The organism is Actinoplanes sp. NPDC048988 (assembly GCF_043197815.1).
In the GTDB taxonomy this organism is placed as follows: Bacteria; Actinomycetota; Actinomycetes; order Mycobacteriales; family Micromonosporaceae; genus Actinoplanes.
Window position 1 is genome coordinate 231,588 of record NZ_JBICTW010000008.1, and the last position, 56,334, is coordinate 287,921.

Sequence of the window (56,334 nt, forward strand, 5' to 3'; positions counted from 1 at the left end):
CTGGCCGTGCGGCACGACGTGCTCGCGATCGAGGTCGTCGACCCGCGTGAGCTGGAGATCCCCGACGTCGGGGTGCTGACCCTGGCCGACCCCGAGACGGGCGCGCTGCACGAGGTGCAGACCGCCGACCCGAAACTGCGCGCCCGCTACGCCGAGGCGGCCGCACATCAGCGGGGCGAGATCGCCCGTGCGCTGCGCGCCGCCGGTGCCGCCCACCTGCGCCTTCGTACCGATACCGACTGGCTGCTGGATGTGGTCCGATTCGTGGCCGCCCAGCGACACGCACGTACCCGGGGGACCACGCGATGATCCGTTTCCTGGAGCCCTGGTGGCTGCTGGCGCTCCTGCCCGTGGTGATCGTGGCGGGCGTCTACGTGTTCCGGCAGTTCCGCCGCCGGCAGTACGCGATGCGGTTCACCAACGTCGACCTGCTCCGCACGCTCGCCCCGCGCGGCCTGGGCTGGCGCAAGCACGTCTCGGCCGCCGCCTTCCTGCTCTCCCTGCTGACCTTGGGCGCGGCGCTGGCCCGGCCCTCGGTCGACAAGGAGGAGCCGCTGGAGCGGGCCACCGTCATGCTCGCCATCGACGTGTCCCTGTCGATGGAGGCCGACGACGTCGCCCCCAACCGGATCGAGGCGGCGCAGGAAGCGGCCAAGGCGTTCGTCAACGAGCTGCCACCCACGTACAACCTGGGTCTGGTGTCCTTCGCGAAGTCGGCGAACGTGCTGGTGTCGCCGACCAAGGACCGCTCCGAGGTCGTCTCCGGGATCGACGGGCTGTCGCTGGCCGAGGCGACGGCGACCGGCGAGGCGGTCTTCACCTCGCTCGACGCGATCCGCTCGGTGCCGGCGGACGGGGCCGACGGCGCGCCGCCGGCCCGGATCGTGCTGCTCTCCGACGGCTACCGCACGTCGGGCCGGTCGATCGAGGACGCGGCGACGGCGGCCTCGCAGGCGAACGTGCCGGTCTCGACGATCGCTTTCGGCACCGACAGCGGCGTGGTCGACATCCGTGGCGCGCTGCAGCGGGTGCCGGTCGACCGGCTGTCGTTGCAGCAGCTGGCGGAGAAGACCGACGGCTACTTCTACGAGGCGGCGTCGGTGAGCGAGCTCAAGAAGGTCTACCAGGACATGGGCAGCTCGATCGGCCACCGGGTGCAGCCGCGCGAGGTCACTCAGTGGTACGCCGGAGTGGCGCTCCTGCTGGGCCTCGCGGCGGCCGCCAGCAGCCTGCTCTGGACTTCACGGCTGCCGTAGGACCCGGTCATGGGTTGCCGTGCACGAGGACGAACAGGACGACCACCCAGACGGCGGCGATGGTGAAGCTCAGCGGTGCGACGAAGTTCTTCATGTCGGGGGCTACTTCCACGCGGTGGCGGGCGAGGGGAAGCGCACACGGTCACGTCGCGGCCGGCACCCGCGCATCCGTGTCGCGGTGCACACGACGGGGCCGGGGCCGTCGACAGGACGGCACCGGTGGATGCGGGGCGGTGAAAAGGAACGTGTCAGCGACGGGGCTGACGAACGGCCCGGCCGCGACTAGGAGGATCGCTATCTCGCACAGCGATCACCTCCCGAGAGTCGTTTCGGCGTCAGGGCCGGATGGCACAATACCCCTTAAGGTTCCGCTAAGAAACTTCCCCCGCCCCGTCGTGGCGCGGAACACCCGATAGGACGACATCGCCGACCGCGCGCAGGGTGGTGCTACCCGGCGTCAGGTAGTAATCGTGGCCGGCCACACCGTCGGTGGGCAGCGCGAACGCTCCGAAGTCCGGATTCGACGGCCGCCGGCCGAGGCCCAGGCCGAGCAGGCGCACCTGGGGGATCCGGCGGATCCAGTCGGTCGGCGCGAGCGCCGACCAGACCCGTGCGCCGCCGAGATCGGCCGCGTGCGAGGCGCCGATGCCCGGGGCGCCCAGGGCGATCACGTCACCGACCCGCGGGAGCCGGGGTGCGGCCAGCCCGACGACGACCGAGCCGTAGCTGTGCCCGATCAGGGTCACCGCCAGGCCGGGGTGCTGGGTCTCCAGGGATCGGACGAAGGTGACCAGCGCGGCGGCGCCCGCCCGGGCCCGCCCGTAGGTGGCGGCGGCCGGCCCGATGCCCTCCGGCGGGTCGTAGCCCAGCCAGGCGATCACCGCCACGCCGGGGGAGCGCTTGCTCAGCTGCTCGTAGAGGGCGCGGGCCTGGACGCCCGGAGCGCGCCGGGGCACTCCGCCGAGGCCGCGGTCGAAGTCGGCCAGGACGGTGTCGACGCCCGGAACCAGGACGGCGACGCGCGACGCCGTGGCGAGGTCGCCGAGCACCTCCACCGCCCGCCCGTCGCCGGTCGGGTCGAAGGCGAGGAAGCGGCGGCCCTGGGCGGCCCAGGTGGCGTACGGGCAGCCGGTGGCCAGCATCCGTACGGCGGTCTCGCGGTAGGTGTAGTGGAGGGGCGGAAGTTGATCTTGAGCGACGGGAAGGGAAAGAGTGGACAAGGCCAGGACGAGCGGCAGGATTCGCATGAGCCGCAACGTCTCGCGGCGACGGGGTCCCGATCGTCACCCTCCAGACCGGACATCGATGTCCTACCCCGGTACTACGAGGCCGGTCTCGTAGGCGAAGACGACCGCCTGGGCCCGGTCGCGCAGGCCCAGCTTGGCCAGAATTCGGCCGATGTGGGTCTTCACGGTCTGCTCGGCCACCACCAGATCGGCGGCGATCTCCTGATTGGACAGGCCGCGGGCGATCAGGCGCAGCACGTCGGTCTCGCGCGGGGTGAGCGCGTTCAGCGCGGCCGGCCGCGGCCGGTCGGTGACGGGCCGGGCCGCGAACTCGGCGATCAGCCGGCGGGTCACCGAGGGAGCCAGCAGAGCCTCGCCGGCGGCCACGATCCGTACGGCCTGAATGAGATCGGCGGCCGGGGCGTCCTTGAGCAGGAAGCCGCTCGCGCCGGCGCGCAGCGCCGCGTACACGTAATCGTCCAGGTCGAACGTCGTCAGAATGACGACCTTGACATCCGCCGTGAGCCGCCGTGTCGCCTCCAGGCCGTCCATGACCGGCATCCGCACGTCCATCAGCACCACGTCGGGCCGCAGCTCCCGGGTCCGCGCGACCGCCTGCGAGCCGTCCGCGGCGTCGCCCACCACGAGCATGTCGGGCTGGGCGCCGAGCAGCGCGCCGAAGCCCTCGCGGACCATCGCCTGGTCGTCCGCGATCAGAATCTTGATCACTCGCCCGCCTCCACCGGAAGGACCGCCCGCACCACGAAAGCTCCCTCGACGACGCCGGCGGTCAGGGTGCCACCGAGCAGTGTGGCCCGTTCCCGCATCCCCGGCAGGCCGTGGCCGCCCTCGCCCACCGGGCCGGCCACGGGATTGCTGATCCCGAGCTCCAGACGCCCGCCGTCACCGCGGGCGGTCACCGTCACCGCCGCCCCCGGCGCGTGCCGCGCCGCGTTGGCCAGGGCCTCCTGCACGATCCGATAGGCGGCCAGCCCCACCGTCTCCGGCAGAGCGGGCACATCCGCGTACGACAAAGAAACCTCGACCCCCGCCGCCCGGGCCGTCTCGACCAGCTCGCCCACCTCACCGAAGCCGGGTTGCGGCGCCCGCGGAGCGTCGCCCTCGCCGGTCCGCAGCACGCCCAGCAGCCGCCGCATGTCGGTCAGCGCCTCCCGGGCCGCCGACGCGATCGTCGCCAGCTCCTGCCCGGCCTCGTCCGGCAGCCCACCCAGCCGGTAGGGCGCGGTCTCCGCCCGTACGGCGATCATCGACATGTGGTGGGCCACCACGTCGTGCATCTCGCGGGCGATCCGGGCGCGTTCCTCCAACACCGCCCGCTTGGCCCGCTCCAGCTCGGTCAGCTCCTCGTTCTCGGCGAGCATCCGGCGGGCCTGGCGCCACCGGGACACGATGTCGCCCATCACCGTGATCACCGCCACCAGCACGGCGGCGCCCCACGCGTTGGCCTCCGGCGCATAGGCGAAGATCGGTACGACCGTGAGGGCGGCCGCCCACACCGTCAGCGCCGTGTCCTGGGTGACGGCGAGCCGGCCCAGCACGAAGAGGAACCCCAGGATCTGCACGGTGTTCCAGGGCCACGCCTCCTTCGGGACGTAGTACATCGACCCGATGAACAACATCACGTAGCTGAACCGCCAGGCGAGGACGGGCCACCGGAAGGCCACCGCGACCGGCAGCACCGAGCCGATCGCGATGATCCCGATCGCTATGCCGGGCGCGTTCCGGTTCTCCCCGAGGTACGTCGCCGCAGCTCCGCCCAGGCCGATCAGCGCCAGAAGGCCGACCGGCCACGCGTAGACCCAGGGCCGGCGCCGGATCGGCGGCCGGGGTTTCTCCCGGCTCCAGAGCAACCGGCGCAACGGCCCCATGACGTTGCGCGCCGGCGCCGGGCCGATAGTCTCCATCCCGGCAGGTTACGGCGCTGACGAGGCGCCGTCGTGCCCCCGAGGTGCCACCCGGCACCCCCTACCTGGGTATGAGGAGCGTTTCGTCGTGGCTCGCACGGTATTGGTGACTGGCGGCAACCGGGGCATCGGCCTCGCCATCGCGCAGGCGTTCGCCAAGCAGGGTGATCGGGTCGCGGTGACCCACCGTGGCAGCGGCGCGCCCGAGGGCCTGTTCGGGGTGCAGTGCGACATCACCGACCCGGCCCAGGTCGACGCGGCCTTCACCGAGATCGAGAAGGAGCTCGGCCCGGTCGAGGTGCTGGTCGCCAACGCCGGCATCACCGACGACACGCTGCTGCTGCGGATGAGCGAGGAGCAGTTCGAGCGGGTGATCGACACCAACCTCAAGGGCTCGTTCCGGGTGGCCAAGCGCGCCAGCTCCAAGATGCTGCGCGCCAAGTGGGGCCGGATTATCTTCATCTCGTCGGTCGTCGGCCTCTACGGCGGGCCCGGCCAGGTGAACTACGCGGCGAGCAAGGCCGGACTGGTCGGCATGGCCCGCAGCATCACCCGTGAGCTGGGCAGCCGCAACATCACGGCCAACGTGGTGGCGCCGGGCTTCATCGAGACGGAGATGACAGCGGTCTTGTCCGAGGCCCGCCAGGCGGAGATCATCAAGGCGGTTCCGGCGGGGCGGCTGGCCAGCCCCGACGAGGTGGCGGCCGCGGTGACGTTCCTGGCGAGCGACGCCGCCGCGTACATCAACGGCGCTGTCATCCCGGTCGACGGCGGCCTCGGTATGGGTCACTAAACAACTTAGGAGCGTTTTTCAGTGTCTGGACTGCTGGCCGGCAAGCGGCTGCTCGTCACCGGTGTCATCACCGACGCGTCGATCGCGTTCTCGGTGGCGAAGATCGCTCAGGAGCAGGGCGCCACCGTCGTGCTCACCGGCTTCGGCCGGCTGTCGCTGGTCGAGCGCATCGCCAAGCGCCTGCCGTCGCCGCCCCCGGTGATCGAGCTCGACGTGACCGACCCGGATCATCTGGCCGCGCTGCCCGACAAGGTGCGCGAGCACGTCGACGGCATCGACGGCGTCGTGCACTCGATCGCCTTCGGCCCGCAGAGCGTGCTCGGCGGCGAGTTCCTCAACGCCAAGTGGGAGGACGTGGCCAAGGCGATCCAGGTCTCCACGTACTCGTACCAGGCCCTCGCCGTGGCCTGCCTGCCGCTGATGCAGCAGGGCGGCGGCATCGTCGGACTGACCTTCGACGCGACCAAGGCGTGGCCGGTGTACGACTGGATGGGCGTGGCCAAGGCCGGCCTCGAGTCCGCCTCCCGGTACCTCGCTCTGCACCTGGGCAAGCAGGGCATCCGCAGCAACCTGGTCTCGGCCGGCCCGCTGCGCACGATGGCCGCCAAGTCGATCCCCGGCTTCGAGCAGTTCGAGGACGCGTGGGCCGACCGGGCGCCGCTCGGCTGGGACCTGCACGACACCTCGGCCGCCGGCAAGGCCGTCTGTGCCCTGCTCTCCGACTGGTTCCCGGCCACCACGGGTGAGGTTGTGCACGTCGACGGGGGTTACCACGCGCTCGGTGCCTGACCCGGTGACAGTATTGACAGGTGGTTTACGACGCCTTCGTCCTGCTGTCCTTCGGCGGCCCCGAGAAGTCCGATGACGTGATGCCGTTCCTGCGCAACGTGGTGCGCGGGCGCGGCGTCCCCGACGAGCGCCTGGCCGAAGTGGCCGAGCACTACTACCACTTCGGCGGCGTCTCGCCGATCAACCAGCAGAACCGCGATCTGCTGGCCGCGGTTCGCCAGGAGTTCGCCACCCACGGCATCGATCTGCCGACGTACTGGGGCAACCGCAACTGGCACCCCATGCTCACCGACACCCTCGCCCAGATGCGCGACGACGGTGTCAAGCACGCGCTGGGGTTCGCCACCAGCGCGTACGGCGGCTACTCGTCCTGCAAGCAGTACTGGGAGGACATCGCCAACGCCCGGGCCAAGGTCGGCCCGGACGCCCCGATGATCTCCAAGATCCGCCAGTTCTGGGACCACCCGGGCTTCGTGCTGCCCAACGTCGACGCCGTCCGGGCCGCCCTGGCCACGCTCGACCCGTCGCGCCGCGCCACCACGAAACTCGTCTTCACCGCCCACTCCATCCCGGTGACGATGGCCGAGACGGCCGGGCCGACCGGCGGCCGCTACACCGCCCAGCTGGAGGAGACGGCCCGCCTGGTGCACGAGCGCGCCGCCGCCGACCTGCCGTGGGATCTGGTCTGGCAGAGCCGCTCCGGCCCGCCGCAGGTGCCGTGGCTCGAGCCCGACATCAACGACCACCTCGTTCGTCTCGCCGAGGACGGGGTCACCGATGTGGTCGTCAGCCCGATCGGCTTCGTCTCGGACCACCTCGAGGTGGGCTGGGACCTCGACAACGAGGCCGCCGAGACGGCGCAGAAGCTCGGCCTGGGCTACGCGCGCGCCGCGACGCCGAACACCGACCCCCGTTTCGTCAGCATGGTCCGCGAGCTGGTCCAGGCGCGCACCGACGGCATCCCGCTCCAGCGACTCGGTACGCTGCCGGTCTGGGACGACTGCCCGGTGAACTGCTGCCCACCACCACGGCGACGAGGAGCATGATGCCTGAGCGCAAAGCCATCGAGAGCTGGCTCACCGACATGGACGGCGTCCTCGTCCATGAGGGTGTCCCGGTCCCCGGCGCGCCCGAGTTCGTCAACAAGATGAAGTCGTCCGGCAAGCCGTTCCTCATCCTGACGAACAACTCGATCTACACCCCGCGCGACCTGCAGGCCCGGCTCAACCGGATGGGCTTCGACGTGCCCGAGCAGTCCATCTGGACGGCCGCCCTGGCCACCGCGCAGTTCCTGCACGACCAGCGCCCCGGCGGCACGGCGTACGTGATCGGCGAGGCCGGCCTGACCACCGCCATGCACGCGACCGGCTACGTGCTGACCGATTTCAATCCCGACTACGTGGTGCTCGGCGAGACCCGTACGTACAGCTTCGAAGCCATCACCAAGGCCATCCGCCTCATCGACGGCGGCGCCCGCTTCATCTGCACCAACCCCGACGCCACCGGCCCGTCCAACGAGGGCGCCCTCCCCGCCGCCGGCTCCGTGGCCGCCATGATCTCCAAGGCCACCGGCGTCGACCCCTACTTCGTCGGCAAGCCGAACCCGATGATGATGCGCTCGGCCCTCAACACCATCGAGGCCCACAGCGAGAGCACGGCCATGATCGGCGACCGCATGGACACCGACATCCTCTGCGGCCTCGAGGCGGGCCTCGAAACGATCCTCGTCCTGACCGGCATCAGCACCCGCGAGGAAAGCGACCGCTACCCGTTCCGCCCGTCACGCGTCGTGAATTCGGTAGCCGATCTGATCCCCGAGATCTAAAACCAGATGTCGTAGCGGGGTGGGGTGTACGGACCGTAACTCCCGTCGAGGGCCGTGGCGGGGCGAGCAGGGCGCTGCGCGCCCAGAGCGCTCACCCCGCCACGGCGACGTGAGTAAGCGGTAACGCCCAAAAGCCAAACCGTGAGGGATGTCGCGTAACAGGCGTTATGCGCAATTGAGACTGTTTCGGGTCTTAGGGTGGGGGTGTGCCGCGCCTTCCCAGCTCTCGCCGCGTGGCCGCGGCCGGGGTGTTCGTGGCGGCGCTCGCCGTCGGCGTGGGCGTCGCGCGGGTTGACGCCGCCCCGCAGGGGGAGCACTACGAGATCAGGGTGGCCCAGCGGGCCGTGGCCGTCGCGCCGGCGCCCGCTCGGAAGGCGGAGCCGGTGGCCGAGGCACGGCCGGCGCCGCGTGATCTGCCGGTGATCGACTACTGGGGTGCGCCGAGTGGGTTCCGCCGGGACGCGGCGCCCGCGTCGATGGCGGCGATCCCGGAAGGGCTGCGGCCGCTGCGGAAGCTGGCCGTCTACGACGCTCCGGGCGGGCGGCCGCGCGCCTTCCTGCCGAAGTCGATCAGCGGCCTGCCCGTGACCCTCCCGATCGTCGAGCGGCGGCCCGGCTGGGCCGGCGTGCTGCTGCCCTCGCTGAACCGCCGCGTCGGCTGGATCCCGGAAAGCCGGCGCGGGTGGGAGGTCCGGCGGCTGCGGGACCAGCTGGTCCTGCATCGGCGCGAGCACCGGCTTGTCTGGCTGCGCGACGGCCGGCCGCGGGCGGACTGGGAAGTCGCCGTGGGGGCGCCGCGGACCCCGACGCCGCCGGGGCGGACCTTCGTCCTCGGGCGGACGATCACGGTGGGCGGGGTCTACGCCGGGCTGGACGCGCTCGTGCTCGGTGCGGTGCCGGACGACCGGGACGCACTCGCGCCGGCGCTGCGCAACGGGCACACCGGCATTCACGCCTGGAGCCGGCGATCCGCCTTCGGCCGCAGCGTTTCCAACGGCTGTGTGCGCCTGCCCGCCGGCGCGCAGCGGACCCTGCTGCGCCACCTCGCCTCCGGAACGCCCGTCCACATCGTCGACTGAGCCCCGTCAGCGGCGGAGGAGCCACGCGCCGTCGACGGGGGAGGGGCCAGGGCGCCGTCGGCGGGGGAGGGGCCAGGGCGCCGTCAGCGGCGGAGGAGCCAAGGCGCCGTCGGCGGCGGTGCCGTAGGCCGGGAAGGTGCCGTGTGCGCCGTGCCGAGCGGGTCGCCATCCTGGCGGAGCCGGCTGCGCGGGAGCCGGACTACTCCGCCGGGCGCCGCCCCTGGTTGATCCGGCGCACAGCGGCCAGCATCCACTCGCCCGGGCGCCGGCGCCGGCCGATCAGCGTGGTGAAAGGGCTGTGCCGCAGCACCAGGCCCGGGTGGGCCCCGTGGACCCGGCCGGGCTCGCCGATCGGGCCGTCCACGTTGTCGATGTCGTTGTCCGGGCGGCGCGTGCGCTGCGAGCCCAGCCCGAGCCGGCGCACGCCCAGCAGCGCGTCGGTCACCGCGGGGGTGAAGCGCTGGGCCAGGCCGAACGCGGCGGCCGCCCCGCCGACCGGTATCTCCCGGCGGGGGTGGGCGGCGGCGTAGAGGATGGTCTCGGCCACGAGCTCGGGTGTGTAAACGGGCGGAGGCGGCTTGACCATGGTGCCGAGCCGGCTGCGGGCGTGCTCGAAGAACGGGGTGTCGATCGAGGCGGGCAGGATGGTCGTCACCGCGATCGGGGCGCCCTCCTGGGCCAGCTCGCTGCGCAGGCTGTCGTGCAACGCGCGGACGGCGAACTTGCTGGCCGTGTACGGAGCCTGCAGCGGCACGCTGCGGACACCTTCGGCCGACACGACCCCGATCAAGGTGCCACCCCCGGCCCGGCGCAGGGCGGGCAGGGCGGCCTGGATGCCGTGCAGTTGGCCGAGGAAGTTGACCCGCATCACTCGCTCGAACTCGGCGCTGCTGATGTCCTCCACCCGGCCCCAGATGCCGACGGCGGCGTTGTTGATCCAGGTGTCGATCCGCCCGAACCGCTGCTCGGCCGCCTCGGCCAGGGCGGTCACCGCGTCCGGGTCGGCGACGTCGGTCGGCACGGCCAGCGCGGTTCCGCCGGCTGCGGTGATCTGCTCGGCCAGCGAGTCGAGCGCTGTCGTGGTCCGCGCCGCGCAGACCACCCGTGCGCCTCGGGCCGCGAAGGCCAGGGCGGTGGCCCGGCCGATGCCGCTGGACGCTCCGGTGATCACCACGACCTGGTCGGGTACGGGTACAGGCATGCGTAGCCACTACCCCGATCGAGGTCGCTTAGTGCGCTTTCCGGCACCGGACCCACGAAGAAGGGCGCCGCCCGGAGGCGACGCCCTTCTCCACTGAATCCGGATCAGCAGCGGCCCTTGGTGACCACCGGCTCCTTGCTCGCCGAGACCTTCACACAGGCGAACGCGCCGTCGGCCGTCACCTGGGCGACGCCGCCGCGGACGACGGCGGCCTTGACGCCGTCGCCCTCCGCGTTGCGCTCGGCCACGGCCTGCTTGAGGTAGGTGTTGACGTTGCCCTTCTCCAACTGGCGGAGCTGGACGTCGAGGGCGAGCAGGCGCGCCTCGGTGTACGCCGTGTCGCCGTCGAGGCCGCTGAGGCCGCCGCCCGCGGACGGGCTGGTGGCGCCGGCGCCGGCCAGGCCGGAGGTCAGCTTGCTCGGGTCGATCTTCGTGGCGCCCTCGGGGACCGCGATCTCGGAGCCCGTGGTGACCTCGAAGCGCAGCGCGGCCCGGCCGGTCGCGCCGTCGATGAACTGCAGGAAGTTCACCTCGATGGCGGTCAGCTTCTCATCCTTGATCCACAGGTCGAGGGTGATCGGCCGCTCCTTCGGCGCCTTCGGGAGCTCCTTGGTGACGTCGGTGCCGAACTCCTTGCCGAAGACCCCGGCCAGCCGCTTGAACTCCTCGTACCCCTTCGTGGTGGACGAGGTCACCGTGAGGTGGGCCGGGTCGGCCGAGTCGCGGACGATCTGGGCGGACTCGAACAGGTTCTTCGCGCTCGTCTGGATCTCGCTCTGCAGCTTGGCCGCCTGAGCCGGGTCCTGCGTCGGCGTGGCCTTGCCGAGCGCGCCCTCGGTCACCTTGGCCACGTCGACCGAGACCCACTTGCCGTCGAAGAGCGCGGAGGCCTCGGGCAGCTCGGACGACAGGCCCTGGCGCATCTCGGTGATGTCGCTCGCGGCCGCGCCGAACTTGGTGGCCAGCTCCTGCACCGGCGCCTTGACGTAGACGACGCCGTCGACGACCCGCAGCTCGGTGCCGGTCACGCCGTCGATGGTGGCCGACAGCGACGCGCGGTCGTCCTTGTCGCCCTCACCGGCCTTGTCGGTGGCGATGGTGAACGACGAGTTGAACAGCTTCTTCAACGTGTCGGCGTCGGGCACGTCGGCCGGGTCCTCGAGCTTGAGGCCGGCGGCCAGGTCGTCGGGGCTGCCGGTGAGCTTGACCGTGAAACCGGTCTGCTTGGCCTCGGACAGCTGCGAGGCGGCGTTGCGCAGCTCGAGCTTGGGCTCGATCTGCTTGATCTGCTGGGCGCACGCGCCGGCGAAGGCCAGAGCGGTGGCACCGGCGGCGGTTCCCGCCAGGAGGCGCTTAACGCGCATTTTGGTTCTCCCCGTGATAAAAGTCAGCAACCTAGGGTGCTGCATCGACGTCCGACGCGCCATAGACGAACGTACTAATCCTTGTCAACGGGTGACTGAGTCCTTGATCACGGAGCGCCATGCTTGCCCGCGCAAGCGGGCAAGGGCGTCGCCGTGGCGAAAAACGGATTCCGGGCGCTGAGGTCAGTGCCGTTCCGCTGGTACTTCGGCGGGCAGATCGCGTCGGCGAGCGGCACCTTCCTGCAACAGACGGCGATCGGCTGGCTCGTGCTCCAGCTGACCGGCTCCGCCTCGGCGCTGGGCCTGGTGCTCGCTGTGGGCGGGTTGCCGTCGCTGCTGCTGGGCCCGTGGGGTGGCAGCATCGCCGACCGGTTCGACCTGCGGCGGCTCCTGATCGTGACGCAGGCGATCTACGGGGCGCTGGCCCTGGCCATCTGGATCGCGGCCACCACCGGGCACGCCGGGGTGCCGCTGGTCATCGCGATCGGCGTCGCCGGCGGCATCGTCGGCATCGTGGACTCGCCGGCCCGGCAGGCCTTCGTGTCGTCGCTGGTGCCCCCGGACGACCTGGCCAGCGCGGTCAGCCTCAACGGGGTCGTGATGAACAGCGCCCGGGTCGTCGGCCCGGCCGTGGCCGGCGTGCTCATCGTCGCGGTCGGCGTCACCCCGTGCTTCCTGGTCAACGCGATCTCGTACCTGGCCGTGATCGGGGCTCTCCTGCTGATCCGCCCGCTCGGCGGCCCCCGGCACAAGCCCACGCACGCGACCGGCGTGGCCGCCGCCGTCCGCTACGCCCGCACCCGCCAGCAGGTGTGGCTGCCGCTGACCATGATGGCCCTGGTCGGCCTGCTGGCCTTCAACTTCTCGGTGGTGCTGCCGGTCCTGGCCAAGCAGACCTTCCACGGCTCGGGCGGCACGTACGGCCTGCTCTCGACCATGCTCAGCGTCGGCTCGATCGCCGGTTCCCTCGGCGTGGGCCTGGTCAAGCACCCGCGGCGGCAGTACCTGATCGTCACCGCGCTGGCCTTCGCGGCCGGGCTCGGCGCCACCGCCGCCGCGCCGAATGTGGCCACCGCGACGGTCACCCTGCTGATCACCGGCGCCGCCGGGTTCGCCTTCACCACCCTCGCCTCGACGACGATCCAGCTGCACACCGCACCCGAGTACCGCGGCCGGATCGTGGCCCTCTGGGTCTTCGTCTACATCGGCACGACGCCGATCGGCAGCGTGCTCACCGGCTGGCTCAGCGGCCTCGGCGGCCCCCGCCTGGCGTTGCTGGTCGGCGCGGTCTCGTGCGTGGTCGCCGCCCTGATCGCCGCGCGGGTGAAGACTCCGCCGCACATCGACGACACCCTGCTCGACCTGACGCCGTCCCGGTAATCGTGCTGTTCAGGGACGCGCCGACACAGCGCCCGCCTCCGAGGTACCGCCTTGATATCACCGTGCGACGCGGATACACAGGGCCACATGTCCGCCCTTCTCATCATCGCCGGGCCACCCGGAGCCGGGAAGTCGACCATCAGCTCCATCGCTTCCTCGCGCCTGTCGCCAAGCGTCCTGATCCGCGGAGATGCCTTCTTCCGGTTCCTGGACCAGCGCAAGCAGGAGCCGTGGCGGGCGGCGGCGAAGGAGCAGAACCGGACGGTCATCCGCGCCTGCTGTTGTCTAGCTACCGTCGGGGTGCCCTACTCTGTCGCGAGATGACGTGGCCGAATCGTTCCCCATGACACCGGCTACCGCGGTGTGAATGCGCGGCTAGCGCGAGGCGAACCAGCGGTCGGCAATCGCCGTGTGCAGGCTGAAGCCCAGTTCCTGGGGCGCGGCCAGGATCTCCCAGCCCAGCGACTCGTCGTTCGGCTCGGGCAGGGGCATGTCGGACACGTGGGCCAGCGCCGGCAACAGCCCGAAGACGAGCAGGGTTCCGTCCGGGGCGCTCCGGGTGTCGTACAGGCGTACCTCGGAAGGGTCTGCTCTGAGCCCGGTCTCCTCGAAGAGTTCGCGGACGACGGCCTCGGGCCACGCCTCGCCGAAGTCGATGAAGCCGCCGGGCAGCGCCAGCTGGCCGGCGGCCGGGGGAATGGCGCGCCGGACCGTCAGCAGGCCGCCGCCGACCGGCTGCACCGCCACCCCGACCGGGGTGGGGTTGCGATAAGTGGTCTCACCGCAGGCGCCGCAGCGGCGCGGCCACTCCCGTACGGCGCCGAAACGGGCCCCGCAGAACGTGCAATGCAGGAACCGGTCAGGCATGCAGCGGCGAGTTGCACGCGGCGACCAGCGCCTGCCGGCACGCGGTCGTCAACGGGCGCAGCGCCGCGTCGCGCTGCTGAGCCTCGAAGCCGTTCACCGCGCCGCCCGGCGCGCTGGTCCCGGCCAGCGCCAGCACCTGGTCGAGCACACTGGCCCGGGCGAACAGCCGCCGCGCGCGGGGGTCGAAGCCCGGCGGCAGCGTGGCCGTGCTCTCCGGGCGGCGCAGCGCCTGCAGAGCGCCGGCCAGCTCGGGTTTCCACTGGGCCACGTCGAGCTTGGTCAGTTGCGCGGTGGCCTCGCTCAGCGCGAGGGTCAGCTCGCCCTCGGCCTCGGCCGCGCCCATCTGGAAGACCGGGCGGTAGCCCTCGACCGGGAAGTAGCGCCAGACCACCGTCTCGAATTCGACGCCGGAGCCGGAGACGTGCCGCCGCACGTCGGGCACCACGCCGAAGTCCGGGGTCATCACGGCCTCGCCGGCCAGCATCGCGGCGCCGGTCAGCTCGCCCGGGCCGGGCAGGCCGCGCGGGTCGCCGGGCGCCGGCAGGACCAGCCGGATGTCGTCGGGGTGCACCTTGGCGAAGGCCGGCAGGCCCTGCGGCAGCGGGACGTCGGTCCAGGTGCCGGGCGCGTCGGCGAACAGGTGTTCCTCGTCGTGGGCGATCTCGTCGGCGAGCTCGTCGAACGGCACGAGCCCGGCACGCCAGGCGCGAACCCAGGACACGAACCGGGTGGAGCGCCGCGTGGTGCGGGTGGCCGCATCAGCTGCGGGGGACATGCGAGCAAGGGTACGTGCCCACCGGGAAGCTTGTCTCGGCCGGAGAGTCATAAGTGGCGTGTCCGAGCCCACGGGTTACGGTGCCTGGCATGTATGGGGAGGACGTGCTCAAGGGCGACTGGCGTAAGCGCCGGACCGTGCCCGAGGTGGACGCCGAGCGGGACCTGGTGGTCGAGGACGCGGAGTCGGGCTTCTGCGGTGCGGTGATCGGCTTCGAGTTGGGCGCGGTGGTGCTCGAGGACCGGTTCGGCAAGCGGCGCAACTTCCCGCTGGCGCCGGCCGCGTTCCTGCTCGACGGCAAGACGGTGACGCTGCGCAAGCCGGCCGCGGCGCCGGCGCAGGCCCAGCGGCGGGTCACCGCGTCCGGCTCGATCGCCGTCGACAACGTGCGCGCGCAGGTGGCGAAGGCGAGCCGCATCTGGGTCGAGGGCATCCACGACGCGGCCCTGGTCGAGCGGATCTGGGGCGACGACCTGCGTATCGAGGGCATCGTGGTGGAGCCGCTGGACGGCATCGACGACCTGGCCGCGGCGGTGCGGGAGTTCCAGCCGAGCTCGCGGCGGCGGCTGGGCGTGCTGGTCGACCACCTGGTGGCCGGCTCGAAGGAGAGCCGGATCGTGTCCTCGGTCACCGATCCGAACGTGCTGGTCACCGGCCACCCGTACGTCGACATCTGGCAGGCGGTCAAGCCGGAGCGGGTGGGCCTGTCGAAGTGGCCGGTGATCCCGCCCGGCCGGCCCTGGAAGGAGGGCATCTGCCAGGCCGTCGGCGTGCGCGAGCCGGCCGACATGTGGCGGCGGATCCTGCGCTCGGTGAGCAGCTACAAGGACGTCGAGACCCCGCTGATCAACTCGATGGAGCGGCTGATCGACTTCGTCACGGTCCCATGACCGTCGCGAGGCGCCGCGCGGCCTCGGCCAGGCGGTCCGGCGGCTGCGCGGCGTAACCCAGGATCAAACCCGGCGGTCCGGGTGTCAGGCGGTGCCACGACAGGGGGTGCGTGAGTACGCCGGTACGGGCGGCCGCGCGCTCGGCGAGCACCGTGTCCGGCGTGTCCCCATCGGTCATGATCAGCAAGTGGAGCCCGGCCGCGACGCCGGTGACCCGGCCGCCCGGCAGGTGCTGCCGCAGCCCGGCGAGCAGGGCGTCACGCCGCCGCCGCTGCCGGGACCGGACGGTCCGCAGGTGCCGTTCGTAGTCACCGGACGCGAGCAGCCGGGCCAGCACCAGCTGCGGCAGGGCCGGGTTGCCGAGGTCGCTGTCGTGCTTGGCCGCGAGCAGTTCGGCCTGCATCGGCCGGGGCGCCACCAGCCAGCCGAGGCGCATCCCGGGCGCGAGCGATTTGGAGACGCTTCCGCAGTACGCGACGTGATCGGGCGCCGATCCTTGCAGGGCGGCCACGGGCGCCCGGTCGTAGCGGTGCTCGGCGTCGTAGTCGTCCTCGATGATCAGCCCGGGCCAGGTCAGCAGCGCCCGCCGCCGGGCCGGGCTCAGCACCACCCCGGTCGGGAACTGGTGGGCCGGGGTCAGCAGGACCGCGTCCTGCGTCAGCGCGCCGACCTGGAGCCCCTGCTCGTCGACGGGCACCGCCTCCGGGCGTACACCCCAATGCGCGAGCTGGTCCCGCGCCCCGCGTGACCCCGGGTCCTCGACCGCGACAGCGGTCCGGTTCCGCGCGTGCAACGTCTGCGCCAGCAGGGCTAGGGCCTGGGCGACGCCGCCGACCACTATGACGTCGTCCGGTTCGCAGCGCACCCCGCGGATCCGGGCCAGCCACGACGCCAGCTCCGTGCGCAGCCGGGGCGCGCCGCCCGGATCGCCGTAGCCGAGGTCGGCCGCGGTGATCTCGTCGAGGACCGCCCGCTCGGCCCGCAGCCAGGCCGCGCGCGGGAAAGCGGCGAGGTCGGGAACGCCGGGGGAGAGGTCGATGTCGATCCCCTCGGGCGGCGGCAGCGGCAGCCGGATCGCGGCCAGATCGCGGCGGCGGTCGGTGGTCCGGGCCGAGGCCGCCGGCGCGGCCGTGACCACCGTGCCGGCGCCGGTGCGCGCGGTGGCCAGCCCTTCGTCGACGAGCCGTTGGTACGCGTCGACGACGACCCCGCGGGAGACGGCGAGTTCGGTGGCGAGCTGCCGGGTGGCGGGCAGCTTCGCGCCGCGGGTGAGACGGCCGGTGGTGATCGCGGCCCGCAGCGCGCCGGCCAGCCAGGCGGTGAGGCCCTTGGGCGGCGCCTCGGCCGGCCGGAGCTGGAGGAAGTCGGACATTGGTCCTCCCGGGCGGTCCGCGATTGGTCCTTCAATCGGACCATACCGCCGACGAGCATGAGGGACGTGACATCTTTGCCCGCCCTTTCGGGCGCCCTCGGAATGGTCTTCGTCGGCGGCAGCGTCGCCGTCTCCGGCGTGCTCGGCGACGCGCCCGCCCTGACCGTGCAGGCCTTGCGGTACGCGGTGGCCTGCCTGCTGCTGGTGCTCTACGCCCGCGTCATCGGCCGCCGGCTGGTGCGCCCGCGCCGCGCCGAGTGGCTGTGGCTCGGCGGGGTCGTGCTCACCGGCATGTTCGTGTTCAACCTGGCCCTCGTGCACGGCGCCCGGCACGCCGAGCCGGCGGTCCTCGGGGTGGCGGTGGCCTGCGTGCCGCTGCTGCTCGCGGTCGGCGGTCCGCTGCTGGAGGGCCACACCCCGGCCCCGCGCCTGCTGCTGGCGGCCGCGGTGGTCACCGCGGGCGCGGTCCTGGTGCAGGGCCTCGGCCGGGCCGACGGGATGGGGCTGGTGTGGGCGCTGGTCACGTTCGTCTGCGAGGCCGGCTTCACGCTGCTGGCCGTGCCCCTGCTGAACAGGCACGGCCCGCTGGGCGTATCGGTCCACTCCACGTGGATGGCGGCCGGGGTGTTCGGGCTCGCGGCCCTGTTCCTGGAGGGCCCGTCACCCCACCTGCGCGCCGCGCACGTGTTCGCCGGGATCTACCTCGCGGTCGCGGTGACGGCCTTGGCGTTCGTCCTCTGGTACACGTGCGTGTCCCGGCTCGGCTCGGCCCGCGCGGGCTTGCTCACCGGCATCGCCCCCATCGCCGCCGCGGCGGCGGGCGTGGCCCTGGGCGGCCCGATGCCGAGCCCGCTGGTGTGGGCGGGGATCGCTTTGGTGGCGCTCGGACTCGCCGTGGGCATGGCCCCGCGCCGACACCTCCCGGCGGCCGCCTCGTCCCCGCTCCCCGGACCTGAAGTCATGCCCTCGCTTTCCCCGCCGACCGTGCCGCTGGCGCTGGCCGCCGCGTCCCCGCCCGCGGTTGCCGCCGCGCCTCTGACGCCTTCCGCCACGCTCCCGCCCGCGCCTCCAACGCCTTCCGCCACGCCCCCGCCCGCGCCTCTGACGCCTACCGCCCTGCCCACGATCGCCGCGCCGTCCCCGAATCCGGGATCCGCCGCTGAGCCCACCGCCCTTTAGCCGTCTGCACCCCGCCGCCATGCTCGCCGCCTCGGCCCTCTCCGCCCGTCGCGCCTTCGGCGCCTTTCCCGCCCGCCGTCTCTCCCTCCGCGCCCGCAGCCATGCCCGCCGTCTCTCCCTCCGCGCCCGCAGCCATGCCCGCCGCCTCGCCCTCTGCGCCTGCCACGCCCGCCGCCTCGCCCTCTGCGCCTGCCACGCCCGCCGCCTCGCCCTCTGCGCCTGCCACGCCCGCCGCCTCGCCCTCTGCGCCTGCCTCCTCCGCCGCCGCGCCCGCCGCGCGCGCCGCGCCCGCCGCGCGCGCCGCGCCCGCAGCCTCGGCCTCCGCGCCCGCAGCCATGCCGCGCCCTCTGCGCCCGCCGGGCCCGCCGCTTTCTCTCCGCGCCTGCCGTCTGCCGCCCGCTCGCCGCCCGCGGCCGCTGTCGGCTGACTTCTCGCTATGTCTTCGGTCTGCCGCCGGTCGAGCGAATCAGTGATACGTATTGTTCGTATCGTCGCTCCGGTGGCGTGCTATGGTTGCCGTATCGGCGATACGCAGAAGGCGTATCGACATGATCATTTGAGGTGAGACTCATGGCCGTAGCTGTTGTCACCGGTGCCTCGCGCGGGATCGGCCGCGCCGTCGCCATCGCCCTCGGCGCCGCCCGCCACGACGTGGTCGTCGGTTACGCCGGCTCGGCGGGTGCCGCTGAAGAGACCGTCTCGCTGGTCACGCAGGCCGGCGGGCGTGCCGTGGCCGCTCAGGCCGATGTCGCCGACGAGCAGGCCGTGGCCGGCATGTTCGATCTGGCCGAGAAGGAGTTCGACGGGGTCGATGTCGTGGTCAACTCGGCCGGGTCGATGGTGCTGTCCCCGCTGGTCGACCTGAACCTCGACGACCTCGACCGCATGCACCGCACCAACATTCGGGGCAGCTTCGTGGTCGCCCGCGAGGCCGCCCGCCGCCTGCGCGACGGCGGCGCCATCATCATGATCTCCACGTCCGTGGTCGGCCTGCAGTTCCCGTCGTACGCGGGCTACGCCGCCAGCAAGGGCGCCGTGGAAGCCATGATTCTGGTCCTGGCCCGCGAGCTCCGGGGCCGCAACATCACGGTGAACGCGGTGGCCCCCGGCCCCACCGCCACCGATCTGTTCCTGAACGGCAAGGACCAGTCCGTCATCGACAACCTGGCCAAGCAGCCCCCGCTGGAGCGCCTGGGCCAGCCCGAGGACATCGCCCAGGTTGTCGCCTTCCTGGCCGGCCCGGCCGGCCACTGGGTGAACGGCCAGACCGTCCGAGCCAACGGCGGCATCATCTGACCCGCCGCGGCCCGGCGGTTGCCAGAGGCTGGGCCTCGTCGGAGCGTCCCCGGTTCGGCGGTTGCCGGGGCTGGGGTGTGTCAGGCCGGCTCGGTGCGGTGGTCGTAGGCGTCGCGGGCGGCGTGTACCTGGGCTGCCCGGCGGCCGCTCCATGAGCAGAGGACCTTGGTCTCCTCGGCGATCTCGGCGCCGAGCGGGGTGAGGGCGTAGATGACCTGCGGCGGGGCGGCCTCGCCGTGCACTGTGCGGCTGACCAGGCCGTCGCGCTCCATGGTGCGCAAGGTCTGCGCCAGCATCTTGCGGCTGATCCCGCCGACCGAGCGCTGCAGCTCCGAATAGCGCTGGGCGCCGCGCTCGCGGAGGCTCATCAGCATCAGCAGAACCCACTTGTCGGCCAGGTCGACGAAGACGTCGCGGCTCGGGCACGCCGCGTCGAGGAGGTCCATCTCCCGGTTCGGATCGATCTGTACGGCATCGACGGCCGCGTGGCGCTGTGACACAGCATCCAACTTACACCTGCCCTGTCGGGAAGACTTGGTAACCAAGAGAGACTTAGACTCTTGCGTAAACCAGCTACACCGAGGAGCAGTTCATGTCCGAGACCATCCGCCGTCCGCTCGTCGCCGTCGCTTACCACTCCGGGTACGGGCACACCGCCGTACTGGCCGAAGCTGTTCGCCGTGGCGCTGAGAACCAGGGCGCCGACGTGGCCCTGATCGCCGTGGACGCCATCACCGAGGACCAGTGGCGGCAACTGGACGACGCCGACGCGATCATCTTCGGGGCGCCCACCTACATGGGTGGCGCCTCGTCGGCCTTCCACGCCTTCGCCGAGGCGACCAGCGGCCGCTACCTCGCCAACCGCTGGGCTGACAAGATCGCCAGCGGCTTCACCAACTCGGCCTCCAAGAGCGGCGACAAGCTGAACACGCTCAACTTCATGACCGCCCTGGCCGCCCAGCATCACATGCTCTGGATCGGCCTGGGCCTGGCTCCGGGGTGGAACGCCACGACGGCCGCCGAGCACGACCTCAACCGGCTCGGCTTCTGGCTCGGCGCCGGCGCGCAGACCCCGCAGGACGGCGGCGTCGACACCGTCCACGCGGCCGACGTCGCCACCGCCGAGCACCTGGGCCGGCGCGTCGCCCACCAGTCCGCGATCAACGCCGCCGGAAAAGCGCTGCTCGCCGCCGCGGCCTGACAGCGCGAAGAATCAGGCGAGGTGGGACGGGTCGCGACTGAAGACGAAGGTGGCGATGTCGAGGCGGTCGACCTCGCCGTCCGGGGTGCGCAGGACGGCGAGGATCTCGCCCTCGTTCTCGCCGTCCACGCCGCGCCAGCGGTCGGGGGCCTCGCGGGTGAACCGGGTCCAGTGAAACGGTCCGGTCATCTCCAGGGCGGCGCCGTCGGCGACGATCTCGTACTCGCGGCCCATCCACCACCATCGGCCCACCAGCGACGCCGCCTCGCCGGTCGGGGGCGACGGCGGCTGCCACGGCGCGGGCGGGGCCGGCGGCTCGGCGTCCAGCACTGCGGTCAGGGCTTCCAGGCTCACCTCTCGGATGCCGGTGCCCCTCAGGCCGTACGCGTTGGCGAAAGCGACGACCCCGATCCGGCTGCGCCGGTGCACCGCGAGGAAGGCGTTGTAACCGGGCATGGAGCCGCCGTGGCCGACGAAGACGCGCTCGCCCACCCGGAACAGCTGGGGGCCGAGGCCGTGGCCGGCGGTCCACGACTCGAGGTCACTGATCACCACCGGCGCGCACATCTCGTCGACCGTTTCGCGGGAGAGCACCGCCGGGGCGGGGTCGGTCCAGAACGCCGCCCACTTGGCCATGTCGGTGATCGTCGACCAGAGCTGGCCGGCCGGGGCCATCGCGCCCGAGTCGAGGCGCGGCTCCTCGTGCGTCGTGCCGCCCAGCGCGTGCACCACATAGCCGCGGGCGAAGGGCTCCACCGGAGCGTACGTCGTGCGTTTCATGCCCAACGGGTCCAGCACCCGCTTGCCGACCAGCGTCGCCCAGCTCTCGCCCGTCACCTTCTCCAGGACCGCGCCTAGCAGGCCGTAGGCCAGGTTCGAGTAGCGGAAGCGGCGGAACGGCGGGCCGGCCACCTTGTCGTACCCGAGCTCGGCCAGCAGTTTGTCGACGTCACCGCCGGGGGCGCGTTCCCACCAGGCGCCGTCCGGCTCGCGTTGCAGGCCGGAGACGTGGCCGAGCAGCTGGCGCAGGGTCACGCCGCCGATCGGGGTGCCCGGCAGGTGGCGGTAGAGGAGGTCGTCGAGGGCGAAGAAGCCCTCGTCGCGCAGCTGCATGACCATGGTCGCGGTCAGGGTCTTGGTGATCGAGCCGAGACGGTACTGCGTTTTCGCGTCCGGCCGGGGGTGCTCCCCGGCGAAGGACTGGTGCAGCACCGCCCGGTCCCGCACGATGGCCAGGGCGAAGGACGGCGTACGCCCGTCGGCCTGCGCCCGCGCGGCGATCTCATCGACCCGCCGGCCGGTCTGCGGTAGCAGCGATGGAAGCGGCGACACGGAGGACCCTCTCGATAAACGACTGATGGGTACAACTGTGTACTACGGATTGAGTGTCGCCCCCGATGCACCGAATCTGCGCTCGGTGTATGGGAAGTCGCCGTACGTGCGCGAGCGTGCAACGATCGACGTGTGGAAGCGGTTCTCTGGATCGTGCTAGGCATCGCGTTGGCGATCGCCGAGGCGTTCACGGCCACGTTCCTCATCATCTTCTTCGCGGCGGGCGCGCTCGCCGCGGCCGGCGTGGCCGCCCTGGGCGCGCCGCTGCTGGTTCAGGTGATCACGTTCGCGCTCGTCTCCGGCATCTCGGTCGGCGCGCTCCGGCCGATCATCATGCGGCACGCCCGGCCCGCCTCCGAGACCGGCGAGACGCCGTTCGGGGTGGAGGCGATCGAGGGCAGCCACGGGCTGGTGCTCGAGGAGGTCGACGCCGACCGGGGGATGATCAAGCTGGACGGGGAGCTCTGGCAGGCCCGGTCCTTCGACGGCAACGAGAAGTACCTACCCGGCGAACGCGTCCGGGTCATCAAGGTCAAGGGCGCCACCGCCATCGTGTGGCGCGACGACCTGCCCAACATATAGAGAGGCGCCATGGAAGCTGTGATCGGTGTACTCGTCATCGTGATCGTGGTCTTCGCCATCGTCACGTTGCTCCGGTCCGTCCGCATCGTCCCCCAGCAGCGTATGGACGTGGTGGAGCGCCTGGGCAAATACAAGCGGACCCTGTCCCCGGGTCTGAACCTGCTGGTGCCGTTCGTCGACTCGGTGCGCAGCAAGGTGGACATGCGCGAGCAGGTCGTCTCCTTCCCGCCGCAGCCGGTGATCACCTCGGACAACCTGGTCGTCTCGATCGACACGGTGCTCTACTTCAAGGTGGTCGACCCGGTCCGGGCCACGTACGAGATCGCGAACTTCCTCCAGGCGATAGAGCAGCTGACCGTCACGACGCTGCGTAACGTCATCGGCTCGCTCGACCTGGAGCGTGCTCTGACCAGTCGTGAGGAGATCAACCGGCACCTGTCGTCGGTGCTGGACGAGACCACCGGCCGCTGGGGCATCAAGGTCACCCGCGTCGAGATCAAGGCGATCGAGCCGCCGCCGAGCATCCGCGACTCGATGGAGAAGCAGATGCGCGCCGAGCGGGACCGCCGCGCCGCGATCCTGAACGCCGAGGGGCACAAGCAGTCGCAGATCCTCACCGCCGAGGGTGAGAAGCAGGCGGCGGTGCTGCGCGCCGACGGTGACCGGCAGGCCCGCATCCTGCAGGCCGAGGGCCAGGCCAAGGCCATCCGTACGGTCTTCGACGCGATCCACACGGCGAACCCGTCGCAGAAGGTTCTGGCCTACCAGTACCTTCAGGCCCTGCCGCAGATCGCCAACGGCTCGGCCAACAAGGTCTGGATCGTGCCGACCGAGCTGACCAAGGCCCTCGACGGTCTGGGCGGCGCGCTGGGCGGGCTGGCCAACATGGCCGGCGACGCCCCGAAGGCGGGGGTCGACGCGGCCGCCGTCGAGCGTGAGGCGGTGGCCGCGGCGCAGGCCGCGGCGGCCGAGGCCAACAAGATCAACGAGGCCGTACGGGAGGCGGAGGCGCAGGTCAGCGGCGACCCCGACAAGACGGCCGCCCTGCCCGCTCCCGAGCCGATTCCGCCGTCGGCCGCCCTCGGCGGCGCCGACTACAACGGCGCGGCCGACCTCGAGGGGCGACGCGAGCGCGCCTGACGTTTTTGATCACGGCCGGCCCGAACGGGTCGGCCGTGTCGCGTCCGAGCGGGGATAATCATGCTGCCGCCCGGTTCCTCGCGCGGCCACGGATGCTTCAGGAGGCACGGATGTCTGAGTCCACCGCAAATTCCGAGACCCCGGACGAGACGCCGGAAGCCGAGCAGCCCGAGGAGTTCCTCAACCGCGCCGCCCGCCGGGCGGCGAAGGGCAAGGCCAAGGGCCATTCGCATCACACCGAGCACACGCACGGCGGCCCGCACGGCCGCGGCGCGGTGCAGAGCCCGCGGCAGTACGGCAACCGCCGCAGCGGTTGATCAAGGAGGGCCTTCAGTCAGGTCAAGGGCGGCCGGTGGGGTGGTTGGATGGGGTCGTCGCGGCCCAGCTCCCAGAACGCCACAGCTGCGGCCGCGGCGACGTTCAACGAGTCCACGTTGCGGCGCATCGGGATCTTCACCGGTACGTCGCTGGCGGCCATCGCGTTCTTCGACAGGCCGGGACCCTCCGCCCCGAGGAGCAGGGCGGTGCGCTCCCGCTGAGATGCGGTGAGCCGCTGCAAGGCCACCGCGTCAGGGTCGGGGGTGAGGGCCAGCACGGTGAACCCGGCGTCCCGCAGCTGTTGCAGGCCCGACGGCCAGGGCTCGAGGATCGCGTACGGCACCGCGAAGACCTCGCCCATGCTCACCCGCACGCTGCGCCGGTAGAGCGGATCGGCGCATGTCGGCGAGAGCAGCACGGCGTCGATGCCGAGCGCCGCCGCCCCGCGGAAGACCGCGCCGATGTTCGTGTGGTTGTTGACGTCCTCGAGCACGGCCACCCGGCGGGCGCCCTCGACGACCTCCGCGGCCGACGGCAGCGGCCGGCGGTGGAACGACGCCAGCACACCCCGGTGCACGTGGAAGCCGGTCACCTTCTCCAGCACCGACGGCACTGCCGCGTAGACCGGCGCGTCGTCCGGCAGGTCGGCGATCTGGCCGGTCCGCTTGGCGTCGATCAGGTAGGACCGGGGCCGGTATCCGGCCCGCAGCGCCCGCCGCAGCACCAGCTCGCCCTCGGCGATGAACAGCCCGTTCGGCGGCTCCCACTTCGTCCGCAGTTCCAGGTCGGTCAGCGCGTGGTAGTCGCCCAGCCGTTCGTCGTCCGGGTCGGTGATCTCGAAAACCACTGAAGTCAGTCCACCCGGTACGTCAGGTGGGTGGCGTGACCCGAGGCCCGCACGTGGATCTGGCGCAACTGCCGGGGCGACGCGCCCTGGAACAGCGGGGTGCCCGACCCGAGCAGCACGGGGGCCAGGTGCAGCCGCAGCTCGTCGACGACGCCGGCCTCGATCGCGCCGCGGATCACCGCGCCGCCGCCCATGACCACCACGTCCCGGCCGTCGGCCAGCGCGGTCGCCTTCGCCACCGCGCTACGCACACCGTCCACGACGAAGCTGAACCGGTCGCCGAGGCGTACCGAATCGGGCGGGTTGGAAGTGACGACCAGCACCGGCGGCGCCGTGTTGAGCCCGGCGCCGTAACCCTCCTCGTCGTTCCACCCGTGCGGGCCGTCGACGACGTCGAACAGGGCCCGCCCCATGACGACAGCGCCGGTCGCGTCGGTCGCCTCCTGAAGCACCGCACGGTCGATCGCGTCACCCTCGAAGACCCACCGGTGCAGCGCGTCGCCTCCGGTGCCGAGCCCGTTGTCCGGGCCCGGATCAGGCCCGGTGACGTACCCGTCCAGCGAAACCGAGATGTCGGCGACCACCTTTGTCATGCACCGAGCATGCCATTCAGGTCTTCGGGATCAACCGGCCACCCGTCCAGGCGAGGCCGGTTCCGGCCGCGAGGAGCAGCAGGGCGCCCACGGTCGGCAACGGCTGCCGGGCCTCGGCGCCGGCGCCGAGGGCGACCGCGGCGAGCATGAGCAGTACGCCGTCGGCCGGGTTGACCAGGCGCGAGCGGAACACCGCCCAGCCCATCACCAGCCACCCGACGCCGGCCGTCGCGGCCGCGGTCACCGCGACCAGGCGCAGCTGATCGGCGGTGAGTGGCGCCCCGGCGGCCACCGTCCCTTTGGGCAGCGCGGCCAGCGGCAGGGTCAGCACCTGCCCGCCCAGCCCCAGCAGCAACCCGGTCAGCGCGGTCCGCCGGGTGCGGGCGCCGGCCAGCAGCCCGGCCAGGGCGATCAAGGCGATGGCGGCCAGCCAGTTGGCGGCCAGCTCGACGACTAGGGGCCCGGGTGGCGTGTCGATGCCGAGCGTGGTCCAGCCGTACAGCAGGGCCGCCGCCGGCAGCGCCCACAGGGCCAGGCGCGCGTACCGCCGTACACCCCAGACCCAGACCGCCTCCCGCACCGGAAGATGATCGTCGTGTCCGGCCGAGCCGGCGGGCGGGGTCGCGGCACCGACCCAGGCCGGGGAGACCCGCAACGGTCGTCCGCTGGCCGTGCGGTGATGGCTGATGGTCATGGGTGTGCCCTCGCGTCGGCTCAAGCCGAACGGCCCGGGGGTAACCGTCGGGAATCCTGGCCGAAGCCTCGCAAATGGCGGAGGTCCCCGCACCCGGTTCGGCGGAAAAAACGCCGATAGGCTGTCGCCGATGATTGAATTGCGCACCGAACGCCTGCTTCTGCGCCAGTGGCGCGACGACGACCTCGACGCCTGGGCCGACCTCAACGCCGACCCGGCGGTCCGCGAATTCTTCGGTACGGTGCTGACCCGCGACGAATCACTGGGGTCGCTGAATCACTTCCGCGCCGAACTGGACGCACGCGGCTGGGGCTGGTGGGCCGTCGAGGCGCCGGACGAAGGCGGCCTGATCGGCATGGCCGGCCTCGACCCGGTCGACGACCAGGTGCCGTTCGAGGGCACCGAGGCCGGCTGGCGCCTGGCCCGCAAGACCTGGGGCAAGGGGTACGCGACGGAAGCGGCACGAGCGGTTCTCGAGTACGGGTTCACCCAGCTCCGCCTGCCGGAGATCCTGGCCATCGCCGCCGCCGGCAACGTCCGCTCGCACGCGGTGATGCGCCGCCTCGGCATGACCCACGACCCGGCCGACGACTTCGACGACCCGACGGCGCCGCCCGGCCCGTTGCGCGCCTCGGTGGTGTACCGCCTGCGGAACCCGGCCCTGGCACCCTAGGGGCATGAGCGAAGAGCTTCCGGTCGCATCGCTGGCCGAGCTGCGGCGGCGGCGCAGCGAGAAATGGCGGACCTTTCCCGACGACGTCCTGCCCCTGTTCGTGGCCGAGATGGACTACGACCTGGCCCCGCCGGTGACGGCGGTGCTGACCGAGGCGGTGCGCCGCGGCGACCTGGGCTACGCGTCGTCCACTCCGGACCTGGGCCGGGCCCTGGCCGGTTTCGCCGGCCGGCAGTGGGGCTGGGAGATCGACCCGGCCCAGGTCACGGCGGTCACCGACGTCGGCGTCGGGGTGGTCGAGCTGATGCGCGTGCTGACCCGCCCGGGCGACGCGGTGGTGATCAGCCCGCCGGTGTACTCACCGTTCTTCGACTGGGTGCCCGAGGTCGGCGCCCGCGTCCTCGAGGTGCCGCTGGCCCGCCACGAGTCCGGCTACCGCCTCGACCTGGCCGCGCTGGAGGCCGCGTTCGCCACTCACCCGGCGGCGTACGTGCTCTGCAACCCGCACAATCCGGTCGGCCGCGTGCACACCCCCGGCGAACTGGCCGAGTTGGTCCGGCTCGCGCGCCTGTACCGGGTGCCACTGATCAGCGACGAGATCCACGCCCCGCTCGTGCTGCCCGGCGCGACCTTCACCCCGATCCTCACCGTGCCCGGGGCCGGGGAGGTGGCGGTCAGTGTCATCTCGGCCAGCAAAGCGTTCAACACGGCCGGCCTGAAGTGCGCGGCTGTCGTCACGGCCGACTCCCGCATGGCCCAGGCGGTGACCCGTTTCCCGCCGAACCCCGACGATCGAGTCGGCCACCTCGGGGTGCTGGCCACCATCGCCGCCTTCACCGAGGGCGACGCGTGGCTGGCGGCGCTGCGGACCACGCTCGACCGGCGCCGCACCCAGCTCGGGGACCTGCTGCGCGCCCATCTGCCCGCCCTGGGCTGGACTCCGCCCGAGGCCACGTACCTGGCCTGGATCGACGCCTCGTCCCTGGGCCGCGACGCCGCCGCGCGCGACCGTTTCCTCGCCAAGGCTCGCGTGGCCCTGGAACCGGGCACGAAATTCGGGGCGGCGGGCTCGGGTCACGTACGCCTCAATTTCGCCACCAGCCCCGACATCCTCACCGAGGCGGTCCAGCGGATGGCCGCCGCCATGCCCTGACCGAAGAGTCGGCGAAATGAGGTGATTTGTAGCAGTACGGTGGAGGGCAGGGAGCCGTCCAGCGGGGGTGTGTAGCGGTGTCGTCCGGATCGGGTACGGGCTCCGGCGGAGACCAGCACCTGCTGGCCCTGCTGCGAGCGATCCGCCTGCGCCAGGCCGCCCCCGACGCGGTCGCCGCCGGCATCGCCGACGCCGCGGCCGCGCTGCACGAGCTCACCAGCGAGGGCGAGGAGGGCAACCATCCCGCCCTGCCGCCGGGCGAGAGTCACAGCGCTCTACCACCGGCCCCACCCCGCCTGGGCCTCCCCCCGGCGTCTCCCCATGACGCGGCTTCCCCCGGCGTGGCTCCTCCCTACGGTGCGGCTTCCCCCGGCGCGGCTCCTCCCTACGGTGCGGCTTCCCCCGGCGTGGCTCCTCCCTACGGTGCGGCTCCTCCCCACGGCGCAGCTTCCCCTCGCGGCGCGGCCTCGTCGTATGCGGCGGGCGAGGGCGGCGGCTCCGGTCAGCAGTTGCGGCCTCGCTGGGCTGCCGGAACTCCAGGTTCGACGGGTCCGAACAGGCCCGGTGTCCCGCCCTTCTCCGACGACAGATCCGGCGTCCCGCCGCTCCCGGGTGACAGGTCCGGCGTCCCGCCGCTCCCGGGTGACAGGTCCGGCGTCCCGCCGCTCCCGGGTGACAGGTCCGGCAACCTCCCGCTCCCGGGCGACAGGTCTGGCGTTCCACCTCTGCCCGGCGATAGGTCCGGCGTCCCTCCCTTCTCAGGCGACCGGGCCGGCGCGCCCTCCGACGGGGCCGGAGAGCATGGCGCGGCGGAACCCGTTGTCACCCCGCCGATCGGGCCGTCGGGCGGCGGCCGCGTCGTTCATTCGCCGATGGCGGGCGACGGCGAGCCGCCGTACTTCGACGACCTAGCGGCGGAAAATGCCGATATCTCACCCGTCGGGCGAAGTTTCTGGGACAGGCGCCCGGTCCGGCCCGGCTTGTCGCGACCGCACGGCGACCGGCCCGAGACGACCGGTCGAGGAGATCACCCGGGCGGCGGGGGAGGACGGCCCGTCATCTACGGACTCACCGACACGCCGCGGGTGAGCCGGGGCACCGAGCTGGGCGGACTCACTGACATGCCGCGAGTGGGCCGGGGTCCGGAGGCAGGCGGTCTCGCTGGCACGCCGGGGGTGGGCCGGGGTCCGGAGGCGGGCGGTCTCGCTGGCACGCCGGGGGTGGGCCGGGGTGCGAAGGCGGGCGGTCTCGCCGGCACGCCGGGGGTGAGCCGGGATCTGGAGCTGGGCGGTCTCGCTGGCACGCCGGGGGTGGGCCGAGAGGTGGAGACCGGCGGTCTCGCTGGGATGGGACGGGATTCGGAGACGGGCGGAGAGGTCGCCGAATCGGCGCCGGGGCGTGCTGTGGTGTGGCGGCCGCTGGCTGGTGGGTCCGATGCCGGGGGATTCGATGAGGAGAACGGGACCGAGGCGGTGGGGCGGCCGCATCGGAATCGTTTTGCCGGGCTTCCCGTTCGGCGGCCCGGCGCAGAGGTTCAGCCGAAAGGCGGGGCCGATTCGGAAGGGGCGGTGGGGCGGGACGGGCCGGAAGGGCGCGGTGCCCTGGGCGCCGGGGACAGTGGCCGATGGGGTGACACGAACGCGGGTGCGCGAGCTCGATGGGGCGCGCGGCCGCGATGGGCGGCCGAAGGTCAGTCCGCACCGCCGGGTCACCCGATGCGGCGGCTGCCGGAGATGGATCTGCCGCATGTGATGCCGCCCCTGGTGACCCGGGTGAACGCCGGCGACGGCATGGATCCGGCCGACGACGCGCTTCTGCGGCAGACGCAGCGGCTGCTCAGCACCAGTCTGACCTTCGCCGGTGGGCCGCTGGAGGTGGCCGAGCGGCTGCGGGCCGCGTTGATGCAGGCGCATCCGGGACTGATCGCCACCCTGCCGGGTGGGGCGGCCACCCAGGTGGGGCAGCTGGCCAAGGCCGTGACCTGGCTCGTGCACAACCTCGACCGGCCGCCGGTGCTCGTCGAAGGGTGCGGGCGGCTGGGGGCGGCGCTGGCCGCCTGCGGGGTCCGGGCGGGACAGCTCCAGCTCGTCGGCGCGGCGCTGGCCGAGGCCATGCGGGCCGGCATGTCGGCCGGGCAGTGGCGGCTGGACTTCGAGGTGGCCTGGCGGTCGACGTGGCAGCACGCCTATGAATGGATTGTGCACGGTGGAGCTTCGGCGGCCTATGAGCCGCCCGTCTGGGACGCGGTAGTGGTCGAGCATCAGATGCGGCGGCCGGACCTGGCCGTCGTACGGCTGCGACCGTTTTTGCCCATGCCTTTCGAGGCCGGGCAGTATGCGCGGATTCAGGTGCCCGAGTTGCCGGCGATCTGGCGGCCCTATTCGCTCGCGGGGGCGCCGGCCCGCGATGATCTGGTCGAGTTGCATGTGCGGGCCAAGACCGAGTCGGGGGTCAGCGGCACCCTGGTGCACCGCACCCGGGTGGGTGATCAGGTGCGGCTGAGCCGGGCCGAGGGCACGATGACGCTGCCGGCCGATCCGCGGCGGCACCTGCTGATGATCGCCGGGGACACCGGGGTGGCGCCGTTCAAGGCGCTGCTGACGCGGCTGGCCGAGACGGGCGACGCGCGGTCGGCGGTGCTGTTCTGGGGCGTACGGGATCTCTCGCAGCTCTATGACATCGAGGAGCTCACCGAGATCGCGCGGGCCGCGCGCCGGGCCACCGTCGTGCCCGTGGTGGCCGAGGGCGACCCCGGGCCGTACGCGTCGGGCCTGGTCACCGACGCGGTGGCGGGCTACGGCGAATGGTCGGGCCACGAGGTCTTCCTGGCCGGGCCGCCGCTGATGGTGGCCGCCACCTCCGTGGCCCTGCACCAGCTCGGCGTCCCCCAGGTCCAAATTCACTACGATCCACCAGAATGATTGGCTCGACCCTTTCGGGGCTAAGAACTAGCGTCGTAATACGCCCAATCATGGCTTATGTACCCAGTATGTCCCGCATCAGATGGGTAGTCATGGACCTGACGACGGGCCGACCGTAACGGCAATTGGAAGCGAGGACTTGCCGCCGTATCGCTTGCCCTGCACTTGGCCATGCGCCCGGCTCCATTGGACTGCGTCCCGGACGCGGCGTTGCTACGAGTGCCCGGTGGGCTATCCCCAGCCAGGACGCCCCATCCGTCTGGGGGATGCGTGATAGTAAGAATCCAAATAGGATCTGGCGGTGACCATCACTGACGACCTGGATCTAGAAATCTCTGAAAGTTCCGATGATAGGATAATTCGACTTGAAATTAAGGGTTTGCTCGGTCGCTTCGATCACAAGATTGAAATTCCGTCGGAGTGGAATTTTGTAATTCTGCATGGTCCGAACGGCGTTGGAAAGACAACCATCCTGGAAATAGTGAACGCCTGCTTCAATCGTCAATTCGGGCGCCTGGCCAATGCCCCATTTGGGGAATGCTCCTTCTTTTTCAAGAGTGGGAAATTTCTCAATGTGCGATCGCATTCCGCAACGTCTATTTTTGATCGAGGGGATGGTGGTGAACTGGCTGTTGCCACCCGTTGGGTGGAGTTTAGACTGCGTGAGATCGATGGTGAGATTTATGAATGGTCGACGACTCCAGTAGTTTCTCGCCCGTCGCGCGAAACGGTCGAGTATTTAGCAAGATTGGTAGGTGCCACTCTCGCGCCCTCAGGCCGCTGGAGGGATCCGAGTGGTCAGCTTCTTGACGATGACGAACTCTTTGAGGAGCATTCAGATCAGTTGCCGGTCCGAATCCCGCCTGCTGGAGTGATGCCCCCGCCGATGAATAACTTTTTCCGGTCGACAGAGGTTCATCTCATCGAAACTCAACGTCTTCTCGCGAGCCGGAAGCTATTAAAGCGAGGCCCGGGGGTGGTTCGTCGACAACGCGTATCTGGCTCGAGGGCCATGGACTACTCCGAGGATTTAACGCGGCGCATTCGATCGGCCCTTGCTCGAAACTCGACAATTTCTCAACGGCGCGATAGGACTTTCCCCCGCCGTGTTCTGTCACTTGGGGTGCATAGCGATCTGCCCAGTGAGCAACAGATTAGAGCTCGTTACGAAGCGCAACGAGAAACCCGGAACCAGCTTGCAGAGATTTCCGTACTCGATATGTCCGAGGATGTTCCACTTCCTGATCGAAACCTCGATGACTGGGAAAGGATTGTGCTTGCAACGTATCTGGATGACGCTGAAGAGAAGCTAGCGACCTTCGAGCCGCTATTGAGTCGCTTCGCGTACTGCGGAATATTGTTAACTCTCGCTTCCAGTACAAGACACTAACATTCGATCGGAACCGCGGATTCGTTTTCCTGACCGACGAGGACGGATTCGAACTTTCCGCAGATCAGCTCTCGTCCGGGGAGCAGCATGAGCTGGTTTTGATATATGACCTGCTTTTCAATGTTGGCCCCAAGTCCTTGGTGCTCATCGACGAACCGGAGCTCTCGCTGCATGTCGCCTGGCAGCAACGTTTTTTAAGTGATATTACTCAAATATCAGACATCAATGGACTATATTTCGTCGTGGCAACTCACTCTCCTCAGATCGTACACAAGAATTGGTCGAGGATGGTGGCCCTAGGTTCGGTAGACGAGACTGCGGGGACGGACGAGTAGTCGATGATTTCTCTCCTAACTCCTGACGACATCTTCGCTCACATTGTTTTCCTTCGCACGGTGGATACTCGAACGATTCTCATTGTTGAGGGGGAAACGGACTGCGCTGTCCTGGATGCTCATGTGAATCGGGACGACAGTGAGACTCTGCCTGCAGGGTCCAAAACTGCGGCAATAGGGGCTGCCATGATCGCAGCGGACCAGGGGGAGCGTTACGTACTCGCCCTGGTCGATCGCGATTGGGTGGGAACCTTACATGCGGAAGAATCGCGGGATAACGTTTTTTATACGGACTCGTATGACATGGAGTCCACACTGCTTGGGCTCAGTAACGTCCGTACCCGAATTCTTATCGCTTTTGCGAGCCGCGAAAAGTTGCAAGAAACGACCGAGTCGGATCCCAAGCACCCAATCAATGTGGCTCGTAAGACAGGGGCGGCGCTGGCCGGATTTCGGTACTCATCCATTAAGAACTCGTGGGGGATTGGTGTCCGTGATTTCCCCGTGGAGAAAGCTGTCAACCTTGATGGCGGCAATCCAGACCTTAGGCTTCTGTGCAGGATAGCGGCCGCCAAGAGTAAAGTTGAGCTAGATGTAGAACATGCAATTGCCGAGGTGGCTGCGACGTTCGGTTGGCTTGAGTCGCGTGCGGATCTGCACTCGGGGCACGATCTTGTAAGTGCCCTGTCTTACGTGTTAAACAATAGATTCGGAGCGTCAGTAAAATCCGAATCGCTTGCCTCCTCTTTAAGGGCGGCGGCCGCCTGCGAGGATGTACGTGATACTAGATTTTTCGCAGATATGAGTAGGTGGGCGGCGAGAGTGGGTCGAGAGTTATGGACTTGCAGCATGGAGGCGCCTCGGTCTGGCCCTGCAATCCCGCCGCCTAGGCAATCGGTTGATGTGCGGACTTTCTGAGGCGCGCCTCATTGGATAGCTGAATTTCTTTCAGAAGTCTAGGCATCCGTGGCAATCGGATCTCCGTTGGCTTCAGCCGCTGAGCAGGGCAAAAACTGAGGTGGGTGCTGCGATACCGAGTAGCCCGGAACCGACGGCCACCGGACCGTCAGCACCACCGACTCCTGTTCGGCCACCCACGAGTGGTCGACACCGCGACCCCAGACCACGTAGTCGCCCGGCTCGGTCAGCACCACCGTCCGGTCCGGCAGCTCGACGTGGAAACGGCCGCTGATCAGCAGGAGCAGGGCCTCGCGCTCCTCGCCGGTCACCCACTGGGCGCGGCGGTCGCCCTTGACGTGGCGCCCCCACTTGATCTCCACGTCGGTGCTGTGGCGCGGGTCGCCCGGCGGCCGGAAGTAGCCCAGCAGCCAGCCTTTCTCCTCGGGGGCGTCGAGGTCGGCCTTGCCGACGTAGACGCCGTCAGAGGGCATCGGTCAAAACCTTCGCGTACGCGGCCGGTACGAACGTGGGCCCGCCCGGCGTCAGCACGTCCTCGCGGGACGCCTCGGCCCACGCCGAATCGGGCACCGCCGCCCGCAGCGCCACCAGCACCGGCGCGTCGTCGGTCAGCATGGCCAGCGCCACCAGCGACTCCTCGACCTCGCCGACGCACTCGAACGGCTTGTGCGCGTCGATGCCGAGCAGTTCCAGGAAGCCGGGCACCTGCTCGACGTCGGCGAACAGGTCCTTGCCGAAGATGCGGGTCAGCCTGTCCCGCTCCATGGCCGGGGCCATCGCCAGGAAGACGAACCGGCACTTCGGGCAGTCGCCGCACCAGCGGGCCGTCGGGTCGTGCAGCTTGAACGCCTTGTTGCAGCTGGTCACCACGTCGTCGTAGCGGTCGTGCCGCGCGTACAGCTGGGCGATGTGCAGTTCGGAGAGCGAGCGGAGCAGCGAGAAGTACGGCTCGGTCAGGCCGACGTGCGCGGTGACGGCGGCCCGCAGCAGGCCCTCGGCCTCGACGCCCTTCGACCACTGGTGGTTGACCTCGTGACCGTTCCAGATCAGGTTGGGGTCGGAGGCGGACCGCTCGTTCGACATCACCACCGGCCCGAGCCCGTGCCAGACGGCGGTGGCGATGGCGATCAGCGAGTTGATCGCGGTGACCGGGATGTGGCCGTTGAGCGCGCCCGCCTTGTTCAGCTCGAACAGGCGCGGGTCGAGCTGCCGGCGGGCGGCGAGCGCGTCCAGGCCGGAGGCGGCGTTCACCTTCTTGATCACCGGGTTGGGGTTCACCGAGAACGGCACCGGGTCGAGCCCGGCCGCGCGCAGGATCTCCAGGGTGACGATCGAGTCCTTGCCGCCGCCGACCGCGGACAGCGGCCGGTCGCCCGCGTTGTCGATCGGGGCGGCCGTCGTGGCGCCGGACGGCACCTCGACGACGGCTTCGAGGACCCAGGGCAACTGATTGCGGTACGCGTACTCGGCCATCCCCTTGGTGTAGATGGCCGTGAAGAAGGAGGCGGCCTCGGCGGGCAGCGGCTTCGGGGCGACGATCCGGCGCGGGGCGCCGACCTTGAAGTAGCTCACCCCGGCCACGACGTGCAGCAGATCGAGGACGCGGTAGAGCGCGCTCTCGCGGCTCTCGTCGCTGCTCGAGGGGACCGGCAGCGTGATCGTCTCGGTGAACTCCAGCGGCTCCGGGCCGTCGAGCACGTAGTCGAACGTCGCGACGCCGGTCGACGGGTCGAAGGCGTACGAGGGGAAGCGCATGACGTCGAACTGCACCCGGAAACTCCTGTCTTGGGACCGACGGGCAATACTAGTTCGACTCATCGAGGAGGGAACGACGTGCGCCTGTCAGACCTGAAAGGCCGCTCGGTGGCGGTGTGGGGCACCGGCCGGGAAGGACGGGCCGCGGTCACCGCGATCGCCGCCCACGGGCCGTCGCGCCTGATGGCGGTCGATGACAGCGCCAACTTCCTGTCCGTCGAATGGGACGCCTCGCTCGCCGCCCTGGCCCCGCTGGCCGGTGGTGACCACGCGTTCCCGGCCCTGGTCAGTGCCGACGTGGTCGTCCGCTCGCCCGGCGTGCCGAACACGCACCCGTGGATGGCGCAGCTGCGCGAGCGCGGCGTCACGGTTACCGGCGGTAGCGCGCTCTGGATGGCCGATCACGCCTCGCGCACGATCGGTGTCACGGGCAGTAAAGGCAAGAGCACCACCTCGAGCCTGATCAGCCACCTGCTGGCCGCGGTGGGCCGCCCCAACGTCTTCGGCGGCAACATCGGCGTACCCCTGCTGGACCTTCCCGAGGCGGAGCAGTACGTGCTGGAGCTGTCCAGCTACCAGTGCGCCGACCTCACCGACTCGCCGCGCGTGGCCGTGGTGACCTCGCTGTTCCCCGAGCACCTGGACGCGCACGGCGGCGAGCGCGAGTACTACCGCGACAAGCTCAACATCCTGCGGCACGACCCCGACCTGATCGTCGTGAACGGGGCCGACGACCGGCTGCGGGCCGAGATCCGCGGCGTCACCGACGTCAACGGCTTCCCGCCGGTGCCGGCCGCGGCCGACGACTCCCGCTTCCGGATCGAGGACGACACCGTCTTCTGCTCGGACGAGCCGCTGTTCCCGCGCGCTGCCCTGAAGCTGAAAGGCGCCCACAACGGCCGTAACCTCTGCGTGGCGCTCGCCGTGCTCGACGGTCTCGGCATCGACGTCCCCGGTCGGAAGGACGTGCTGGCCGAGGCCGTGGCTGCCTTCGAGGGCCTGCCGCACCGGCTGGCCGAGATCGAGGACCCGTCCGGCGTCACCTTCGTCGACGACACGCTGTCGACCAGCCCGTACGCGACCATGCACGCCATCGACGCCTACACCGGCCGGCCACTGACCGTGCTCGTCGGCGGCAACGACCGTGGCCTCGACTACTCACCGCTGCGCGAGTTCCTGCGCGACAAGCAACTGACGGTGATCGGCATGCCGGACAGCGGCCCGCGCATCCTGGCCGAGCTGGCCGGCCTCGACGGCATCGTGACCCACCAGGCCGACGACCTTCACGCGGCGGTACGGCTGGCCCGCGAGACCACCCCGAGCGGAGGCGCCGTCCTGCTGTCGCCCGGCGCGCCCAGCTACGGCCAGTTCCGCAACTTCGAACACCGCTCCGAGGTCTTCCTCGAGGCGATCCGCGACTCCGCCTGACAGATTCCCCCTCCGCCGGCGCCCGCGAGTGGAGGCCTGGCACCGCCTACGCGTGGCGTGTTCGATGCCGCGCTGCGGAGCAACTTGTGCTCGATCCTCTTGAGCAGCGGCGCGGCGGAACCGATTCGCCGCGAGCTGCGCGGAGTCGCGCTGCGGTCCGGTGTCCGCGCGATGTGCGTGACAGCGTCTTCCGCGACGGAGGCGCCGGCGGTCGTTGGGACCTGATCCGCCACGGCGACGCCGGTGGTGAGGCCGAGCTGCGCGCGTCGGCGGCGGCGGTCCCGGCCTGAGGCGGCGACGTAGCCAAGATCTGAGGACAACGGAACCGAGGCCCGAGGCAGACGGACCCGGTCCCGGGCCGGGTCGAACCGGGGCGGGGGAGACGGGACTGGTCCTGGGGCCGGGCCGAACCGGGGCCTGAAGGAGACGGAGCTGAGGTCTCGGGGAGACGGCACGAAGGCTGACGAAGGCGAACCGAGGGTGGCGTGATCGCCACCCTCGGCTCTTTGTGCCGCTCAGGTTTGTTACGGCGGTAAAAACCGCGTTTCAAGGACGCCAAGATCTAGTACGAACGGGCCACCGGCTCTAGTTCGAACGGGCACACAGCGTCAGTAAAACGCCCGAGGACAAATCGCATCAAAAGCGGACGCGTGATGGCGGTCACGTCGTAAAGAACATTTCCGGATCGATGACTGTCAAGTGGTGGTCGCGTAACACGCGTTCATCGGCGCAGGTCAGGTAACGGTTTGAAAACTTCGCCCACGGTCTTGACACGGAGGGGCCTTCAGTAAGAACTTTTACCGCGACAGTAAACAGTCCTTCCTGAAGGGATGACCAATGGGCGAGCCGGAGATGGACGGCACCGCGTCGACCGCGGTCGTCGACTCCCTGGTTCGTGGCGAGCCGGTCGTCCCGACGGTCGAGAGCGCCGCGAACCAGGTGTCGGTGCTGGTGCGTGTGCGGTCTTTGCTGCCGGAGTTCACGGGGGCCCTGCGGCGCGTCGCCGAGCAGGTGCTGACCGATCCGGCGGCGGCCTCGCGGGCCACCATCGTCGAGCTCGCCGAGCGCAGCGGCACCTCACCCGCGACCGTCACGCGGTTCTGCCGTGCGCTCGGCTTCGACGGCTACGCCGATCTGCGGCTCGGGATCGCGGCCGAGACCGGGCGGGCCCGCTCCGCCGGATGGACCGTCGACATCGGGCGCGAGATCCAGCCCAGCGATCCGCTCGAGCGCGTGCTCGGCCAGATCATGGCGGCCGACACGCAGGCCATGCACGACACCGCCGCGCTGCTCGATCTCGCCGAGGTGGAGCGGGCCGCCGTCGCCATCGCCGCCGCCCCCCGGGTCAACATCTTCGGGGCCAGCGGCAGCGCCCTGGTCGGCGAGGAGATGCAGTTCAGCCTGCACCGCATCGGGGTGCCGGCCTGGGCCTGGACCGACGTGCACAACGGTCTGGCCAGCGCCGCCCTGTCCCGCCCGGGTGACGTCGCGCTCGGCATCTCGCACAGCGGCCAGACCGGCGAGACGATCGAGCTGCTGGCCGAGGCGAGCAGCCGCGGCGCCACCACCATCGCGTTGACCAGCTTCCCGCGCTCGCCGCTGGCCGAGCTGGCCGACATCGTCCTGCTCACCGCCACCCAGGCGACCACCTTCCGGCCGGACGCGCTCAGCGCCCGCCATCCCCAGCTGGTCGTCCTCGACCTGCTGTATGTCGCCGTGGCCCAGCGCACCCACGAACGCTCGCACGCCGCCTTCCAGCGCACCGCCCAGGCCGTACACGGTCACAAGGCAGCCAAGGACGGCAGCCCCACATGATCTCCGCCGGTCACCGGCGGTGCACCAGCGAAAAGACCTGACACATAAAAAACTCCCCTCTGGAGGAAGCGTGAAGCGCAAGATCGCGGTCGCCGCGGCACTCGCTGCGACGCTGCTCGGCGCCGCCGCCTGCGGCTCCAACGAAGATGCACCTACTACTTCCGCATCGGGCAAGGTCGACGGTGCCGGCAAGACCCTCAAGGTCTGGCTGATGGTCGACGCCCAGACGGCGTGGAAAGACGTCGTCGACAACGCGAGCAAGCGCTTCACCGAGGCCACCGGGGCCCAGGTCAACGTCGAGTACCAGCAGTGGGCCAACCACCTCACCAAGCTGGACGCCACGCTGGCCGGCACCGACGTCCCGGACGTGATCGAACTCGGCAACAGCGAGTTCCCCAAGTACGTCTTCAGCGGCGGCTTCGCCGCGATCAACCCGTCCGACTACGAGAACTCGGGCACCTGGCTGGCCGGTCTCAAGGGCGCCTGTGACTTCGAGGGCAAGACCTACTGCGTGCCCTACTACGCCGGCGCGCGCCTGCTGATCTACCGCACCGACCTGTTCAAGGAGGCCGGCGTCACCGCCGCCCCCAAGACGTACGAGGAGTTCCTCTCGGCCGCCGACAAGCTTCAGACCCTGAAGAAGTCGGACCCGAAGTTCGGCGCCGTCTACATGCCGGGCCAGTACTGGTACGCGGCGATGAGCTGGGTCAAGTCGACCGGCGGCGACATCGCCAAGCAGGACGGCGACAAGTGGGTCGGCCAGCTCTCGCAGCCGGCGTCGATCGAGGGCCTGCAGCGCTGGGTCGACATGGTCAAGAAGTACTCGAAGGCCGACCCCACCAAGAACGAGAACGAGCAGGCCGGCATCTTCGCGCAGGGCACCTCGGGCATGTTCTACGGCAACGCGTGGGAGCAGGGCTCGGCCGAGGAGGTCAAGAAGGACCCCAACGACGAGAACTCGCCGCTGGTGCCGACCAAGGTCAAGGGCAAGCTGGCCACCGCGGCCATGCCGGAGGTTCCGTCGTTCCTGGGCGGCTCGAACCTCGGTGTGGCCGAGAAGAGCCAGAACAAGGAGCTGGCGGCCCAGTGGATCAAGGCCTTCACCGACAGCCAGTCGATGGCCGGCCTGATCAAGGCGAACGCGCTGCCGAACTCGACCGCGCTGCTGGACAAGGCGGCGGCCGACAACCCGTCGCTGGCGCCGGCCGCGCAGGCGGCCAAGGACAGCTGGTTCACGCCGAACGCCGAGAAGTGGGCTGACGTCGAGAAGGGCGCGGTGCTGCAGACCATGCTCACCGACATCCTGACCGGCAAGAAGTCGGTGGCCGACGGCGCCAAGTGGGCCGACGACCAGATCAACGCGACGCTCAACGAGAGCTGAGGCCTCGCGGTGCTGCCCGTAGGGGCAGCACCGCCCCTCCCTGAAGGGAACCGCTGATGTCCGTCGTCGAATCACCGGCGACCCGCCCGGCTGCTCCAGCTCCGATTCGGCCGGCGTCGGGAAAAACCCGCAAGTCGGATAAAACCCCTTGGCTGCTGGCGATTCCGGCTCTGGTGCTGCTGGCCGGGCTGCTCGGCTACCCGCTGGTCCGGATGGTGGTCCTCTCCTTCCAGAACATGCGGTTGCGCGAGCTGTTCAGCGGCGCCACGCCGCCGTGGGTGGGCTTCGACAACTACACCAAGGTGCTCACGGACGGCGTGTTCTGGGGCGTCGTGGGCCGTACGGTCGCCTTCACGGTCGTCTCGGTCGTGATCTCGGTGGTCTTCGGCCTGGCCATCGCTCTGCTGATGCGGCGGGTGACGCGGGGGGTACGGCTGTTCATGGTCGTCGCCATGATGTTCGTCTGGGCGCTGCCGCAGCTGGTCGCCGCGCAGATCTTCCGGTGGATGACCGACTCCGACTTCGGCGTCGTGAACTACCTGATCGACAAGATCCCGGGCGTGGACTACGCGAACCACAGCTGGTTCGTGAACCCGTGGCAGGGCTGGTCGGTGATCACCACGCTGGTGATCTGGGCCGGCATCCCGTTCCTGGCCATCACCCTGAACGCCGGCCTCACGCAGGTGCCCAAGGAGCTGCTTGAGGCGGCGACGATGGACGGCGCGACGCCCTGGCAATCCCTGCGCAACATCATCCTGCCGATCTTGAAACCCTTGATCACTATCGTCACGACGCTCTCGGTGATCTGGAACTTCGGGCTCTTCACGCAGGCGTGGGTGCTGCGTGACGGGCACCCGGAGCCGTCGTACCAGACTCTGGCGACGTATTCGTACACGCAAGCCTTCGGGCAGTCCCGGTACAGCCTGGGCTCGGCCATCGCGGTGATCACCGTGATTCTGATGCTCGGCGTGATGGTCTTCTACATCCGCCAGATGTTCAAGATCGGTGAGGTGGAGTGATGGTCGCCGTCGCACCCGTGGTGAAGAGAAGACGCGCGAAGAGCGCCGACGACGGCGTGCTCACCGTCGGCCGCAGCCGGGCCGGCACGATCGCCGCCAACACCGCCGGCATCCTGTTCTCGATCTTCATGCTGTTCCCGGTCTACTGGGTGCTCAACACCGCGTTCAAGCCGGCCAACGAGGTTCTGTCGCTGGAGCCGACGCTCCTGCCGAAGAGCCCGACCTTCGACAACTTCCGGTCCGCGTTCAACGCGCCGCTGTTCCTCGAGAACATGCTCAACGGCGTGATCATCACGCTGCTGGCGGTGGCCGGAGCGCTGGTCGTGGGCTTCCTGGCCGCGCTGTCGATCGCCCGGTTCAAGTTCTACGGCCGCAAGTCGATCATCCTGGTCATCCTCGTGGTGCAGCTGATCCCGTTCATCTCGTTGCTCATCCCGCTGTTCCTGATGCTCCAGCAGGCCAAGTTGACCAACAGCCTGATCGGTGTGAGCATCACCTACCTTGTGCTGATCCTGCCGTACACCGTGTGGACACTCCGCGGCTTCATCTCGGGCATCCCGCGGGAGCTCGACGAGGCCGCGCTGATCGACGGCTGTACCCGGGCCCAGGTCTTCTGGCGCATCATCCTCCCGCTGACCGGACCCGGCCTGGTGGCCACCAGCGTCTACGGATTCATCCAGGCCTGGAACGAATTCATCATCATCAACACGCTCAACAGCCCGGACAAGCAGAACCTGATGGCCTGGCTGCTGCAGAACCAGACGACCCGCGGTACCGCCTGGGGCCCCCTCATGGCCGGTGCGATCATCACCTCGATCCCGGTGGTGATCTTCTTCCTGATCATCCAGCGCAATATCGCCACCGGTCTCACGGCCGGCGCGGTCAAGGGCTGATCACAAACACAACCTGAGGAGATGTTGTGACCGATATTTTCGCCAAGCCCGAGCTGGACCGCCGTACGCTGCTGCGTCGCGCCGCCGCCGTCGGCCTGCTCGCGACCCCCGCCGTCGGCCTGCTCAGCGCCTGTGTCGGCGGTGGCTCGGACGACAGCGACTCCGAGCAGGCCACCGGCACCAAGTCGGCTGACAACCCGCTCGGCATCGACACCAAGGCCGGCGTGGAGATCGTGATCTTCAACGGCGGTCTCGGTACGGCGTACGCCACCGACGTGGACACCCCGCTGTTCAACAAGAAGTGGCCGGACGCCAAGATCACCTACTCGGCGACCGAGCAGATCTCGACAGTCATCCAGCCCCGGATCAACGCTGGCAACCCGCCGGACATGATCAACAACTCGGGCTCGAACCTGATGGACTTCGGCGCCATCGTCAAGGCCGGCCAGGCCGCCGACCTGACCGACCTGTTCGCGGCGCCGTCGCTGGACGTGCCGGGCAAGACCGTGGGCGAGACCCTGGTGCCGGGCGCGATCGAGCAGGGCAGCTACGACGGCAAGCCGTTCGCGGTGAACTACTCGTACACCGTCTTCGGCCTCTGGTACAACAAGAAGCTGTTCGAGAAGAACAACTGGACCATCCCCACCACCTGGACCGACTTCACGGCGCTGCTCGACAAGATCAAGGCGGCCGGCATCACGCCGTTCGGCTACGCGGGCGCCAACGCGTCGTACTACATGGTCCGGGCGCTGCTCACCAGCGCCGCCAAGATCGGCACCGAGCAGGTCCTCAAGGACATCGACAACCTCAAGGAAGGCGCCTGGCAGAACGACGCCATCAAGAAGGCCGCCCAGGCCTGGGGCGAGATCGGCAACAAGTACATCAACAAGACCTTCCTCGGCCTCAAGCACACCGAGGTCCAGCTCCAGCAGGACCAGGACAAGGTCGCGTTCTACCCCTGCGGCTCGTGGCTCGAGAACGAGCAGGCCAAGGACACCCCGCCCGGTTTCGAGTACGCCATCGCGGCGTACCCGAGCGTGACCACCTCGGACAAGCTTCCGGCGACGGCGATCAACGCCGCGGCCGGCGAGATCTACTTCGCGGCGGCCAAGGGCAAGAACCCGCAGGGTGGCAAGGAGTACCTGCGGACGATGCTCTCCAAGGAGGCGGCGCTGGGCTTCACTAAGCTCACGAAGTCGCTTACGGTGGTGGCGGGCGCCTCCGACGGTGTCACCATCTCGCCCGGTCTGACCAGCGCCAACGACGCGGTCACCAAGGCCGGCAAGGACATCTTCATGGGCTACCTGTTCGACACCTGGTACAAGAAGCTCGACGACGAGTCCCGCGGCGCCGTCAACGACCTCATGTTCAAGGGCGGCGACGCGCAGAAGTTCTGCGACCGGATGGAGAAGGCGTCCCAGGCCGTGGCCAAGGACTCCTCCATCACCAAGTTCACCCGTAGCTGATCTTCGGTAACAAAAAGTAGGTAGGGCGCCATGCGACGCGGCAAGTACCCATTCATCATCGGCTTCCTTATCGTGCCGGTGGCGCTCTACTGCACCTTTGTGGTGGCGGCGTACATCCAGACCTTCCAGTTGTCGTTGAGCAACTGGTCGGGGCTCGGCCCGATCGAGTACGTCGGCTTCGACAACTTCACGAAGCTGTGGCACGACGAGCTGTTCTGGAAGTCGATCCGGCACAACCTCTTCCTGCTCATCCTGCTGCCGATCGTCACGATCATCCTGGCCCTGGTCTTCGCCTTCCTGCTCAACGTGGGCGGCGGCCACAAGGGCGGCGCCACCCGTGGCGTCTGGGGCTCCAAGGTCTACCGGGTCATCTTCTTCTTCCCGCAGCTGCTGGCCCTGGCCATCGTCGCGGTGATCTTCGGCCGGGTCTTCGGGCCGGACAAGAGCGGCATGCTCAACGGCCTGTTCCCGGACGACTGGAAACCCTGGCTGTTCCTGGCCGACGAGCGGTACGCGATGCTCTGCATCCTGATCGTGCTGATCTGGCAGGCGGTCGGCTTCTACGTCGTGCTCTTCTCGGCCGGCATGGGCTCGATCCCGGCCGAGATCTACGAGGCGGCCGCGCTCGACGGCGCCACCCGCATCACCCTGTTCTTCCGGATCACGATCCCGCTGCTGTGGAACACCGTGCAGGTCGCCTGGGTCTACCTGGGCATCGCCGCGTTCGACGCCTTCGCCCTGGTCAACATCATGACCGTGGACCGCGGCGGCCCGAACGGCGCCTCGTCGGTGCTCAGCCTGATGATCTACCGCAACGCCTTCGAATTCTCGCAGGCCGGCTACGCCTCCGCGCTGGGCGTGGTCCTGTTCTTCCTGACCCTGACCTTCGCCGCGCTGACCCTGAGGGTCACCCGCCGCGATTCCGTCGAAGCCTGAGGCGGACGAGATGACGAACCTGACCAGTACCCCCGGCACCGACGCCGCGCCGGCCCCCGTCTCGCCGACGCCCAAGAGCGCCGGCCGCAAGCCCGACAAGAAGCGCGACGTCAGCGCGTTCACCGGCCTGGCCCACATCGCCCTGTTCGCCTGGGCGCTGGTGACCGCCGGCCCGCTGATCTGGGTGCTGCTGGCCTCCTTCAAGAGCAACACCGAGATCTTCCTGGGCAAGCCGTTCGCGCTGCCCGACCACTTCTCGTTCCAGACGTACTTCGACGCCTGGGGCGAGGCGCACATCGGGCGCTACTTCCTCAACAGCGTCATCGTCGTGATCATCAGTACGGCCGGCACGATGCTGTTCGGTTCGATGGCCGCGTACGTGCTGGCCCGGTACCGCTTCTGGGGCAACCGGTTCATCTACTACCTGTTCGTCTCGGGCCTGGCGTTCCCGACCTTCATGGCGCTGGCGCCGCTGTTCTACATCCTCAAGAGCATGGGGCTGCTGGGCTCGTACACCGGTCTGGTCCTGGTCTACATCGCCTACTCGCTGCCGTTCACCGTCTTCTTCCTCGCGGCGTTCTTCAAGACCCTGCCGTACGAGATCGAGGAGGCGGCCACTGTCGACGGCGCCTCGCACACCCGCAAGTTCTTCCAGATCATGATGCCGATGGCCAAGTCCGGCCTGGTCAGCATCACGATCTTCAACATCGTCGGCCAGTGGAACCAGTACCTGCTACCGGTCGTGATCATGACCGGTCCCGGCGCCGAGTCGAAGTACCTGCTCACTCAGGGCATCGCGAACATCAGCACCTCGGCCGGCTATCACGCGGAGTGGTCGACGCTGTTCGCCGCGCTCGTCCTCTCCATCCTGCCCATGATCATCGTCTACGCGATCTTCCAGCGGCAGATCCAGGCCGGCCTCACCGCCGGCGCGGTCAAATAGAACGCCAGATTCCCGGGGGTACGCCGTACGCGCGCCGAAACGCCGCCGCGAACGCGAACTCCGAGGAGTAGCCGACCCGGGCCGCCACCGCGGCCACAGTGAGCCGCTCGTCTCGCAGCAGGAGCCGCGCCTTGTGCAGGCGCAGCGCCCGCAGATAGTGGACGGGCGGCTCACCCACGGCGGCCGAGAACCGGGCCGCGAACGCCGTCCGGGACAGCCGCGCCGTGGCCGCCAGCGACGCGAGCGTCCACGGGCGGGCCGGCTGGCTGTGCATCGCGCCGAGCGCCGCCGCCAGATGCGGGTCGCGCAGCCCGGCCAGCCACCCCGGACGCTCGGTGACCTCGCCGTGCCGGCGGATGGCCCGCGCGATCATCGCGTCGGACAGCCGGGCCATGACGACGTCACTGCCCGGCCCGGCGTCGAACGCCTCCTGCCGCAGCGCCTCGACGTAGGGCGTCAGCCACCGTCTCTCGGACGCCGGAACCAGGATCACCCGCGGCAGCCCGCTCAGCGCCGGATGGCCGGGCTCGCCCGCGACGAAGGCCCCGCAGACGATCGTGGTGCGAGGCCCGTCCGTGCCGTGGCGCAGCCGCACCCCCTGCGCCCGCGCCGCGAGCTCGAAGCCGGAGGTGGCGGGTGCGGACCCGTACCTCAATTCGTGATCGTCGCCCTGGGGCAGGATGACCGTGTCGCCCGCGCTCAACGCGACGACCTCGCCGGCCAGCGCCAGCTCGCAGGCGCCGCCGGTGATCAGGTGGACGCCGCGCAGCCCCGGCCGGTCGAAGACGAGCCGGAACGGGCCGCTCATCTCCAGCCAGCGGTAGGCGGCGGTGGTGAAGCGGACCTCGCGCAGGATCGCGCCCAGGACGTCCGATGGGGTCTGCGGGACGGGCACACATGGATTGTCGCCCCGGCCCTTCCTAGCGTCGAGGCATGACGAAGATACTGGTGACGGGCTCGACGGGAATCGGCGGCGCGGTGGCCGCGCGGCTGGGGGAGCGGGCCCTGACGGTCGGCCGCCACGGGCGGATCCGGGCCGACCTCTCCTCACTCGAGCAGACGTCACAGGCCGCCGAGGAGATCGCCGCGAGCCATGACCGGCTCGACGCGATCGTCTGCTGCGCCGGCGTGTTCACGATGCGCGCGGCTCTGACCGGGGAGGGGCTGGAACGGGCGTACGTGCTCAATTATCTTTCCCGCTTTCTGCTGATCGGCCGGCTGCTTCCGCTGCTGCCGCCGGACGGGCGCGTGGTCCTGGTGGCCAGTGCGGGCCGCTATCGGGACACGAGCGCGAACCGCACGTGGGGGATGGGGGTCGCCGGTCGCACCCAGTTCGCCAACGACCTGTACGCGGTGGAGCTGGCGGCCCGGCACCCCTCGCTCTCGGTGGCCTGCGTCTACCCGGGCCTGGTGGCGACGCGGGTGTTCCGGGACGCGACCGGTGTTCCGGCCGCGCTGCGGTGGGTGATGGACGCACTCCAGCAGCGGATCGGCGCGTCACCGGAATCGGCCGCGCGAAGACCCGTACGACTGGCAATCGGTCCTCGGTTCGCCTCCGGCTTCTATGGGCCGTCGGCGAAGCCGCTGACCGTGCCCGCGCGGGTCCGCGACGGGCGGCGGACCGAGCTGTGGACCGAGAGCGAGGAGCTGACCACGCGCGTAAGGTCGCAGGGGTGAAAGATCTGCTCAACGGGATCGATGTCGTCGACGACGTGGACGTGCTGGAAAGCCTCGCCCACGACGACGCCGAGTGGGCGCCCTACGGCAAGCCGGTCGCGGCCGTCCGCCCCCGAACCACCGATGAGGTACGCCGGGTGGTGGCGGCCTGCGCGGAGCGCGGCATTCCGATCGTCGCGCGCGGGGCCGGCACCGGACTCTCCGGCGGCGCCAACGCGGTCGACGGCGCCATGGTCGTCGACCTGTCGAAGATGAACCGGATCGTCGAGATCGACGCCGAGAACATGACGGCGACCGTGCAGCCGGGCGTCGTCAACGACGACCTGAAGAAGGCGGTCGCGGCGCACGGCCTCTGGTACCCGCCCGACCCGGCCAGCGCGCCCTGGTCCACCATCGGCGGCAACGTCGCCACCAACGCGGGTGGCCTCTGCTGCCTGAAATACGGGGTCACCCGCGACTACGTGCTCGGCCTGGAAGCGGTGGTGGGCGGCCCGGCGGGGGACTACGGCACTGTCGTCCGCCTCGGTCATCGCACCACGAAGGGCGTCAGCGGTTACGACCTGGCCGCCCTGTTCACCGGCTCCGAGGGCACCTTCGGCATCATCACCGAGATCACGCTGCGGCTGCGCCCGGCCCGCCGCGAGGCGCCCCGCACGGTCGTCGGCGCCTTCGACAGCGTGGTCGCCGCGGGTTCGGCGGTGGCCGCCCTGACCCGGTCCGGCCTGCTGCCGGCCGCGCTCGAACTGCTGGACCGGACCTGCCTGCGCGCGGTGGAGGAGTGGAAGCACCTGGGCCTGTCGGCCGACGCCGCCGCCCTGCTCCTGGCTCAACTCGACAGCCCGGGCGCGGCCGGCGACGAGGAGGCCGCGGCGGTGGCCGCCGTCTTCCAGGAGGCCGGCGCGATGTGGGCCGAGCAGTCCACCGACGAGTTCGAGGCCGAGGCCCTGTTCGCGGCCCGGCGCCTGGCCTACCCCGCGCTGGAGCGCCTGAGCCCGGTGCTGACCGAGGACGTGTGCGTACCCCGCTCGAAGGTCCCGGCCATGCTGGCCGCCATCGAGGAGATCGCCACCCGCCACGGGGCCACGATCGCCACCATCGCCCACGCCGGGGACGGCAACCTGCACCCTTTGATCCTCGCCCCCGCCGGCGACGACGAGGCCCGCCGCGCCGCTCAGGCCGCTTTCGAAGACATGCTGACAGCCGCCATAGCCATGGGCGGCACAGTGACCGGCGAACACGGCGTGGGCCTGCTGAAGCGCGACGGCATGAAGCAGGAACTCGCCCCGGAAGTCCTGGCCATGCAGGTGGCCATCAAGCAGACCCTCGATCCACTGAACATCTTCAACCCGGGCAAGGTCGTCGGCTGACCTGGCCGTACTTCGGTCGGGGGACGTCGGGCAGCAAGACCCCGGAGGGGCGGGCACCGCGGAGACCGGCGCGACGCGCCGGTCCGAACAGGATCTTTGGCCCGCGTGCGACTTGCGCCGTTGAGCAACCTTCGAAGGTGTGCTCTCTTCGCGATTGAGTCCCGCTGGCGCTACCACTAGCCTGGTCGGGTCCCTCGGCCGACCTGGTCCGCCGAGGGGCCGCCGAGACCCGCATGCTCGGCAACCGCGCTGGCGATTCTCCACCCGCCACGCTTGTCGACCCGGTGACCGGCGAAAGAGGCTTCAGATGATCGAGCGCGACTCACGCTGCTCTTTCGCGCTGCGTGGTGTAGTCGTTACGCTAGGGCGGTCCAGGCGTCGTCAGGAAGCCGGGGGTCTATAGTGCCGAATTTCTTTTTGAGTTCGGCCGCCGGCGACGACGATCCGTATGTTCGGCAGTTCTTCGACGATCTCCGCGGCCAGGTCTCGGCCCTGAGCTCCGACCACGGCGCTGATCTTTCCTTCCTCGGTACGGTCGGCAACCGGGACACCGCCCTTCCGGCCGACATGCTCTTACGCCTGGCCTCGTGCGATGTCTTCGTCGCGCTGACGTCGCCGCGGTATTTCCGCAACGCGACCTGCGGGCGGCAGTGGGAGATCTTCACGAGCCGGTTCAAGGCGGGCGACGACCGGGCGGCGGTCATCCCGGTCGCCTGGTCGGCCGACGCGGCGATGCCGGAATTCCTGGATGTCCCGCTGGTCGTGCCGGAGGGCACCTCGCGAGGACTGCGACAGCTGGTTCGCCTGCGTGGCCTCAGATCCGAGTACGAGTCGTTCCTCGGCCAGCTCGCGCGCCGGGTCGTCGCCGCCGGTGAGGCCGCCCCGGCCCCGGCGAGCGAACCGGTCACGGATTTCGCGAGGGTGCCCAACATCTTCTCGGCGTCCATCGTGGACCTCCGGGTGCACATCATCATCGCGGCCGCGTCCCGCCAGGAGATGGACGAGGTCCGCGACGACCTCTCCTATTACGGCGCCGAGGCCGGGGACTGGGCGCCCTACCGGCCGGACGTGCCGGGATCGCTGGCCAGCCGGGCCCGCCTGCTGGCGGCCGATCAAGCGCTGCGAGGTGAGGTGGCGGCGCTCGACGACGTCGTCGACCGTATCGAACGTGCCCGCGCCGCCCACGAGATCGTGGTCATCCTCTGTGACTGGTGGATCACCCAGCTCGACGCCTACCGGCACATCCTCGCCGAGATCGATCGCCGTGGACTCGGTGACACTGTCGTGCTGGTTCCGGCCAGCCGGGCCGACCGGGAGTCGATGGACAACCTCGCCGAGCTCCGCTTCGGGTTACGCCGGACGTTCCAGGAGAGTTGGCGGCAGGCGCAGGGCCGCCTGCACAGCGATCTCAGCACGGCCGAGGCGTTCGACGCCGACCTGGCCGGCGTCCTCGAGGAAGCCCGCAACCGTCTGTTCCGCAGTGGGGCCGAGCCCGGTGAGAACAGCGGGCCGGTGGTCGAACGGCCCATCCTCCGTGGTCCGTGATGGCGCAGGGAAAGTACACTGAGTGATCGATTACTTACGATCAATCGTCCTCGGGAGAAGGCACGTGGGATCGTCAGTCGCGCCGCCGTTCTTCTTCATCAGCTATGCGCATGATCCCGGCGAGGACAACTACCACGTCGACCGGTTCTACCGGGATCTGAACCATGACGTGCTGATGTTCGCCGGCAGCCGGGCCGAGACCGCCGGCTTCTGCGACGCCCTGCTCAAGCTCGGTCAGCGCTGGTCCGAGTCGCTTGTCGACAATCTCAGCACGGCCCAGGTCTTCATCCCGATCATGAGCCCCGGTTACTTCCGCAGCCCGGCGTGCGGCAAGGAATGGGCCGTGTTCTCCGCGCGGCTCGCCCGCGGCGCCCGGCCCGGCTCGGAGAGCGCGCTGATCATTCCCCTGCTGTGGGTGCCGATGACGCCGCCGCCGATCGCCCAGCCGTACCAGTTCAAGGACAGAGACCTCGGCGCCACGTACGACGAGGTCAAGCTCCGCGCCCTGATCCGTGAGGGCCGGTACGCGGACGACTACAAGGCTTTCGTGCAGAAGCTGGCCCAGCGGGTGTTCGAGCTCGGCGAGACCGCGCCGTTGGCCCCGGAACCGGGCCGGCCGAGCTTCGACGACATCGCTTCCGCGTTCCCCACCGTGCCCGAGGCCCGGACCCCGAACGGGGGCCGGGACGTGAAGGCCCCCGCCGGCAACCGCCGGTCGTCCCGCGTCGACCGCCCCATCCTCAACACCAACCTCCCCGAGGACCCCCGATGAGTGTCAGCGCCGACAACGGCCCAGCCGGCCGGATCATCACCTTCTACAGCTACAAGGGCGGTACCGGGCGGACGATGGCGCTCGCCAACGTCGCGTGGCTGCTCGCGATGAACGGGTACAAGGTGCTGGCCATCGACTGGGACCTTGAGTCGCCCGGCCTGCACCGCTATTTCCACCCCTTCCTGCGGGACAAGAATCTGCGCAACTCCGAGGGCATTCTCGACCTCATCCGCCAGCACACCGAGTTCAACTTCCGGCTCGAGGACACGCTGGATCCGGCGCGGGCCACGGTGCAGATCCACGAGTACGCCGCCTCCCTGGAGTGGGAGTTCCCGCGCGGTGGTCTGCTCGACTTCGTGCCCGCGGGCCGGCAGGACCTGGGATACACCGAGGCGGTCAGCACCTTCGACTGGGACTCGTTCTGGCGGTTGCACCACGGGCCCCGCCTGCTCAACGCTCTGCGCGAGGACATGGCGCGCAACTACGACTTCGTGCTGATCGACAGTCGTACCGGCACAAGCGACACGGGCGGGATCTGCACCGTGCATCTGCCGGACACGGTGGTCAACTGCTTCACGCTGAACACGCAGAGCGTCAACGGCGCGGTGGCCATCACCGCGTCGATCCTCAAGCACGCGTCGGACATCACGGTGTTGCCGCTGCCGACCCGCATCGAGGACGGTGAGATGGCGAAGCTCGAGCGCGGCCGGATGTTCTCCCGGCGCAGCTTCGAGCCCTACCTCGGTTTCCTGGGCACTCAGTCCGCGGACGAATACTGGAACAGCATCGAAGTTCCGTACATCCCTTATTACGCATATGAAGAGATTTTGGCCGTTTTCGGGGACATGCCGCGTCTCAACGGCCCGCTGCTCAGCCCGTACACCAATCTGGCGTCGCGGATCGCCGGTCGTGAGTGCCGGGCGGTGGCCATCCCGGAAGCCGACCGCAACCGGGTGCTGCGCGCCTTCGAGCAGTCCGTTCCTCACCAGAAACGGACGATCGTGGTGGCCTACGCGCCGCTCGACCGGATCTGGGCCGAGTGGCTCAGCGACCGCCTGCGAGGCACTGCCAACCGCGTCATCCTGCAGAGCATCCGGGAATCCGTACCGGACCTCGACGCTCTCGACCATCTGGTCGTGATCTTCTCGCGCGACCTGATCGCCCGCGAGGGCGGCCTACGGTTGCTGCGGACCGTTCGCGACAGCACCACGCAGAACAACGACAGCCTGCTCGCGGTACTCCGGGTCGACGCGACGCCGCTGGACGGCCGGGTACCGCCGCGCATGCTGGTCGACGCCATGGGCACCAGCGAGGACCGCGTCCTGGAGACGGTCTCGTCGGTTCTGGCGCTCGACGCGTCCGCGGTGTCCACCGGCGGGGCGGAGGTGGGCGAGGTGCGCTACCCGGCCGACCTGCCGCCGTACTTCCAGGTCAGCCTCACCCGTAACCCCCGCTTCTCGGGCCGGGGCGGCGTCATCGAGGACATCCGCAATCGCCTGGTCGGCAGCGAGCCGAGCGGCGCCCGGCTGGCGTTGACCGGCCTGCCCGGTGTCGGCAAGACGCAGACGGCCTTGGAGTACGTCTACCGGTTCGCCGCCAGCTACGACGGCATCTGGTGGATCTCGGCCGCGCAGCCCAGCCGGGTCCGGATCGGCCTGGCCGAGATCGCGACCAAGCTGTCCCTGCCCGGCGGCACGGTCGAGGAACAGGTCGCCGCGGTCATGGAGGCGCTGAAGCGGGCCGTCCCGGTGCGCCGGTGGCTGGTGGTGCTGGACAACGCCGACGCGCCGGCCGATCTGGAGGGCCTCGTCCCGTCCGGCCCGGGCCACGTCCTGGTGACCTCGCGCAACCCGCAGTGGGCGAACGAGCTCGACGCGGTCGACGTCGGGGTGTTCAAACGGGCCGAGAGCATCGAGCTGCTGGGCCGTCGGGTGGAGAACCTGGGCCCGGCGGACGCCGACCAGCTCGCCGGCCGGCTGGGCGACCTCCCGCTGGCCCTTGAACAGGCCGGCGGCTGGCTGGGCAGCACGGCCATGTCGGTGTCGGACTACCTCGACCTGCTCGACCGCGGCGCGGCGGCGGCGATGAGCGAGAGCGCGCCCGCCACGTACAACCAGACCGTGGCCTCCACCGTCGGCGTGGCCTACGAGCGACTCAGCCAGACCAGCCCGGCCGCCACCCGCCTCATCGAACTTCTCGCATTTATGGCGCCCGAAGTCATCCCTTATCGCATGATTAGCAACAAACAACTGACCGCGCTTCTGGCGCCGATCGACCCGCGGATGTACGACCCGGCCCGACACGGGTCGCTCATCCAGGACATCGGCCGCCTGGGGCTCGCGAGGGTGGACGCAGGCACGAACGAAGGGAAACCGGCTCCGGGAAGGCGTGGCATCGTGGTGCATCGGCTCACTCAGGATATCGTCCGGTCGCGGTTGTCCCCTTCCGACCAGGACGAGCGCAGGAGGGAAATCCAGAGCGTGCTGGCAGAAGCGGACCGGGGAAACCCGGACAATTTCGAGAACCGCGAGGCCTACGAGGCCATCCGCCCGCACCTGGAGCCGAGCGGTGCGCTCACCTCCGACCGGCCCGAGACGCGTCAGCTCGTCATCGACATGTCGCGTTACCTCTACGTGCGCGGTGACTTCGAGGGATCGCGGGAGCTGGCCGAGGCGGCGCTGAAGGAGTGGCTGCCCAGCTTCGGCGTCGACGACCTGTGGTTGCTGCGGCTCAAGCGCACTCTCGCCGTCGTCCTGCGCGAGCAGGGCCACGAGGCCGAGGCGTACGACATGAACGCCGACAGCCTCGAACGGCTCCGCCGGGTCGCGGGCGACAACGATCCGTACACGCTCTCGACCGCCATGAGCTTCGGCGCGGATCTCCGCGCCCGCGGCGAGTACGAGAAGGCCGTAAGCCTCGACGAGCAGACCCTCAAAGGCCTCCGTGAGGCGTACGGCGACAATCACCCCGAGACCCTGAACGCGGCCAGTAACCTGGGCGTGTCACTGCGCTTCGTCGGCAACTTCGAGGATGCGGCCGAGCGGGACCGCGACACGCTGCGCCGCCGCCGCGAGGTTCTCGGGCCGCGCCATCTCTACACCATGAGTTCGCAGGAGAATCTGGGTACCGACCTGATCGAACTGGGCGACCTGGTGCCGGCGCGGAACCTCCTCGAGGAGGCGTACGAGGTGACGCGCGCCGATCACGGAGAGAGCCACTGGCGCACGCTTCGCGTGGCCACCACCTACTCGGTCGCTCTGCGCCGGCTGAACGAGGTGGCGAAGGCCGCGGAGGTCATCGACGACATGGTCCGGCGGGCTACCGAGGTCCTCGGGCGCTACAACCGGGTGACCCTCACCGGGCGCCTGGAACAGGCGGACGTGCGCTGGGCGCAGGGCCGGGTCAAGGAGGCCCGCGAGGTCGCCGAAGAGGTCTACGCCGACTTCCGTGCCACCCGGGGCGAGCAGCACCCCGACACCATGGCCGCCGGAAACGACCTGGCCGTCTTCCGGCGGCTGACGGGCGACGCGGCGAAAGCGCTGACGCTGGCCGAGCGCACGTTCGTGGTTCTCGACGACGTCTTTCGTCCCGGTCACACCTACACTCTCGCGGCGATGATCACCTTGGCCAACGCTCAGTTCGCGGACGGAACGCGCCACCTGGCCCAGGAGACTGACGCCGGCGTTCTTCAGCGGGCGCGCCGGGTCTTCAAGGACGCCCACCCGACCGTGGCCGTGGCGATGATCAACTGGGCGGTGAGCCATCGCGAGGCCGACCCGGGCACCGCGAACCGCAACCGGGACGAGGCGCTGAAGACGTTCGATGCCGCCCTGGGCTCCAACCACCCCCGAACGATCGCGGCGCGTGAGTGGCAGCGTGTCGACCAGGACATCGCGCCGTTCCCGGTTTAGACCTTGATCTCGGCCGCGGTTCCTCGTGTCGGTGTACCCGACGTTCACCGGCAGGTCCACATGAGAGGGCGGTTGGCCACCGGCTCGGTGGCGGTCGTGTCGGTGGTGTAACCGCCGGCTGTCTTGCCGTCGGCGCTGAGGGTGGTGGTCACGTACTCGCGCATCTTGGTGAATCCGGGGAGCGTGACCACCTTGCGGCCGGCGATGATGACCGGCTTGAAGTCGCCCGTGGTGGCCAGCACCCAGCCGTTGGCGGCGCCGACCGCCGGCGGGCCGAGCGGGATGGGCAGTTTCTCGTACCGGCCGGCGGCGATGTCGTAGCGGTACGAGGCGAAGCTGCGGCCGCCGCTCCTCCCGATGATGTCGCGGACCGCCCGGCCGTAGACCCAGCCGTTGCTGATGGACTCCGGCCAGAACAGGGTCGCCTGCCCGCCGTCCACAGTGGGCATCGGCATGAGACGGCCCGAACCGTCGGGGCGCCACAGATAGCCGGTGCTCTCGCCGTTCTCTCGGGCGACGGTGCCGACGATCGTGCCGTCCTCGTCGATGCCCTTCCCCTCACCGGTGACGAAGCCGGCCGGCAGCGTCAGCCGCACCGGGGCGGCCGTCGGTGACGCCCAGGTGGCCGGGATGCCGTTGTCCGGATCGCCCAGCGTGCCGACGATCCGGCCGGCCTCGTCGATGCCGGACGCCACGGCCCGGCCGCCGGGCAGCCGGGTCACGCTGGCACCCGTGGAGGTGTACGCCTGCTGTCTTTCCGCCTCGTCGAAGCTGTAGCCGACGGCGACGCCGGCCGAGTTGATGTCGCCCCACGCCCCCTCCTGGCCGGGCATCGCCGGGCGGGGCTGGAGGACGCCGTCCTTCCAGATGACCGAGTAGGACTTCAGCCGGGCCGGATAGACGCGCCCGGTCAGGTAGTGGCCGCTCGGGTCGCCACCGCTGACGATGGCCTTCTTGACGTCGCCGGTGGGCAGCAGCTTCACCGTGCAGTCCCGCGGCACCGGCACCGGCACCGCCGCTGCCGACGGCGCCGCGGAGACCACCGGCTCGGGGTCGTCGCGCAGGGCGGCCACCGACACCGTTCCGCCGCCCGCCGCCACGGCGGTCACCGCGGCCAGCGCCACCCCGCCGGACCAGCGGCGCACCCGGCGCCGGCGGCGGCCCTCGGCCATCGTCCGGGGGATGTCGATCCCGGACGGCGCCGGCGGCTCGTCCGGGATCGTGCGCAGAATCCGTACCGCCCGGTTGTCCTCGGTCATGTCTTTCTCTCCACGGTTCATAGCCGGTCCAGGGCGGCTGAGTCGAATGCGAGGCGTAGCTTGTCCAGGGCGTGCGCGCACTGGCTCTTCACGGTCCCCTCGGAGCAGCCCAGGTGGTGGGCGACGTCCTTGACCGGCAGATCGCAGAGGTAGCGCAGCACCACGACGGCCCGCTGCCGCGGCGGCAACTCCATCAGCGCGGTCCGGACGACTGACTGGTCGTCGACCGGCGCCACGACGGCCGGAGCCCGGTCCGGTAGCCAGTCGAGCAGGGCGACCTTCCACCAGCCGCGGCGGCGCTCGTCGAGGAAGACCCGCACGAGCATGGTGTTCACGTAGGCGTCGACGTTCTCCACGTGGCCGATGCCGGGCCATCGTGTGTAGAGCTTGGTCAGGGTCTCCTGCACGAGGTCGTCGGCCTGATGCGAGTCACCGCAGAGCAGGTAGGCCGTGCGCCGCAGCGCTTTGACCCGGCCGTGCACGAACGCCAGGTAGTCGCTGTCCGTTCTCTTCGGCATTCCCGCTCCTGTCGGTGTCCTGTGTATCCGACGGCGGATCGAGGGGATCGGTTGGTCCGGGAGCAAAGAAAATCAAAGTTGTACGAGGGCGTCGAGCGGCGTGGTCGGCGTCGTGGCCCCGGGCGCGTTCTCGATCGTCACGCCCACCGCGCTCGACGCCGGCAGGCCCTGGACGATCCGCACGGTGGCCGCCTGGCCCTCGCCGAGCGCACCGGCCGAGGCCGGGTCGTCGTCGTGGATGGTCCACAGTTGATAGACGCGTCCCTCGCCCGGCGCCGAGGTGGCGGCCAGCATGATCACGCCGGCGTCGGTCAGTTTCGACGACGCCACTGTCA

General features: G+C 70.0%; 53 protein-coding genes (2 of these 53 running past the window's edge). 34 read left to right on the forward strand and 19 right to left on the reverse strand.

What is annotated here, in order from left to right; all coding sequences use genetic code 11:
• Window positions 1–309: the 3' end of a DUF58 domain-containing protein gene (locus ACGFJ7_RS25680; protein ID WP_392644171.1), read on the forward strand. 699 nt of this gene lie to the left of the window's left edge; only the last 309 of its 1,008 coding nucleotides appear in the window; its start codon lies beyond the left edge, outside the window; it ends in the stop codon at window positions 307–309.
• The gene (locus ACGFJ7_RS25685; protein WP_360259554.1) at window positions 306–1,256 is read left to right on the forward strand and encodes a VWA domain-containing protein; all 951 of its coding nucleotides are present in this window, start codon (window positions 306–308) and stop codon (window positions 1,254–1,256) included. Before ACGFJ7_RS25680 ends, ACGFJ7_RS25685 begins: the two co-directional genes overlap by 4 nt.
• A 371-nt stretch (window positions 1,257–1,627) precedes the next feature.
• Here ACGFJ7_RS25685 and ACGFJ7_RS25690 read toward each other — a convergent pair whose 3' ends face one another.
• From ACGFJ7_RS25690 to ACGFJ7_RS25700, 3 genes are all read right to left on the reverse strand, one after another.
• On the reverse strand, window positions 1,628–2,503 hold the full coding sequence (locus ACGFJ7_RS25690) for an alpha/beta hydrolase (protein ID WP_392644173.1): 876 nt from the start codon (window positions 2,501–2,503) through the stop codon (window positions 1,628–1,630).
• A gap of 63 nt (window positions 2,504–2,566) precedes the next feature.
• Window positions 2,567–3,211, reverse strand: coding sequence for a response regulator transcription factor (locus ACGFJ7_RS25695; RefSeq protein ID WP_360259559.1), 645 nt, complete (start codon window positions 3,209–3,211; stop codon window positions 2,567–2,569).
• A complete protein-coding gene (locus tag ACGFJ7_RS25700; protein ID WP_360259561.1) occupies window positions 3,208–4,407 on the reverse strand; it encodes a sensor histidine kinase in 1,200 nt (399 codons plus the stop codon). Before ACGFJ7_RS25700 ends, ACGFJ7_RS25695 begins: the two co-directional genes overlap by 4 nt.
• 88 nt (window positions 4,408–4,495) lie before the next feature.
• On the opposite strand from ACGFJ7_RS25700, the gene ACGFJ7_RS25705 reads away from it, so the two are divergent.
• The 5 genes from ACGFJ7_RS25705 to ACGFJ7_RS25725 all read left to right on the forward strand — a co-directional run bounded on the left by ACGFJ7_RS25705 (window position 4,496) and on the right by ACGFJ7_RS25725 (window position 8,893).
• Window positions 4,496–5,200: a beta-ketoacyl-ACP reductase gene (locus tag ACGFJ7_RS25705; RefSeq protein ID WP_360259563.1), complete on the forward strand. Its 705-nt coding sequence runs from the start codon at window positions 4,496–4,498 to the stop codon at window positions 5,198–5,200.
• Between the two features lie 21 nt (window positions 5,201–5,221).
• The gene (gene fabI / locus ACGFJ7_RS25710) at window positions 5,222–5,989 is read left to right on the forward strand and encodes an enoyl-ACP reductase FabI (protein ID WP_360259566.1); all 768 of its coding nucleotides are present in this window, start codon (window positions 5,222–5,224) and stop codon (window positions 5,987–5,989) included.
• Window positions 5,990–6,009: 20 nt separating this feature from the next.
• Window positions 6,010–7,035 carry a ferrochelatase gene (locus ACGFJ7_RS25715; protein ID WP_360259568.1) on the forward strand — a complete coding sequence of 342 codons (1,026 nt, stop codon included), beginning with the start codon at window positions 6,010–6,012 and terminating at the stop codon, window positions 7,033–7,035.
• Window positions 7,035–7,814 carry an HAD-IIA family hydrolase gene (locus ACGFJ7_RS25720; RefSeq protein ID WP_360259570.1) on the forward strand — a complete coding sequence of 260 codons (780 nt, stop codon included), beginning with the start codon at window positions 7,035–7,037 and terminating at the stop codon, window positions 7,812–7,814. The genes ACGFJ7_RS25715 and ACGFJ7_RS25720 overlap by 1 nt, the downstream gene beginning before the upstream one ends.
• A gap of 206 nt (window positions 7,815–8,020) precedes the next feature.
• The gene (locus tag ACGFJ7_RS25725) at window positions 8,021–8,893 is read left to right on the forward strand and encodes a L,D-transpeptidase (RefSeq protein WP_392644177.1); all 873 of its coding nucleotides are present in this window, start codon (window positions 8,021–8,023) and stop codon (window positions 8,891–8,893) included.
• A 199-nt stretch (window positions 8,894–9,092) separates the two neighbouring features.
• Here ACGFJ7_RS25725 and ACGFJ7_RS25730 read toward each other — a convergent pair whose 3' ends face one another.
• Window positions 9,093–10,094: an SDR family oxidoreductase gene (locus ACGFJ7_RS25730; protein WP_392644179.1), complete on the reverse strand. Its 1,002-nt coding sequence runs from the start codon at window positions 10,092–10,094 to the stop codon at window positions 9,093–9,095.
• 104 nt (window positions 10,095–10,198) lie between these two features.
• Window positions 10,199–11,458, reverse strand: coding sequence for a hypothetical protein (locus tag ACGFJ7_RS25735; RefSeq protein ID WP_392644181.1), 1,260 nt, complete (start codon window positions 11,456–11,458; stop codon window positions 10,199–10,201).
• 153 nt (window positions 11,459–11,611) lie between these two features.
• On the opposite strand from ACGFJ7_RS25735, the gene ACGFJ7_RS25740 reads away from it, so the two are divergent.
• Window positions 11,612–12,838: an MFS transporter gene (locus ACGFJ7_RS25740; protein ID WP_360259580.1), complete on the forward strand. Its 1,227-nt coding sequence runs from the start codon at window positions 11,612–11,614 to the stop codon at window positions 12,836–12,838.
• Between the two features lie 87 nt (window positions 12,839–12,925).
• Window positions 12,926–13,162, forward strand: coding sequence for a hypothetical protein (locus ACGFJ7_RS25745; RefSeq protein WP_360259583.1), 237 nt, complete (start codon window positions 12,926–12,928; stop codon window positions 13,160–13,162).
• Between the two features lie 51 nt (window positions 13,163–13,213).
• On the opposite strand, the gene ACGFJ7_RS25750 is transcribed toward ACGFJ7_RS25745, so the two are convergent.
• Entirely contained in the window at window positions 13,214–13,705 is a 492-nt protein-coding gene (locus tag ACGFJ7_RS25750; protein WP_392644183.1) for an NUDIX domain-containing protein, read from the reverse strand.
• Entirely contained in the window at window positions 13,698–14,480 is a 783-nt protein-coding gene (locus ACGFJ7_RS25755; protein ID WP_360259588.1) for a hypothetical protein, read from the reverse strand. The genes ACGFJ7_RS25750 and ACGFJ7_RS25755 overlap by 8 nt, the downstream gene beginning before the upstream one ends.
• An 89-nt stretch (window positions 14,481–14,569) precedes the next feature.
• Here ACGFJ7_RS25755 and ACGFJ7_RS25760 point away from each other — a divergent pair, with 89 nt between their 5' ends.
• On the forward strand, window positions 14,570–15,370 hold the full coding sequence (locus ACGFJ7_RS25760; protein ID WP_360259590.1) for a DUF3097 domain-containing protein: 801 nt from the start codon (window positions 14,570–14,572) through the stop codon (window positions 15,368–15,370).
• On the opposite strand, the gene ACGFJ7_RS25765 is transcribed toward ACGFJ7_RS25760, so the two are convergent.
• Window positions 15,357–16,742 (reverse strand): PLP-dependent aminotransferase family protein, encoded by a 1,386-nt coding sequence (locus ACGFJ7_RS25765; protein WP_392644186.1) that lies wholly within the window; start codon window positions 16,740–16,742, stop codon window positions 15,357–15,359. The genes ACGFJ7_RS25760 and ACGFJ7_RS25765 overlap by 14 nt on opposite strands.
• A 57-nt stretch (window positions 16,743–16,799) precedes the next feature.
• Between ACGFJ7_RS25765 and ACGFJ7_RS25770 the strand changes: the two genes are divergently transcribed.
• Window positions 16,800–17,921 carry a DMT family transporter gene (locus ACGFJ7_RS25770; RefSeq protein ID WP_392644187.1) on the forward strand — a complete coding sequence of 374 codons (1,122 nt, stop codon included), beginning with the start codon at window positions 16,800–16,802 and terminating at the stop codon, window positions 17,919–17,921.
• A gap of 570 nt (window positions 17,922–18,491) precedes the next feature.
• A complete protein-coding gene (locus ACGFJ7_RS25775; RefSeq protein ID WP_392644189.1) occupies window positions 18,492–19,217 on the forward strand; it encodes an SDR family oxidoreductase in 726 nt (241 codons plus the stop codon).
• Between the two features lie 80 nt (window positions 19,218–19,297).
• On the opposite strand, the gene ACGFJ7_RS25780 is transcribed toward ACGFJ7_RS25775, so the two are convergent.
• Window positions 19,298–19,717 carry a helix-turn-helix domain-containing protein gene (locus tag ACGFJ7_RS25780; RefSeq protein ID WP_360259601.1) on the reverse strand — a complete coding sequence of 140 codons (420 nt, stop codon included), beginning with the start codon at window positions 19,715–19,717 and terminating at the stop codon, window positions 19,298–19,300.
• Window positions 19,718–19,809: 92 nt separating this feature from the next.
• On the opposite strand from ACGFJ7_RS25780, the gene ACGFJ7_RS25785 reads away from it, so the two are divergent.
• Complete coding sequence (locus ACGFJ7_RS25785) at window positions 19,810–20,418, forward strand: flavodoxin family protein (RefSeq protein WP_360259603.1); 609 nt, start codon at window positions 19,810–19,812, stop codon at window positions 20,416–20,418.
• A gap of 12 nt (window positions 20,419–20,430) precedes the next feature.
• Here the strand turns inward: ACGFJ7_RS25785 and ACGFJ7_RS25790 are convergent, their stop codons facing one another.
• Window positions 20,431–21,750: a serine hydrolase domain-containing protein gene (locus tag ACGFJ7_RS25790; protein WP_392644191.1), complete on the reverse strand. Its 1,320-nt coding sequence runs from the start codon at window positions 21,748–21,750 to the stop codon at window positions 20,431–20,433.
• Window positions 21,751–21,882: 132 nt separating this feature from the next.
• Between ACGFJ7_RS25790 and ACGFJ7_RS25795 the strand changes: the two genes are divergently transcribed.
• From ACGFJ7_RS25795 to ACGFJ7_RS25805, 3 genes are all read left to right on the forward strand, one after another.
• On the forward strand, window positions 21,883–22,332 hold the full coding sequence (locus tag ACGFJ7_RS25795) for an NfeD family protein (protein ID WP_360259608.1): 450 nt from the start codon (window positions 21,883–21,885) through the stop codon (window positions 22,330–22,332).
• Between the two features lie 9 nt (window positions 22,333–22,341).
• The gene (locus tag ACGFJ7_RS25800) at window positions 22,342–23,472 is read left to right on the forward strand and encodes an SPFH domain-containing protein (protein ID WP_360259610.1); all 1,131 of its coding nucleotides are present in this window, start codon (window positions 22,342–22,344) and stop codon (window positions 23,470–23,472) included.
• Window positions 23,473–23,582: 110 nt separating this feature from the next.
• Window positions 23,583–23,789 (forward strand): hypothetical protein, encoded by a 207-nt coding sequence (locus tag ACGFJ7_RS25805; RefSeq protein WP_360259612.1) that lies wholly within the window; start codon window positions 23,583–23,585, stop codon window positions 23,787–23,789.
• A 17-nt stretch (window positions 23,790–23,806) separates the two neighbouring features.
• Here ACGFJ7_RS25805 and ACGFJ7_RS25810 read toward each other — a convergent pair whose 3' ends face one another.
• The 3 genes from ACGFJ7_RS25810 to ACGFJ7_RS25820 are packed head-to-tail and all read right to left on the reverse strand — an operon-like array spanning window position 23,807 to window position 25,924.
• Complete coding sequence (locus tag ACGFJ7_RS25810; RefSeq protein WP_360259615.1) at window positions 23,807–24,637, reverse strand: RNA methyltransferase; 831 nt, start codon at window positions 24,635–24,637, stop codon at window positions 23,807–23,809.
• A gap of 5 nt (window positions 24,638–24,642) precedes the next feature.
• Window positions 24,643–25,230, reverse strand: a complete 588-nt coding sequence (locus tag ACGFJ7_RS25815; protein ID WP_360259617.1) for a dihydrofolate reductase family protein — start codon at window positions 25,228–25,230, stop codon at window positions 24,643–24,645.
• Window positions 25,231–25,246: 16 nt separating this feature from the next.
• Entirely contained in the window at window positions 25,247–25,924 is a 678-nt protein-coding gene (locus ACGFJ7_RS25820; RefSeq protein ID WP_392644194.1) for a hypothetical protein, read from the reverse strand.
• Between the two features lie 130 nt (window positions 25,925–26,054).
• Between ACGFJ7_RS25820 and ACGFJ7_RS25825 the strand changes: the two genes are divergently transcribed.
• The 5 genes from ACGFJ7_RS25825 to ACGFJ7_RS25845 all read left to right on the forward strand — a co-directional run bounded on the left by ACGFJ7_RS25825 (window position 26,055) and on the right by ACGFJ7_RS25845 (window position 32,396).
• Entirely contained in the window at window positions 26,055–26,597 is a 543-nt protein-coding gene (locus tag ACGFJ7_RS25825) for a GNAT family N-acetyltransferase (protein ID WP_392644196.1), read from the forward strand.
• A 4-nt stretch (window positions 26,598–26,601) separates the two neighbouring features.
• The gene (locus tag ACGFJ7_RS25830; protein ID WP_360259625.1) at window positions 26,602–27,750 is read left to right on the forward strand and encodes an aminotransferase class I/II-fold pyridoxal phosphate-dependent enzyme; all 1,149 of its coding nucleotides are present in this window, start codon (window positions 26,602–26,604) and stop codon (window positions 27,748–27,750) included.
• A gap of 1,715 nt (window positions 27,751–29,465) precedes the next feature.
• On the forward strand, window positions 29,466–30,671 hold the full coding sequence (locus ACGFJ7_RS25835; RefSeq protein ID WP_392644198.1) for a globin: 1,206 nt from the start codon (window positions 29,466–29,468) through the stop codon (window positions 30,669–30,671).
• A gap of 301 nt (window positions 30,672–30,972) precedes the next feature.
• Window positions 30,973–32,061 carry an AAA family ATPase gene (locus tag ACGFJ7_RS25840; protein ID WP_392644200.1) on the forward strand — a complete coding sequence of 363 codons (1,089 nt, stop codon included), beginning with the start codon at window positions 30,973–30,975 and terminating at the stop codon, window positions 32,059–32,061.
• Window positions 32,062–32,090: 29 nt separating this feature from the next.
• Entirely contained in the window at window positions 32,091–32,396 is a 306-nt protein-coding gene (locus ACGFJ7_RS25845; RefSeq protein WP_392644278.1) for an AAA family ATPase, read from the forward strand.
• Between the two features lie 956 nt (window positions 32,397–33,352).
• Here ACGFJ7_RS25845 and ACGFJ7_RS25850 read toward each other — a convergent pair.
• Both ACGFJ7_RS25850 and ACGFJ7_RS25855 read right to left on the reverse strand, forming a co-directional pair.
• A complete protein-coding gene (locus tag ACGFJ7_RS25850) occupies window positions 33,353–33,787 on the reverse strand; it encodes a signal peptidase I (RefSeq protein WP_392644202.1) in 435 nt (144 codons plus the stop codon).
• On the reverse strand, window positions 33,777–35,132 hold the full coding sequence (locus ACGFJ7_RS25855; RefSeq protein ID WP_392644204.1) for a hypothetical protein: 1,356 nt from the start codon (window positions 35,130–35,132) through the stop codon (window positions 33,777–33,779). The genes ACGFJ7_RS25850 and ACGFJ7_RS25855 overlap by 11 nt, the downstream gene beginning before the upstream one ends.
• Before the next feature lie 15 nt (window positions 35,133–35,147).
• On the opposite strand from ACGFJ7_RS25855, the gene murD reads away from it, so the two are divergent.
• The 8 genes from murD (at window position 35,148) to ACGFJ7_RS25895 (ending at window position 44,950) form a co-directional block, all read left to right on the forward strand.
• Entirely contained in the window at window positions 35,148–36,497 is a 1,350-nt protein-coding gene (murD, locus tag ACGFJ7_RS25860) for a UDP-N-acetylmuramoyl-L-alanine--D-glutamate ligase (protein ID WP_360259633.1), read from the forward strand.
• Between the two features lie 837 nt (window positions 36,498–37,334).
• Window positions 37,335–38,312: a MurR/RpiR family transcriptional regulator gene (locus ACGFJ7_RS25865; RefSeq protein ID WP_360259636.1), complete on the forward strand. Its 978-nt coding sequence runs from the start codon at window positions 37,335–37,337 to the stop codon at window positions 38,310–38,312.
• A gap of 70 nt (window positions 38,313–38,382) precedes the next feature.
• Window positions 38,383–39,693: an extracellular solute-binding protein gene (locus ACGFJ7_RS25870; RefSeq protein WP_360259638.1), complete on the forward strand. Its 1,311-nt coding sequence runs from the start codon at window positions 38,383–38,385 to the stop codon at window positions 39,691–39,693.
• Window positions 39,694–39,749: 56 nt separating this feature from the next.
• Entirely contained in the window at window positions 39,750–40,712 is a 963-nt protein-coding gene (locus ACGFJ7_RS25875) for a sugar ABC transporter permease (protein ID WP_360259641.1), read from the forward strand.
• A complete protein-coding gene (locus ACGFJ7_RS25880; protein WP_360259643.1) occupies window positions 40,712–41,605 on the forward strand; it encodes a carbohydrate ABC transporter permease in 894 nt (297 codons plus the stop codon). Before ACGFJ7_RS25875 ends, ACGFJ7_RS25880 begins: the two co-directional genes overlap by 1 nt.
• A 26-nt stretch (window positions 41,606–41,631) precedes the next feature.
• Window positions 41,632–43,071 carry an N-acetylglucosamine/diacetylchitobiose ABC transporter substrate-binding protein gene (ngcE, locus tag ACGFJ7_RS25885; protein ID WP_360259645.1) on the forward strand — a complete coding sequence of 480 codons (1,440 nt, stop codon included), beginning with the start codon at window positions 41,632–41,634 and terminating at the stop codon, window positions 43,069–43,071.
• A 30-nt stretch (window positions 43,072–43,101) separates the two neighbouring features.
• A complete protein-coding gene (locus ACGFJ7_RS25890; RefSeq protein ID WP_360259648.1) occupies window positions 43,102–44,007 on the forward strand; it encodes a sugar ABC transporter permease in 906 nt (301 codons plus the stop codon).
• Between the two features lie 10 nt (window positions 44,008–44,017).
• Window positions 44,018–44,950 carry a carbohydrate ABC transporter permease gene (locus ACGFJ7_RS25895; RefSeq protein WP_360259650.1) on the forward strand — a complete coding sequence of 311 codons (933 nt, stop codon included), beginning with the start codon at window positions 44,018–44,020 and terminating at the stop codon, window positions 44,948–44,950.
• Here ACGFJ7_RS25895 and ACGFJ7_RS25900 read toward each other — a convergent pair.
• Window positions 44,943–45,845 (reverse strand): cupin domain-containing protein, encoded by a 903-nt coding sequence (locus ACGFJ7_RS25900; protein ID WP_392644207.1) that lies wholly within the window; start codon window positions 45,843–45,845, stop codon window positions 44,943–44,945. The two genes, ACGFJ7_RS25895 and ACGFJ7_RS25900, sit on opposite strands and share 8 nt — an antisense overlap.
• A 38-nt stretch (window positions 45,846–45,883) precedes the next feature.
• Between ACGFJ7_RS25900 and ACGFJ7_RS25905 the strand changes: the two genes are divergently transcribed.
• The 5 genes from ACGFJ7_RS25905 (at window position 45,884) to fxsT (ending at window position 54,222) form a co-directional block, all read left to right on the forward strand.
• Window positions 45,884–46,627: an SDR family NAD(P)-dependent oxidoreductase gene (locus tag ACGFJ7_RS25905; protein WP_392644209.1), complete on the forward strand. Its 744-nt coding sequence runs from the start codon at window positions 45,884–45,886 to the stop codon at window positions 46,625–46,627.
• Window positions 46,624–47,994, forward strand: coding sequence for an FAD-binding oxidoreductase (locus ACGFJ7_RS25910; protein ID WP_392644210.1), 1,371 nt, complete (start codon window positions 46,624–46,626; stop codon window positions 47,992–47,994). Before ACGFJ7_RS25905 ends, ACGFJ7_RS25910 begins: the two co-directional genes overlap by 4 nt.
• A gap of 402 nt (window positions 47,995–48,396) precedes the next feature.
• Window positions 48,397–49,539, forward strand: a complete 1,143-nt coding sequence (fsxC, locus tag ACGFJ7_RS25915) for an FxsC protein (protein ID WP_392644212.1) — start codon at window positions 48,397–48,399, stop codon at window positions 49,537–49,539.
• Window positions 49,540–49,603: 64 nt separating this feature from the next.
• Window positions 49,604–50,311 (forward strand): TIR-like protein FxsC, encoded by a 708-nt coding sequence (locus tag ACGFJ7_RS25920; protein WP_360259661.1) that lies wholly within the window; start codon window positions 49,604–49,606, stop codon window positions 50,309–50,311.
• Entirely contained in the window at window positions 50,308–54,222 is a 3,915-nt protein-coding gene (fxsT, locus tag ACGFJ7_RS25925; protein WP_360259663.1) for an FxSxx-COOH system tetratricopeptide repeat protein, read from the forward strand. Before ACGFJ7_RS25920 ends, fxsT begins: the two co-directional genes overlap by 4 nt.
• Before the next feature lie 44 nt (window positions 54,223–54,266).
• On the opposite strand, the gene ACGFJ7_RS25930 is transcribed toward fxsT, so the two are convergent.
• From ACGFJ7_RS25930 to ACGFJ7_RS25940, 3 genes are all read right to left on the reverse strand, one after another.
• The gene (locus tag ACGFJ7_RS25930) at window positions 54,267–55,481 is read right to left on the reverse strand and encodes a hypothetical protein (RefSeq protein ID WP_392644215.1); all 1,215 of its coding nucleotides are present in this window, start codon (window positions 55,479–55,481) and stop codon (window positions 54,267–54,269) included.
• A gap of 17 nt (window positions 55,482–55,498) precedes the next feature.
• Window positions 55,499–55,999: a SigE family RNA polymerase sigma factor gene (locus ACGFJ7_RS25935; RefSeq protein WP_360259666.1), complete on the reverse strand. Its 501-nt coding sequence runs from the start codon at window positions 55,997–55,999 to the stop codon at window positions 55,499–55,501.
• A 72-nt stretch (window positions 56,000–56,071) separates the two neighbouring features.
• Window positions 56,072–56,334: the end of an anti-sigma factor domain-containing protein gene (locus ACGFJ7_RS25940; RefSeq protein ID WP_392644217.1), read on the reverse strand. The gene runs 463 nt beyond the window's last position; only the last 263 of its 726 coding nucleotides appear in the window; the start codon falls outside the window, past its right edge; it ends in the stop codon at window positions 56,072–56,074.

Coding starts and splice junctions, on each gene's coding strand:
- ACGFJ7_RS25685 (WP_360259554.1), top strand. CDS start 306: ATGATCCGTTTCCTGGAGCCCTGGTGGCTGCTGGCGCTCCTGCCCGTG.
- ACGFJ7_RS25690 (WP_392644173.1), bottom strand. CDS start 2,503: ATGCGAATCCTGCCGCTCGTCCTGGCCTTGTCCACTCTTTCCCTTCCC.
- ACGFJ7_RS25700 (WP_360259561.1), bottom strand. CDS start 4,407: ATGGAGACTATCGGCCCGGCGCCGGCGCGCAACGTCATGGGGCCGTTG.
- ACGFJ7_RS25720 (WP_360259570.1), top strand. CDS start 7,035: ATGCCTGAGCGCAAAGCCATCGAGAGCTGGCTCACCGACATGGACGGC.
- ACGFJ7_RS25730 (WP_392644179.1), bottom strand. CDS start 10,094: ATGCCTGTACCCGTACCCGACCAGGTCGTGGTGATCACCGGAGCGTCC.
- ACGFJ7_RS25735 (WP_392644181.1), bottom strand. CDS start 11,458: ATGCGCGTTAAGCGCCTCCTGGCGGGAACCGCCGCCGGTGCCACCGCT.
- ACGFJ7_RS25745 (WP_360259583.1), top strand. CDS start 12,926: ATGTCCGCCCTTCTCATCATCGCCGGGCCACCCGGAGCCGGGAAGTCG.
- ACGFJ7_RS25750 (WP_392644183.1), bottom strand. CDS start 13,705: ATGCCTGACCGGTTCCTGCATTGCACGTTCTGCGGGGCCCGTTTCGGC.
- ACGFJ7_RS25755 (WP_360259588.1), bottom strand. CDS start 14,480: ATGTCCCCCGCAGCTGATGCGGCCACCCGCACCACGCGGCGCTCCACC.
- ACGFJ7_RS25760 (WP_360259590.1), top strand. CDS start 14,570: ATGTATGGGGAGGACGTGCTCAAGGGCGACTGGCGTAAGCGCCGGACC.
- ACGFJ7_RS25765 (WP_392644186.1), bottom strand. CDS start 16,742: ATGTCCGACTTCCTCCAGCTCCGGCCGGCCGAGGCGCCGCCCAAGGGC.
- ACGFJ7_RS25770 (WP_392644187.1), top strand. CDS start 16,800: ATGAGGGACGTGACATCTTTGCCCGCCCTTTCGGGCGCCCTCGGAATG.
- ACGFJ7_RS25775 (WP_392644189.1), top strand. CDS start 18,492: ATGGCCGTAGCTGTTGTCACCGGTGCCTCGCGCGGGATCGGCCGCGCC.
- ACGFJ7_RS25785 (WP_360259603.1), top strand. CDS start 19,810: ATGTCCGAGACCATCCGCCGTCCGCTCGTCGCCGTCGCTTACCACTCC.
- ACGFJ7_RS25800 (WP_360259610.1), top strand. CDS start 22,342: ATGGAAGCTGTGATCGGTGTACTCGTCATCGTGATCGTGGTCTTCGCC.
- ACGFJ7_RS25805 (WP_360259612.1), top strand. CDS start 23,583: ATGTCTGAGTCCACCGCAAATTCCGAGACCCCGGACGAGACGCCGGAA.
- ACGFJ7_RS25815 (WP_360259617.1), bottom strand. CDS start 25,230: ATGACAAAGGTGGTCGCCGACATCTCGGTTTCGCTGGACGGGTACGTC.
- ACGFJ7_RS25820 (WP_392644194.1), bottom strand. CDS start 25,924: ATGACCATCAGCCATCACCGCACGGCCAGCGGACGACCGTTGCGGGTC.
- ACGFJ7_RS25825 (WP_392644196.1), top strand. CDS start 26,055: ATGATTGAATTGCGCACCGAACGCCTGCTTCTGCGCCAGTGGCGCGAC.
- ACGFJ7_RS25830 (WP_360259625.1), top strand. CDS start 26,602: ATGAGCGAAGAGCTTCCGGTCGCATCGCTGGCCGAGCTGCGGCGGCGG.
- ACGFJ7_RS25835 (WP_392644198.1), top strand. CDS start 29,466: ATGCGGCGGCTGCCGGAGATGGATCTGCCGCATGTGATGCCGCCCCTG.
- ACGFJ7_RS25850 (WP_392644202.1), bottom strand. CDS start 33,787: ATGCCCTCTGACGGCGTCTACGTCGGCAAGGCCGACCTCGACGCCCCC.
- ACGFJ7_RS25855 (WP_392644204.1), bottom strand. CDS start 35,132: ATGAGTCGAACTAGTATTGCCCGTCGGTCCCAAGACAGGAGTTTCCGG.
- ACGFJ7_RS25865 (WP_360259636.1), top strand. CDS start 37,335: ATGGGCGAGCCGGAGATGGACGGCACCGCGTCGACCGCGGTCGTCGAC.
- ACGFJ7_RS25875 (WP_360259641.1), top strand. CDS start 39,750: ATGTCCGTCGTCGAATCACCGGCGACCCGCCCGGCTGCTCCAGCTCCG.
- ACGFJ7_RS25880 (WP_360259643.1), top strand. CDS start 40,712: ATGGTCGCCGTCGCACCCGTGGTGAAGAGAAGACGCGCGAAGAGCGCC.
- ACGFJ7_RS25890 (WP_360259648.1), top strand. CDS start 43,102: ATGCGACGCGGCAAGTACCCATTCATCATCGGCTTCCTTATCGTGCCG.
- ACGFJ7_RS25895 (WP_360259650.1), top strand. CDS start 44,018: ATGACGAACCTGACCAGTACCCCCGGCACCGACGCCGCGCCGGCCCCC.
- ACGFJ7_RS25905 (WP_392644209.1), top strand. CDS start 45,884: ATGACGAAGATACTGGTGACGGGCTCGACGGGAATCGGCGGCGCGGTG.
- fxsT (WP_360259663.1), top strand. CDS start 50,308: ATGAGTGTCAGCGCCGACAACGGCCCAGCCGGCCGGATCATCACCTTC.
- ACGFJ7_RS25930 (WP_392644215.1), bottom strand. CDS start 55,481: ATGACCGAGGACAACCGGGCGGTACGGATTCTGCGCACGATCCCGGAC.
- ACGFJ7_RS25935 (WP_360259666.1), bottom strand. CDS start 55,999: ATGCCGAAGAGAACGGACAGCGACTACCTGGCGTTCGTGCACGGCCGG.